Source organism: Pseudomonas sp. Ga0074129 (assembly GCA_001465025.1).
GTDB lineage: Bacteria > Pseudomonadota > Gammaproteobacteria > Pseudomonadales > Pseudomonadaceae > Aquipseudomonas.
The window spans coordinates 1-57,671 of the sequence record LNDO01000076.1; the positions used below are offsets into that span (position 1 = coordinate 1).

Consider the following 57,671-nt stretch of genomic DNA (forward strand, 5'->3'; position numbering starts at 1 on the left):
GGTTCGGCTGGAGCAACCGGAGGATTGACGGCTTTCAACTCCGCCTCGATGGCGGCGATGTCGGTGTCGAGCAGGTCATCCAGCAGGCTGCCCTGGTCGGGGCTCAGTTGCTCGCTACGCTTGGAAAACTTGTGCCGTTTGAACCAGGCGATTTCGTGGGTGAGTTGCTCGATGACTGTTTGATCGCGGTGGATCTTTTTGCCCATCGCATCGACTTGCGTGAGCAACTGCGCGGCCAGTGCGCGCAGCTGGTCAGGTGTCAGTTGGTCGAGATTGGGCGAGGAAGTCATGCCGCTGATTGTGCCAGAGCAGCCGGTCAGCGGAGATAAACCGATGGGCTAATGGCAGGTGCTACAGCACTGTGATCGCGCCGGCTGCGCCGACCCGCTGCTAGGGCAACCCCAGTACCAAAGCCTGAAGTTGCTCGGTGTCGAGTTCGACCTCCGAGCCGTGCCGGATACCTGGCCAGTGAAACTTGCCCTGGTTCAATCGCCGCGCGGCCAGCCAGATACCCACGCCGTCATGCACCAGGACTTTCATGCGGTTGGCGCGGCGATTAACACCGCCACCACGCGGGCCAACGCGGTTTCAGTACCCGCGCGCATGTCCATGGGTTCGGTGGCGAGCCAGATGGTATCGATGCGGATCACTGGGTGAGCCCACGGACAAAGCGGGCGCAGCCTTCAGGGTCGGAGGCTGGCCATTTGACGGTGATCGCTTGCTCGCCAAGCGGTAGCTCGATCATCACCGATGCTTCAGTCGACCGTTTAGGCGCAGCCCTCACTGGAACGAATGCCGGCAACGCAGCTGGCAGTTGATCTCGATAAAGCGGTAGCCACTTGCGAATGACGTTGGCGTTGATGCCGTGGCGGATGGCAACGCTGGAGACGGTCGCGCCGGGTTGCAGGCACTCCTGAACAACCTGGGCCTTGAATGGTTTGGGGTAAGAGCTTCGTTGGCGCATGGGAATCCCGGCGATAAGGGCTATCGCGTCCGCTTAAAAATACGCGGACACCATCGCCCTTAATGCTGGAGTTCGGAAGGTGACTTGGCTGGACGCTTACAAACCAGCGCGACCACGACCTGAATAAGCAGCGCAACGCCCAACGCCAGAAAGACGGGCAGTAACAGACGACTACGTAAAACAGAAATAATCGCAAACACAGCAGGCACTCCCGACAACAGTAATGCCTATAACGGCGGGCAATCTGATTTATGAAGACTAGCTTGGATATTTTCTCGGGCTGTAGCGATTTACTGCATTCAGCGCTGGAGCCAAAAACGAAAAAGGGTCGCCAATTGGCGACCCTTTTTCACATCAGATGCCCATCAAGCAAACGGATGGCGCAGCACGATGGTCTCGTTACGGTCCGGGCCGGTGGAGACGATATCAATCGGCGCACCAACCAATTCCTGCACACGATTGATGTAATCACGTGCAGCCGCCGGCAACTCTTCCAGGGTTTTCGCACCCAGGGTCGACTCGCTCCAGCCTGGCATTTCTTCGTACACAGGCTGCAGACCCAAGTAGCTGTCGGCATCGGTCGGCGCATCAACCAGCACCTGACCGTCAGCATCCTTGTAACCAACGCAGATGCGGATGGTTTCCAAGCCGTCGAGCACATCCAGCTTGGTCAGGCAAAGACCCGAGATGCTGTTGATCTCGATAGCACGACGCAGGATAACCGCATCAAACCAACCGCAACGACGCGCACGCCCCGTTGTGGAGCCAAACTCGTGACCACGCTTGGCGAGGAAAGCGCCAGTTTCATCGAACAACTCAGTCGGGAATGGACCCGAGCCAACGCGAGTTGTATAGGCCTTGGTGATACCGAGAATGTAGTCCAGGTACATCGGACCAAAACCGGAACCGGTGGCGATACCGCCTGCAGTGGTATTGGAACTGGTGACGTAGGGATAAGTACCATGGTCGATGTCCAGCAGCGAACCTTGAGCACCTTCGAACATGATGTCTTTAGATTCGCGACGCATCTCGTGCAGAACCGCTGTCACATCAGCCATCATCGGCTTGAGCAACTCGGCGTATTCCATGCACTCATCCAGCGTCTTCTGAAAGTCGATGGCCGGTTCTTTGTAGTAATTGACCAGCACAAAGTTGTGATAATCCAGCAACTCACCCAACTTGGCTGCAAAGCGCTCACGGTGGAACAGGTCACCGATACGCAGGCCACGGCGCGCTACTTTGTCTTCGTAAGCCGGGCCAATGCCGCGACCAGTGGTGCCGATTTTGGCATCACCACGGGCTTTCTCACGCGCCTGATCCAAGGCCACGTGATAAGGCAGAATCAGCGGGCAAGAGGGGCTGATACGCAAACGCTCGCGCACCGGCACACCCTTCTCTTCCAGCTTGATGATTTCACGCATCAGCGCGTCGGGCGCAACCACTACGCCGTTGCCGATCAGGCACTGCACGTTTTCACGCAGGATGCCGGAGGGGATCAGGTGCAGAACGGTTTTTTCGCCGTCGATCACCAGAGTGTGACCCGCATTGTGGCCACCCTGATAACGCACAACAGCTGCAGCCTGTTCGGTCAGCAGGTCGACGATCTTGCCCTTACCTTCATCGCCCCACTGGGTGCCCAGGACTACGACATTCTTACCCATAACACTAACCCTCTTCGCAAACTTGATGCCGGCCAAAGCCGACGGAAACTTTTCGCCTTGCCACTTAGGCTGTCAGCGTAGCCAACTGCCAGCGGCCATCACGCAACAGCAACTGACGATCACAGCCTGCAGCCTCGGCGTCAGCTGTGCTCTGCCCAGGCAATGCCTGAACCACACGCTGACCGTCCTGACGCAAACGCTGAATCGCTTGCCACAAAAACACATCATGGTTATCCGGAGCCCAGACACCAGCCGGCTCTTCGGCCAACTGCATCTGCCCCAGACTGACCAGGGTCTTCAAATCTGTCGAGAAGCCTGTGGCCGGACGCGCACGACCAAAGTCAGCCCCGATGTCGTCATAACGACCGCCTTGGGCGATGGCATAACCAACACCTGGGACAAAAGCCGCGAACACCACACCGGTGTGGTAGTGATAACCGCGAAGTTCGCCAAGATCGAAATAAAGCGGCAACTCGGGGTAGCGCAAGCTCAAGGCATCCGCGATGGCCATTAGGTCATCCAGTGCAGCATGCACATCGTCCGGCGCATCAACCAGGCAGGCCTGCGCCAGATCCAAGACCTCACGACCGCCACACAGCTCACTGAGCGCACGCAGCATCTTGCGCAGATCATCTGGCAGCGCTTGCGTCAGCTCATCGACTTCATCAATAGCCTTGCGCTGCAAAGCATCAAAGAGCTGCTGCTCGACTTCGCCTGAGAGCTCGGCGGCACGCGCCAGACCGCGGTAGATACCCACATGACCAAGGTCCATGTGCACATCCGGCACCACAGCCAGCTCAAGGGTGCTGACCAGAAGGCTGATCACTTCCACATCACTGGCAGGGCTGGCATCGCCGTACAACTCGGCGCCCAGCTGGATCGGGCTGCGCGAAGTGGTCAGCGCGCGCGGCTGAGCATGCACCACACTACCGGCATAGCACAGACGACTCGGCCCCTCGCGACGCAGGGTATGCGCATCAATGCGCGCCACCTGCGGCGTGATATCGGCGCGAAAGCCCATCTGCCGACCAGACAGCGGATCTGTGACCTTAAAGGTGCGCAGATCAAGATCTTGGCCGGCGCCAGTCAGCAGCGACTCCAGATACTCGATGTGCGGCGTGACCACAAACTCATAGCCCCAACGCTGAAACAGATCCAGCACCTGGCGGCGCGCCACCTCAATACGCCCTGCGTACGGTGGCAGTACTTCTTCGATGCCATCTGGCAGTAGCCAGCGGTCTACCGTTGCCATTTCGCCATTCCCCTCTTGAACCGGGCGGCACAAGCCTTCAGTGAAGCCAATAAAGAACGATTGTACCCAGCAGCATGCGGGTCAATCCCATCAAACGCAGCTGCCTGACAGACAGCTGCATCAGTTGTAAAAGTCCGTCGCGCCGCAGGTGCGAGCAGAGGCAAGGCATGATGCTTTTCAGCACCAACTCAACGCCCTGCTTCTGATAAATGCTTCCTGCAGGCGCAAAAAAGCCGGGATTTTCCCGGCTGATTAATGATACCACGCTGTAGGCCACAAGCCACAAGCTTCAAGCCGCAACAAGCACTGAGTGCTGATTCGCAGCTTAAAGCTCGGGACTCCCCTTAGCGGTTAAGGCTTGGATTTTTCCAGGTAACGGAAGAAATCACTGCTAGGGTCCAGCACTAACACATCGCGTTTGTCAGCGAAACTTTCGCGGTAGGCACGCAGGCTGCGGTAGAAGGAGTAGAACTCCTGATCCATGCCGTAGGCTTTGGCATAAATCGCGGCAGCCTGGGCATCACCCTGGCCCCGGAGCTCTTCAGCCTGACGGTAAGCATCAGCCAACAGCACGCGGCGCTGACGATCAGCATCTGCACGAATACCTTCTGCCAACTCCTTGCCTTTAGCGCGGTGCTCACGAGCCTCACGCTCACGCTCCGAGCCCATACGATCAAACACGCTGCGGTTTACTTCCTTGGGCAGGTCGATGGCCTTGACTCGCACATCAACAACCTCAATGCCCAACTCAGCTTGCGCTGCACGATTGAGAGAAGCCGTCACATCAGCCATCAGTGCATCGCGCTCACCCGACACCGATTCGTGCAAGGTGCGCTTACCGAACTGATCTCGCAAGGACGCTTCGAGTCGACGCGCCAAGCGCTCGTCTGCAATCTGCTTAATCCCGGAGGTTGCCGTGTAGTAACGCTCAGCATCCAGCACACGCCATTTGGCAAATGCGTCAACCATCAGCGCTTTCTTTTCCAAGGTCAGGAAGCGTGAACTGGTGGAGTCCAGCGTCAGCAGACGCGCATCAAACTTGCGAACCTGGTTAACGTAAGGAATCTTCACGTGCAGACCAGGCTGTACATCGGGCTTCACGATTCGACCAAACTGCAACAGCACAGCACGTTCGGTTTGCGAAACGATATAGAAGCTGTTCCAGGCCACTACAGCCAACACCACGCCAACAATAAGGGCGATCAGCGATTTATTGCTCATCAGCGGCTCTCCCTTGTACGCAGGTCAACTTGGCTTGGATCAATGCTCATACCCGAAGTGGAACTTGTTGAGCTTGCAGCACCTGAAATGGGGCTAGCCGTAGAAGACGTCCGGCCATCAATCATTTTATCCAGCGGTAAATAGAGCAAATTGTTTTGCCCTTTATCGCCAGTTACTAGCACCTTGCTGGTGTTGGACATCAACTCCTGCATGGTATCCAGGTACAGACGCTCGCGAGTCACCTCAGGCGCCTTGCGGTACTCAGCGACCAATGCAGTAAAGCGATTAGCCTCACCTTGCGCGCGTGAAATCACTTCATCGCGATAGCCGTTGGCATCTTCGATCAAGCGCTGCGCCTGACCACGAGCCTCGGGAACCACACCATTGGCGTAGGTTTCAGCCTGGTTCTTTTCACGCTGCTCGTCTTCACGGGCACGGATCACGTCATCGAAAGCTTCCTGAACCTCACGCGGTGCAGCAGCACTCTGGATGTTGACCTGAGTAATGCTGATGCCGGTGCGATAGGTGTCCAGGAAACGCTGCAAGCGCTCACGCACTTCGCTGGCCATCAACTCGCGACCCTCAGTCAGCACCTGGTCCATCTCAGTCGAACCGACGACATGCCGCAGTGCGCTGTCAGTCGCATGCTGCAAACTGACTTCTGGCTGATCAACATTGAGGACGAAGTCCTGCAGGTTACTGATCTTGTACTGCACGGTCAGCGGTACTTCGATGATGTTCTCGTCTTCGGTCAACATCTGCCCTTGCTTGCTGTAAGCACGCTCACGGGTGACGTTTTCCTGAAACTTGCGGTCAATTGGCGGGAAGTAGATGTTCAGACCCGGGCCAACCGTCTCGTGGTATTCCCCGAAACGCAGCACGACAGCCTGCTCCTGCTCGTCGACGACATAGATTGCACTGTACAGCCAGACAGCAAGCAAAAGCCCCAGCCCAACAAACAGAAGGCCAAAACCACCACCACTACCTGAGCCAGTCTCGCTGCCTCGTTTTTTGCCGCCACCAAACAACCCATTCAGGCCATCTTGCAGCTTGCGGAAGGCCTCATCGATATCAGGCGGCCCCTTGCGGTCACCGCCTTTACGGCCACCCCAGGGATCCTGATTATTCGAATTGCCACCCGGCTCATTCCAAGCCATAGCGCTCTCCATCTGATAAAGCAAAGACGCACCCACGGCGCGCCCGCCAATGCTACAGAATGCCTGCATCCAGCGGCAAAGTCGCTGGTACAGGCTTTATTGCAAAGTGTGTTGTTCTATAAACGTTTGCGGCTCAAAACCTTCGCGACTAGCCAAGCGATTGAGCTCAACACGCGGCATGCGCACCGCCAGCACACTGCTGCCATCGTCGCTGAAATGCTCATTTTGTACCACGCCCAAGGCGAAGAACTGAGCGCGCATACGACCAAGCTGTTGTGGCAACTGCAATGTACCGACAAACAGGTCATCGCCCAATAACTCGGCAATGGCCTGACGCAGCAACGGCAAGCCTCGCCCGTCACGGGCAGAGAGCCAAACGCGCTGTGGTTTTCCATCGCCGTCGCGCTGTATTTGCGGCTCCACGCCCTCGAGCAAGTCGAGCTTGTTGTACACCTCAAGCATGGGCAGGTCTTGCGCGCCGATTTCGCCGAGCACCGCCAGCACCTGCTCGATTTGCTGATCCCGCTCAGGCTCGTGAGAGTCGATCACATGCAACAGCAAGTCTGAGTTGCTTGACTCCTCAAGCGTCGCACGGAAAGCCTCAACCAGCTTGTGCGGCAAATGACGAATAAACCCCACCGTGTCAGCCAGCACAATTGGACCAAGATCATCCAACTCAAGACGGCGCAAGGTGGGATCAAGTGTGGCGAACAACTGATCAGCCGCATAGACATCGGATGTAGTCAGCGCGTTGAACAAAGTCGATTTGCCAGCGTTGGTGTAACCCACCAGTGACACCGATGGAATATCAGCACGCTGGCGCCCGCGCCGCGCTTGCTCGCGCTGGCTGCGCACCTTCTCGAGCTTTTGCTTGATCTGGCGGATCCGCACACGCAACAGACGGCGGTCTGTTTCTAACTGGGTTTCACCCGGACCACGCAGACCGATACCACCTTTTTGTCGCTCAAGGTGGGTCCAGCCACGCACCAGCCGCGTACTCATATGGTCCAGCTGAGCCAGTTCGACTTGCAGCTTGCCCTCATGGGTACGCGCCCGCTGAGCAAAAATGTCGAGGATCAGACCAATACGGTCCAATACTCGACATTCGAAAACCCGCTCAAGGTTGCGTTCCTGACTGGGCGTCAAGACGTGATTGAAGATAACCAGATCGGCCTCAGTCGCTTTGACCTGATCGCGCAATTCTTCAACTTTGCCGCTACCAATCAGGTACTTGGCCGTAAGACGGTTACTGGGGATGCTGAAGAATGCAACAGCTTCAGCGCCTGCAGAAAGCGCAAGCTCCTGAAACTCCTGCGGATCCTCGCGCACCTCGGGGTTTTGACCATCCAGGTGTACCAGGATGGCCCGCTCTCCACCTTCATGGCGCTCGAAGAACAATACAGCCTCCTAAATCAGGATTCAGTCGTTACCGGATTCGGCTTCAGCCTGCTCGGTCTCGCTGGCGCTCGGCAGACGCACCGGACGGCTTGGCACAACAGTGGAAATAGCGTGTTTGTAGACCATCTGGCTGACAGTGTTTTTCAGCAAAATCACGAACTGGTCGAATGATTCGATCTGGCCTTGCAGCTTGATGCCGTTAACCAGATAGATGGAAACCGGGACGCGTTCCTTACGCAAGGTATTCAGGTAAGGGTCTTGTAGCGAATGCCCTTTTGACATGTGCCGCACTCCTTTAAGGATCAAATTTCAATAATTTATTGTGAACCAACAAACGGCTTAAGGCCCGTTTACCCCCAAGGATAGACGGCCAACGGCAAGGTCTCAGGTCAATATGGAGACCGTTGACAGGTATTTCAAGGCACGCGGCAGATTGTCGCAAGCCAGGCTATCCAACCAGTGCACATCCTGCTGCCAGCCACGTAACCAAGTGAATTGGCGCTTGGCCAGCTGTCGTGTGGCGATCACGCCGCGCGCCTGCATCTGTTCGGCATCCAGCTTGCCATCCAGATAATCCCAGACCTGACGGTAACCGACAGCTCTTATAGACGGCAGCCCCACGTGCAAGTCACTTCGTTGATGCAGGCGTTCGACCTCAGCAACCAGCCCCTGTTCCAACATCTGCTCAAAACGCAGGGCAATTCGCTCATGCAGCACCTGACGCTGCGCTGGTGCAATGGCCAAGTGCGCGACAGTATAGGGGAATTGATTACCGGACGATGTGCCACACGCGCTATTTTCTGCCGCCTGCCGCATGCGGTGCGCGGTCATGCTTTGCCCGCTCAGGTGATAGACCTCAAGCGCGCGAATCAGGCGCTGCGGGTCATTGGGATGAATGCGCGCAGCCGAATCGGGGTCAATCTGGCGCAATTCGGCATGCAGCACATCCCAACCTTCGGCTTGCGCGCGCGCCTCCAGCTGGGCACGCAGCTGGGCGTCCGCACCCGGCATGTCCGCAAGCCCCTCCAGCAACGCTTTGAAATACAGCATGGTGCCACCGACTAGCAGCGGAATCCGTCCGCGCGCGGTGATGTCAGCCATTGCCGCTAGCGCATCAGCACGAAACTCGGCCGCCGAGTAACTTTCTGCAGGGTCGCGTATATCGATCAGCCGATGGGGGAATTCAGCCAGCGTGGCCTTATCCGGCTTGGCCGTACCGATATCCATATCACGGTAAATGAGCGCAGAGTCGACGCTGATCAGCTCGCAAGGCAGCACGTTCGCCAACGCAATGGCCAGGTCCGTTTTGCCGGCCGCTGTTGGCCCCATCAGGAAGATCGCCGGAGGCAGGCGCTCGGACATACTGAAAATCTCTAAAGGATGCTGGCCTTATCGGCCGCGAAGAAACAGCTTATCGAGGTCGTCCATGCCCATTTGCGCCCAGGTCGGACGACCGTGGTTGCATTGACCGCTGCGCTCGGTGTGTTCCATATCGCGCAACAAGGCGTTCATTTCCGGCAGCGTCAACCTTCGATTGGCACGCACCGCGCCATGACAGGCCATGGTGCCAAGCAGCTCATTGAGGTGAGCCTGAATGCGATCCGTGGTGCCGTATTCCAGTAAATCCGCGAGTACGTCATGCACCAACCGCGTGGCTTCGGCCTGCTTCAACAAGGCCGGAATTTGCCGAATGGCGAGTGTTTCCGGGCCAAGGCGCTGCAACTCGAAGCCCAACCGCTGAAACCACTCGGCATGCTCTTCGGCGCAGTCGGCCTCACGCTGGCTAACCGCAATCGACTCCGGCACCAGCAGCGGCTGACCGCGCAGCCCTTCGCTGGCCATGGCCACTTTCAGCCGCTCATAGGTGATCCGCTCATGAGCCGCATGCATGTCTACCACCACCAATCCCTGCACGTTTTCAGCAAGGATGTAGATGCCTTTGAGCTGCGCAATGGCATACCCCAGCGGCGGGATATCACCCTGCGCATCCGGCAGCGCAGCCGCTTGCGGAGCGCCAGCCATCGGCGTGAAGAACTCACGGTACGCACCCTGAGCCTCTGCCGCTGGCAACGGCGCTTCCGGACGGTAGCCCTGGTAACCCGCACCCGGCGAACGCCAGACCGAGGCACTCGGTGCTGGCTCAAGCAAACTGGCCGCCAGACCGATCTCGCCCTGCGGTCCGAACTCACCGGCAGCCTGACCCGTCGGGCGGATCATTTCGCTGATTGCTGCCGGAGCAGCCAGTTGATCTTCCGGGCGCACTTCACCCAACGCGCGGTGCAAGGTGCCATAAAGAAAATCGTGAACCATGCGCCCATCACGAAAGCGCACCTCATGCTTGGTCGGGTGCACGTTGACATCGACCACTGCAGGATCGATTTCCAAAAACAGCACAAAGGTCGGATGGCGGCCGTTAAACAGCACATCGCGATACGCCTGGCGCACCGCGTGGGCGACCAGTTTGTCGCGCACCATGCGCCCGTTCACATAGAAATACTGCAGGTCAGCCTGGCTGCGCGAGAAGGTCGGCAGCCCCACCCAGCCCCACAGGTGCAAGCCGTTGCGCTCGACATCGATCGGCATGGCCTGCTCCAGAAAAGCCGGGCCGCAGACGGATGCCACGCGTCGCGCACGGCTCTGTTCGTCGGGGGCTTCGTGAAGGCCCAGTACGGTCTTGCCGTTGTGGCGCAGGTGAAAGGCCACATCAAAACGCGCCAGCGCCAAGCGCTTAATCACTTCCTGCAGATGATCAAACTCGGTCTTTTCGGTTTTGAGGAATTTACGCCGGGCCGGGGTGTTGAAGAACAGGTCACGCACTTCCACCGAAGTGCCAACCGGGTGCGCAGCAGGCTGCACACGCGGCTGCATATCACGGCCTTCGGTTTCCACCTGCCAGGCCTGCTCGGCATCCACTGTGCGCGAGGTCAGAGTCAGGCGCGCCACCGAGCTGATGGAGGCCAGCGCCTCACCGCGAAAGCCCAGGCTCATCACCTGCTCAAGATCTTCCAGCTCACGAATTTTGCTGGTGGCATGCCGGGCCAACGCCAGGGGCAGGTCATCGGATGAGATACCGCTGCCGTTGTCACGCACTTTGAGCAACTTGACGCCGCCTTGCTCGACATCCACCTCAATTCGGCTGGCTCCAGAATCCAGGCTGTTTTCCAACAGTTCCTTAATCACTGATGCAGGACGCTCGACCACCTCGCCTGCGGCAATTTGGTTAGCCAGGCGCGGGCTGAGCAGCTGAATGCGCGACGTCATGGCTGCGAAGCCAGGGCGGCAGTTGGCACCTGTAACTTTTGACCAACCTTGATCACATCATTTCTGAGGTTATTGGCACTGCGCAGCGCCGACAGGCTGACCTGATAACGCTGGGCAATCAGCGCCAGACTTTCGCCTGAGGCCACCACATGCTCACGCGGCCCAAGGGTGATTTTGCCGTTATCACGCAACCACGCCACATGGGTGCCGGGCGGCGGGTTCTCATGAAAGAACTGGCGCACGCCTGAGACAATCGAGCGCGCCAGTGCCTGCTGGTGGCTTGCCGTGGAGAGCTTACGAGCATCGTTAGGGTTGGAGATAAAACCTGTTTCAATCAGGATCGAGGGAATATCGGGCGACTTCAACACCATAAAGCCGGCCTGTTCAACGCGTCGTTTGTGCAGAGAGGTGACGCGCCCCATGTTGCTGAGCACCTTGTTGCCAACGTTCAAACTGGAAGAAAGTGAAGCCGTCATGGACAAATCCAGCAGCACACCGGCGAGCATTTTGTCCTTATCGTCCAAGCTAACGTTGCCAACGCCGCCAATCAGGTCCGACTGATTTTCCGCATCTGCCAACCAGCGCGCAGTTTCTGACGTCGCGCCTCGATCAGACAGGGCGTAGACCGATGCACCAAATGCCGACTTCCTTAGCGCCGCATCGGCGTGAATGGAGATAAACAGATCAGCGCCTTTTTTGCGGGCTATCTCGGTGCGTTTACGCAGGGGAATAAAATAATCACCGGTTCGTACCAGCTCCGCTCTAAACCCTTTCTCAGCATTAATCTGCCGTTGCAGTTCTCGGGATATAGACAGGGTCACATGCTTTTCGTACTGGCCTTTAACCGGCGACAGCGCTCCCGGATCCTCACCGCCGTGCCCGGCATCAATGGCAATGACTACATCGCGCTTACCATTGGGTATAGGCGTGAGCTTGGCCGGCGCCTGAGTCGGCATCACCGGCACAGGCGGAGCAATAGCTACAGTTGTGCTCGGCAGACTTGGGGCAGCGCCACCCGGCTGATCAAATAGATCGACAACCAAGCGGTGGCCGTATTGCTGATTAGGGGCAAGCGTGAAACTTTTGGGCGTAACGGGCGATGACAGGTCAATCACCACACGCAAATCCTGAGGCGTTCGTTGCGCTGAGCGCACACCGGTGATCGGTGTATTGGCCAAGCTGAGCTGATCAAGCCCGGTAACTAACTTCGCGCCACCGACATCAATAACGATGCGATTAGGGGCTGAAAGCAAAAACACGCTGTGTTGCACCGGGCCTGACAAGTCAAACACCAGACGCGTGTTGTCCGGTGCGCGCCATAGCCGAACGCTGCGCACATCTGAAGCGGCCATAACATCGGCGACCAAGACCACCAGTGCCACTCCAATTGCGATGAACCGCGCGCCTATGCGCATAACCAACCCCATTTTTTATTCAAGCTCCGACGGCCAACGCGGCACACCAGTCAACGCCTCGCGGGCTCTGCGCCGTGAAGCGCAAACAGCGCCCGGCTAATTGCGCGCCAATGGTAATGTCCACGTCTGCCTTTGGCAAAAAGCCTGCACCGCGCTCAGGCCACTCCACCAGACATAAGGCATCGCCGGCGAAGTAATCGCGAATACCCAGAAATTCCAACTCCTCTGGATCGAGCAGGCGGTAAAGGTCAAAGTGAAAGGCGCGCAACGTGCCTATTTCGTAAGGTTCCACCAAGGTGAACGTCGGGCTTTTGACCGCCCCCACATGCCCCAACCCGCGAATAATGCCGCGCGACAAGGTGGTTTTGCCCGCACCCAGATCACCGTGCAGGTAGATCACCCCAACAGCGCCGGTCACCGCCGCGATTCGCGCACCCAGCGCCAGCATGGCCTCTTCATCAGCGGCAAACAGTTCTAACTCAGACACGCAGACTGCTCCTGTAACAATTCACGAATAACTGCACACAGATCACTGGCGGCCAGCCCACGTCCCTGCTGCGCGAGGCGCTCGCCAGCAACGGCATGCAGATAAACCGCCAACTGGGCCGCCGCCAAAGCTGGCAAACCCTGCGCCAGCAGCGCACCGATAAAGCCCGCCAGCACATCACCTAAACCGGCACCCGCCATCGCCGGATGTCCCCGATCGCACAACCACAACTCGCCCTGCGCCGAGGCCACCAAGGTGCCTGCCCCCTTGAGCACACACACCGTTTGATAGCGAGCGGCCAAGGCACGCGCGGCGGCTGGACGATCCGCCTGCACCTGCGCCGTACTCAGACCAAGCAAGCGCGCCGCCTCTCCGGGATGGGGCGTCAGCACGGCTGACCCGGGTAACTGGACCGCCGCTTGGGCCAGGAGGTTCAGCGCATCGGCGTCCCACACCTGCGGGGCATCGCTGCTGGCTGCCGCCGATAACAAACTGCGGCTCCAAGCGCCCTGCCCCAGCCCCGGCCCAACCACCCAAACAGTGGCGTTAGCGCCTAGCGACAGCAGTTGGTTGGCCGAGGCCACGGCTGCCGTCATCACTTCGGGCAGGCGCGCCTGCGCGGCAGGCAGGTGCTCGGCACGCGTGGCCAGGCTAACCAACCCCGCACCAGCGCGCAGTGCACTTTGCGCCGCCAGCAGGCCTGCGCCGGCATACCCGCGATCGCCGCCCACCACCAAAACATGCCCCAACTGCCCTTTGTGCACACTGCGCGAGCGCACTGGCAACTGCGGCAACCGGGCGTGCGTCAGACGCTGCGCAGCACAGGCCTGGGCCGCAACCAGCGCCGAGTCCGCCTGCAAGTCAGTAAACTGCAACTCGCCCACGTAGTCGGCTGCCTGGCCGGTAAACAACCCCAGTTTTAAACCGATCAAAGTAACCGTCAGGTGCGCACGCACGGCAACGCCCAAAGCCTGGCCGGTATCAGCACAAAGCCCGGAAGGAATGTCCACCGCCAACACCGGCAGCGCGCTGCTATTAATCGCCGCAATGGCCTGCGCGTAGGGCGCACGTACCGCGCCAGCCAACCCAGTCCCCAAGAGTGCATCAAGCAGCACACCTTGCAACTCGGCAGACTCACTCCAAACGTTGACTGTTACACCAGCAGCCAGCGCCTGATCGCGGGCTTGCGCAGCATCGCCCTGCAGTTGCGCAGCATCGCCTACGGCCAGCACCTGAACCTGCCAGCCGGCGCGCAGCGCAAGCGCCGCCACCAGATAACCATCACCGGCATTATTGCCGCGCCCGGCCAGCACGGTCAGCGCACCGGCATCAGGCCAGCGTCGCCGCAACGAGCGCCAGATGGCATGTGCGGCGCGGCTCATGAGCTCAAAACCGGGCGTACCGGCGGCTATTAAGCGCGCATCCAACTCGCGCACTTGGGCAGCGCTGTAGAGCGACTGAGGAAGATTGTCTGGCGAATGCAGCATGCGTTAGCTCCGATGTCTGGCAGAATTATACGCTCCTGCGATCCGGTTACCCCCTCTGATATGAACAGCGCCGCCCTTGACCTTGCCACCCTCGCCCAGTCGATCAAAGACTGGGGCCGCGAGCTGGGTTTTCAGCAAGTCGGGATTGCCGATGTGCAATTGGGCGAGCACGAGGCGCACTTGCAGCGCTGGCTGGACGCAGGCTATCAGGGCGAGATGGACTACATGGCCGCCCACGGCAGCAAGCGCTCACACCCGGACGAACTGGTGCCCGGCACCCTGCGTGTGGTGTCCCTGCGCATGGATTATCTGCCGGGCGACACGCACATGGCGCAACGCCTGGCACAGCCGGAAAAGGCCTATATCTCGCGCTACGCCTTGGGCCGCGACTACCACAAGCTGATTCGCAAACGCCTGCAACAATTAGCCGAGCGTATCCAGCAGCAGATTGGCCCGTTCGGCTACCGCGCCTTTGTCGACAGCGCCCCGGTGCTGGAAAAAGCCATAGCCGAGCAGGCTGGGCTGGGCTGGATCGGCAAGAACACCCTGGTGCTCAATCGCAAAGCGGGCAGTTATTTCTTCCTCGGCGAGCTGTTTGTTGACTTGCCGCTGCCGGTCGATAAGCCCCACACCACTGAACACTGCGGTCGCTGCACCGCCTGCATGGACATCTGCCCCACTGCGGCCTTTGTCGGCCCCTACGTGCTGGACGCGCGGCGCTGTATTTCCTACCTGACCATTGAGCTTAAAGGCTCGATCCCCGTTGAGTTGCGCGCGCCCATCGGCAACCGAGTGTTTGGTTGCGACGACTGCCAGATGGTGTGCCCGTGGAACCGCTTTGCCAAAGCCACCGAGCAAGGTGACTTTAAGCCGCGCCACAGCCTGGACAACGCCGAGCTGGCTGAACTGTTTTGCTGGACCGAAGACGAGTTTCTCAGCCGCACCGAAGGCTCGCCACTGCGCCGCGCTGGTTACGAGCGCTGGTTACGCAACCTGGCCGTCGGCTTGGGCAACGCACCTTCCAGCATCCCGGTGCTGGAGGCGCTCAAGGGCAGGCGCGAGCACCCGTCGGCGCTGGTGCGCGAGCATGTGGAATGGGCGCTGGCGCGTCACGGCCTGTGATCCATCACCACCAGGCCTGCAGAAAAAAGCCCGCTGGCGCGGGCTTCTCACGGGTCAAACTTTCAGCAAGTGCTGGCGGTAGTGCTGAAGCTCGGCAATCGACTCACGAATATCATCCAACGCCTGATGCGTGCCCTGCTTCTGGAACGACTCTTTAACTTGCGGCGCCCACATGCCGGCGAGAATCTTCAGTGTCGAGACATCCAGCGAGCGATAGTGGAAGTAGGCCTCCAGGTTTTGCATGTATTTACAAAGAAAGCGCCGATCCTGACCAATGCTGTTACCGCAGATCGGCGACTTGCCCTTCGGCACCCACTGCTCAAGGAAGGCAATGGTCATGGCCTCAGCCTCAGCCGGGCCAATTGTGCTCTCGCGTACTCGCTGCGTCAGGCCGCTCTGGCCATGGGTGCGGGTATTCCACTCATCCATGCCCGCGAGCAACTCATCGCTCTGATGCACGGCAATCACTGGCCCTTGCGCCAGGATATTCAATTGGCTGTCAGTGACGATGGTGGCCATCTCGATGATGACATCGGTTTCAGGCTCCAGACCGGTCATTTCCAGGTCGATCCAGATCAGGTTGTTGGCGTTCTGCATGCGCGGCTCCTCGGCTAAGGCCGACAGTTTAGCCAATAAATTACCCGCGCATGCGCCACAACTGTAGGCTAGAGCGACGCCAGTCGTGCAACTCCACGTGTTGATCGGCCGGCTGGCCCGGCACTGCGAAGGTATTACTGATCAACAGGCTGCCAGCGGGCATTTGCGCGCAGGCCTTGCGCCACAATTCTGGCATCGGCGCAGGAGAGAGAAAGCAATACACCACCGTGAACGCCGATAGGTCGGTGCGCCAAAGATTTTCATAGCGGATTTGGCAATTAGGCTGCCGCAACGCGCGCAGCCAGGCGACAGCAAACGTCAGCGGCGCGGTTTCCACGCCAACAAACTGCCCCTGCGGGAACTGCCGAGCCAATGCCAAGAGCATCCCGGCCGGACCACAGCCCAGATCGACAAAACGCAGCGGCTCAGGCTCTGCACTGAGCAAGGCGACCAATTGCTGGCGCGTGCCAGGCCCAGTCAAGTACAGCGGCACGCGCTCGGTGAAGCTGTTCCAGTTAAGTAACAGCACCAGCAAAAAACCGCCCAGAAACACCCAGGACGGCAGCGGCGTACCGCTGGCCGCCAGCAATGCAGGCACAAACATCAAACAAAGCCCGCACCACCAGCGTGACAGCCCAAGATACCCAGCCAACAGAGCAGCTAACACTCCCTGCGCCAGCCCAACCGCCAGCCAGGTCGGCCGCCAGGGCGACACCTGCGCCGCCAGATACAGCGCCAGACCGACCAACACAGTCGCGCCCACCTGGGCAGACAACGCCAGCAACGCCGGGTATTGCCGGACAACGCGCAGCATGCAGACTCCTGAACTGTCCGACCAATGATGTGCCGCAGTTTAGCTGTGCCAGCAGCTCAATAGGCAGCCCGTGCTAGACTCGCGACCGTTAATTGCGCAATTCAACTCTCGGAAGACCCATGGCCAAACGCCAACTCAACCGCCGGCAAAACTGGCGTATCGAAAAAATTCAGGGCGAACGTGCCGCCCGCGCCGCCAAGCGCGAATCCCAAGCCGTACAAATTCTCGAAGGTGGCGACCTCGGCCCAGAGCAAACCGGCCTGGTGATCGCTCACTTTGGTGTGCAGATTGAAGTCGAAGCACTGGATGGCGAGTTGGCCGGCCAGGTATTCCGTTGCCACCTGCGCGCCAACCTGCCGACCATGGTCACTGGCGACCAAGTGGTATGGCGTGCCGGCAACCAAGGCATCGGCGTAATTGTCGCGCAACTGCCACGCAGCACTGAACTCTGCCGCCCGGACACCCGCGGCCAACTCAAGCCCGTTGCGGCCAACGTTGACCTGATCGTGATCGTCTTCGCGCCACTGCCTGAGCCTCACGCCAACCTGATTGACCGCTACCTGGTGGCGGCTGAACACGCCGGCATCCGCCCGCTGTTGCTGTTGAATAAAGCCGACCTGATTGATGAGCAAAACGGCGTAGCACTCAACGCTATGCTCAGCGTTTACCGCCAGCTGGGTTATCAGCTATTGGAGGTTTCTGCGCATCAGGGTGATGGCATGGAGCAGCTCAAGCAGCAGCTTGACGGCCATATCAGTGTGTTTGTGGGGCAATCCGGCGTGGGTAAATCCTCGCTGGTAAACAGCCTGCTACCCGATGTCGACACCCGCGTTGGGCCGCTTTCGGAGCAGTCCGGCTTAGGCACTCACACCACGACGACCGCACGCCTGTTTCACTTTCCTGGCGGCGGCGAGCTGATTGACTCACCCGGCATTCGCGAATTCGGCTTGGTGCATGTCAGCCGTGATGACGTCGAGGCTGGCTTTATCGAGTTCAACGAGCTGATCGGGCAATGCCGCTTTCGCGACTGCAAACACGACCGCGAGCCGGGTTGCGCCCTTCTTAAGGCCCTGGAAGACGGTCGACTGCACCCGCAGCGCATGGCCAGTTATCGACAAATCCTGGCCAGCCTGCCAGAAGCCGAGTACTGAAAAAACGCCGGGGCGATTTTTAACGTCGCGCCGCGACGACCCGCTGGGTGGCCGCCAGGGATGGCAGACCATCAACAAAAAGGCCGCGATTATTCGCGGCCTTTTGCTGGTAAGCGCCTGTTACTCGGCGGGCTGATCGAACTGCAGCACGCCTTCCTCGAAGATATTCAAGCGCTCGCGTAACTGCCCATCAGGCAACGGTTCGGCGACAGCAGGCTCAGCAGGTAACGTGGCTCGCCCCGAAACGGGCGCAGCTGGAGCGCCTGACTGAGGGCTAGACGCTTCGTCAGCGGGGTCAGTACCCGATCCTTGCTCGTTCTCAATCACGCGCTGTGCTTTCTTGGTGAGCACCACTATATCGATACGCCGATTGACCGGGTTGAGCGGGCTCTCGCGATCAAATAACGCTGATGAGGCATACCCCACCACACGCGCCACCTGCTCCTCGTCATAACCGCCAGCCACCAAAACGCGCCGCGCCGCATTGGCACGGTCTGCTGATAGCTCCCAGTTACCGTAGCCACCACGCCCCATAAAGGGTGCCGCATCGGTATGGCCACTCAGGCTAATTTTGTTCGGTACGGCCGTAATAGTATCGGTCAGCGCCAGCAGAATATCTTCGAAATATGGGCGCAGTTGCGCGCTCCCAGAGGCAAACATGGGGCGGTTCTCAGCATCCATAATCTGAATACGCAAACCGTCCTGAGTGATCTCAAACAGGATCTGATCCTTGAAGTTCTTGAGCTGAGGGTCTTCCTCGACCTTGTTCTGCAACTCCTGCAGCAACAACTCCAGGCGCTCTCGCTCCACTTCTTCGGCAATCGACTCGGCCTGCGCCTGACTAAGCGCTGCTGCTTCAGCCTCGGCTTCCTCTGCGGTTGACTGCTCTTCGCTGGGCTCAGGATTGAGGGTGCGGTCTGGCGAAGGGGTTGGCGTACCGCCCAAGTCAATCACGTAAGGACTGGCACTTTCTGAAAAGCCCACAGGGTCCTGAAAGTAACCGGAGATCAGTTTTTTCTGCTCTGGCGTGGCCGTGGTCATCAGCCACATCACCAGAAAGAACGCCATCATGGCGGTGGCAAAGTCGGCAAAAGCAATTTTCCAAGCGCCGCCATGGTGGCCACCGGCGACCTTCTTGATGCGCTTGACGATAATCGGCTGATTATTCTCCATGCTAGGAATCAGCTCCCGCGCATGGCTTGTTCAAGCTCGGAGAAGCTCGGGCGATGCGCGGGGTAAAGCACCTTGCGCGAGAACTCCACCGCCAGCGAGGGCGGCATACCGGAGGCCGACGCCACCAGGCCGGCCTTGATGGCCTCGTACACGTTCAACTCTTCCTTGGCATCATGCTCCAGGGCATTAGCCAGCGGCCCGAAAAAGCCATACGAAGCCAGAATCCCGAAGAAGGTACCGACCAAGGCGGTGCCTACCTTCTGCCCAATCTCGGCGTTATCAGCCTCCGCCAGAATCGACATGGTGATCACGATACCCAGCACCGCTGCCACGATACCCATGGCAGGCATACCGTCTGCAATTTTTGCGACTGAGTGGGCCGGGTGCTCAATCTCTTCCTTGAGACTGGCTATTTCCATATCAAACAAACCTTCCAGCTCGTGCGGAGCCATATTGCCGGAGGACATAATGCGCAAGTAATCGCAGATAAACGCCGTCATCTGTTTATCTTTAAGAATGCCGGGGTATTTGCTGAAAATCGCACTGGCGGCTGGGTCTTCCACATCCGCTTCAATCGCCATCATGCCTTCGCGGCGACTTTTATTAAGAATCTCGTACAGCAGCTTCAGCACATCAAGGTAGTACGCATGGGTGAAGCGCGAACCGAACATGCTCAAGGACTTCTTGAGCACGTGCATAAAGGCGCTACCGGGGTTGGCCTGCAAAAAAGCCCCCAGTGCCGCACCACCAATGATCAGAATTTCATAGGGGTGAACCAGTGCCATAAACTGGCCGCCCGACAGGATAAATCCGCCGAGTACGCAGGCAAATACAACGATGATGCCGATTATTTTGACCATAGAGAGTGGCTTGCCAAAGAGATTAAAAAGACGCTGCGCAAAACAGCCCTTCTATTTATCGGAAGTTTTGCGCGAGACTATAGTCAGTTAAGGTCAAAAGCCAGCTTGTCTCAACCCCCATGCAGAAGTCAGCCGCCTACCCGCGCACCATCAAAGACTGGCTCAAGCAGCTAGACGGGCAGCTGTTGCCCGCGACCACCGATAGCATTCAAATGCTGCGCCGCGCCCTGGCCGACAGCAACAAATCCAGACGCGAACTGGCCGACCTGATGCAAAGCTGCCCCGCACTTACACTCAGCGTATTGCGCGCCGCGAACAGTAAAAACAGCGGGCTCAGCGAGCAGACAGACAGCCTAGAAGCAGCCATCAGTCGCTTGGGCCTGACCCGCACAGAAGCGTTACTCAATCGCCTACCGGCAATGGCCGAAGCAGAAATGCCACGGGCGTTTCGCCAAATCCTGCTAATCAGCCAGCATGCCAGCCAACAGGCCAACGGGCTGTTTGCCGGGCGTTTGGCGCGACTCTGGCAAGAAATCCATTGGGGTAGCCTGCTGTTTTTGTCCCCCATCTGGACACTGCTAGCCGCTCACCCTGAGCTGTTTGATGATTGGGAGCAGCGCGTACTGATCAAAGGCGAGCCTGCGCAAAAGGTAGAGCGCGAGTTACTCGGCGTACCGTTGCTGCGCTTGTGCCTGGCCTTGAGCGAGCACTGGCGATTACCGGAGTGGATTACTCAGGGCTACAGCTTGCTGGTCAATGACCGCCGCTTACTGGTCAGAGCCCTGCATATTTCCCGCAACAACGAGCACCCCTTGCAGCAACAACAGTGCTTGGACGATGACAGCAATCTCCGCCGGTGGCTGACCCAACCGGCCAACAGCGTATTGCTGGCAAACTGCTTGGCGATATCCGCGCATTATGCGTGGAACAGCCCACACAATCTGCGCTGGCAACGGCTAACCGGCCTGTTCCTGCAAACGCCGCTTGATGCCATTCAACAGCTGACGCATCAACACGCCGTCAACAGTGCCCGCCTAATGCCCGCCAGCGATCTCTGGCACCCGGCTGTGGCGCTCGTCTGGCCCTGGTCGGAACGCCATCTGCAGGCGAAAGTTGAGCCGCCCAAGCCTTTAGAAGTCGGCGAATGGCGTCAACACTGCACCCGCCTGCTGGCGCAACCCAGCCCGTTCAGCAACGTGCTGCAACTGACCGACTGCGCCAACCAGGCCCTGCAGGCCTGCGGCATGCAACGTGTACTGATTCTGCTGGCAGACCGCAACCACACGCGATTAATGACCCAGCAATATGCCGGCCTGGATAAATCTGCCGTTGGCCTGAGTATTGACCCGCAACAAAGCCAACTATTGCGCCGCTTGCTCAGCGCGCCCGCCCAATTACGTCTTGGGCCGAGCAATATTGCCCAATACTCCGCCACACTGCCTGGCACTTTGAAAAGCCTCTTCCCCAGTGAGCACTTGCTGATCCGCTCGCTGGCAGCGAATAACCGCGTGGTCATGTTGATCTTTGCTGACCACAACGGCAGTGCATTTAGTGATGCCAACATTCAGCGCGCGCTGGCTAACTTCGCTACCCGGGGGCGATGATAATTAATCTGACTAACAGGCCTCCCCTGAAGCCAAGTTCGAACATCCGTTCCAGGGGCGATTCAATGAGCTTACTCGAAAGTGTCCGTGCTAACGGTGTAGAACCCGTATGATCCACATCAATACGGCGCAGAATGGTTGAATTCATCCTCACCCTTGGCAAATTGTGCCGGTTAAGTAACTCAGGCCGCGTGGCAACAGAGAATCGCGGCTCAAAAAACAAAGCCTCGCGGAATATTAAACCGCAAGGCACGACTGAACACTCGGGAGATATCAACCATGTCATTCAAAACGCTGCTAACACATATCGATCCAAGTGAGAATTCAGCTCTAGATGACTCATTCGCGACGCCCTTTATGCTGGCTGAGGCCCATTCAGCCTCGCTCAGTGCGCTTGTCTTCCCAATTGAAATGGAAGCCGCCGACACTAATAGTGGCAGCAGGACACCCGCATCGGAGGAGGAGAGCACGATCCATCAGTTGCGCATCGCCGCAGAACGACGTGGCATAAACTGCACGATTAAGGGGCGCAGCAGTTTTGCCTATGGTTGCGGGGAAATTTTTGCAGACCATCTACGAGTCAGCGACCTCGGAATTTTCACTCAGCACGCGAACCGAGGCATTGGTCAGCGAATACTTCTGAGTTCTGCCATTTTCGATACTGGTCGTCCGGTATTAATCGTGCCGCATGGCAAGCCTCTCCTCGCACCACCATCGCGGGTGCTCGTCGCTTGGGACTCAACACCGGCTGCAGTAAGGGCCGTTCATGGTGCTCTACCCCTTATTCGCAATGCCAAAGAAACCCTAGTAGTTTCCATCACAGATGACAAAGAGTTGCGTCATGGCCAATCCGGAATTGAAATGGCTCATTTGCTGGCACGCCACGGAGCCAAGGCACGCTTTAGCGCTGTTCAGCGCGAGCACCGCAGTGTGCTGGAAGCAATCTTGGCCACAGCCGAGGATAATCAGGCTGATTTAGTGGTATTGGGGGCTGTGCGCCACTCGCCATTGCACAGCATCATCTTTGGCAGCGCGACGCAGGAAATGATGGATCGCGGAGTGAGGGCCGCAACTCTAGTTTCTGCCTAAACCACGCAGACCAAAGAAACTCAAGCCAAGAACAATGAATCACAGTACCAAATGTTCACCATGGAACTTGAGGAAAGAATGCTCGGTGAAACGCAAACAACTAAAGGGGCGGCCTCGCGATAAATGGCACAGCGCGCTCAGCTCAGCCGCTCACTTACTCAGCCCGTTGAAAACTTAGACTAGATAGTCAGCTGATAGCGTAAATTGTCATTTACAAGCCACATGTGAGCATCTTGATGCTTTTTTGTGTTGGGCAGCCGGAAGCCGATTTTCGAAAGACTGCTAATGAAAAGCTGCCAGAGAGCACTTGCTGATCCGCTCGCTGGCAGCGAATAACCGCGTGGTCATGTTGATCTTTGCTGACCACAACGGCAGTGCATTTAGTGATGCCAACATTCAGGCCAGCTTTGCCAGCCGGGGGCGCTAAGGCTGCGTTACAATCGGTCTTTTCTACCTACAAGAGAGGCCCGGCATGTCTGCCTTTGCTGAATTGCCCTTGCTGATCGAACCCGTCCAACTGGCCAGTCGTCTTGATGAACCGGAACTGATCTTGGTCGACCTGACCAGTGAGGCCCGCTACGGCTCAGGGCATATTCCGGGGGCGCGCTTTGTCGACCCCAAGCGCACACAACTGGGAATACCGCCTGCGCCTGGCTTGCTGCCAAGCACCGCTCAACTCGAACAACTGTTCGGTTCATTGGGCCACAACCCTAACGCCGTGTACGTGTTGTACGACGATGAAGGGGGCGGCTGGGCCGGACGCTTCATCTGGCTGCTGGATGTGATTGGTCACACACGCTACCACTGCCTTGATGGCGGCCTGCATGCCTGGCTTGACGAGGGGCTTAAGCTGAGCACTGAGGTGCCCGCCGAACACGATGCCCGCTGCCAATTGACCCTGAATGAAGCGCCGACGGCCACTCGTGAATACCTCCAGGCGCGCCTGGGCACCGCTGATCTGGCGATTTGGGATGCCCGCTCACCGGCTGAATACCGTGGTGAAAAAGTGCTTGCGCAGAAAGCTGGCCACATTCCCGGCGCAGTTAACTTTGAGTGGACAGCCGGCATGGACCCGCAGCGCGCCATGCGCATGCGCCTGGACATACAGCAGCAGCTCACAGCCTTGGGGATCACGGCAGACAAGGAAATCATCACTCACTGCCAAACGCATCACCGCTCAGGCTTTACCTACCTGGTCGCAAAAGCACTCGGCTACCCCAGACTAAAAGCGTATGCCGGCTCATGGGGCGAATGGGGCAACCACCCAGACACTCCAGTTGAACGTTAAACCTCTGCCGACCGCCCGACATTCTCGCAAAGGACTACCCATGAAAGATCGACTGTTTATCCTCAGCCAATACCTGCTGCCGCATCACCTGCTCTCGCGCCTGATTGGCTGCGCAGCTGAATGCAAGGCGGCGTGGTTTAAGAACCGCCTGATCGGCTGGTTTGCCAAGCAGTACCAAGTCAACATGAGCGAAGCACAAGTCGAAGACCTCAGCGCTTTCGCCCATTTCAACGACTTCTTCACCCGCGCACTGAAAGAAGGCGCCCGCCCCCTCGACGGCACGCCGAACGCCGTACTGTGCCCGGCCGATGGCGCTGTCAGCCAACTGGGCAAGATTGAGCAAGGCCGTGTATTTCAGGCTAAAGGCCACAGCTACAGCGTGATTGAGTTACTCGGCGGCGACAGCCAGCGCGCCGCAGCCTTTATGGGCGGCGATTTCGCCACCATTTACCTGTCACCCAAAGACTACCACCGGGTGCACATGCCCCTGACCGGCACCCTGCGTGAGATGGTCTACGTGCCGGGCCGATTGTTCTCCGTCAACCAGACCACGGCGGAGAATGTGCCAGAGCTGTTTGCTCGCAATGAACGCGTGGTGTGCCTATTCGATACCGAGCGTGGTCCGATGGCGGTGGTATTGGTGGGCGCAATGATCGTTGCCTCCATTGAGACAGTCTGGGCTGGCCTGGTTACCCCGCCCAAGCGCACCCTGAAAACATTCAATTACGATGAAGCAGCGCGCGCCCCCATCACCTTGGACAAAGGGGCTGAAATGGGTCGATTCAAGTTGGGTTCGACCGCCATTGTGCTGTTCGGTCCTGACCAAGTGCAGTGGGCCGAAACGCTGACTGCCAACAGCCCAGTGCAGATGGGCCAGCGCTTGGGCGACCCTCGCGCCTGATATCACAGCCCGGCGGCGCCCTTAGCTGAAGCTGTGGGTGTCGCTTTTTAGTAATCCGCTGAACCTTGTCGGCGGGCAAACAGTCCTAGCCTAAGTCTCTTTCACACCTTCCCCCTTCTTTAGGCATGTATATGAGCCTTGCTCAAAGCTGCGGGGGGCTCAAGATGCTGCTAGAGTCGAAACATAAAACCTAGATTCACCCGCCTTGCCTTGTGTGTTGGAGTCGCCGATTTAGATGGATAAACAGAATCCTCACTTGCTATTGCGGGTCACTACGCCAGACAAGCAAGGCCTGTCATTCTGCGATGCCAGCCCTCGCGACTTGAAAAAATGGGTCGACGGCCTGCCAAAAGCCAATATCGGCGAAACCGCACGCCAGCTCTATCAAGCCTTGGTTGAACTCAACCAACTCAAGACCCCATCAGAGAATCGCCTGCAGCTTCTGGAGATCTTGCGCCCAGATATCTATTTCGTTTGTAAGCAACTGGAAAAACACTTTCTCAATCAGGCCATCGTGCTGGATGAACGCCCGCGCAAAGTGGCCAACCTTTGCCAGGCCCTGCAAAACCATTTGGCAATTGGCTACAAATTGATTGTCGCGCGCCTGTCAGCGCAAGACGGTCGTGAGCGTAATCAGCTGCTCGCAGTCGCCCTGCAACGCGCGACGCACAGCCTGTGCGGCCCGCTGATCCGCGCGAGCCAACTGTATTGCCCGGTGCCCGAAGGTCTTTGGCTCGAATTGCATCAGCTCTATCAAATGGCGCGATCACGCAGCCTGCACACCATCATCATTCGAGATCCGCAAGCCTTACACACCCTAGGCCTGAGCACAGAACAAAGCTATTTAGTAGCACTCCTGCTGGGCTGCGCCCGTTGCAATCAAATGCGCCAAAGCGCCATTGCACGATTGGCAGAAGTGCTTGAGCCATGGAGCGCTCTGGCGACTCTCCAAGCAGGCGATGAGGCATCCAGCCTGTTCGCCGTTGCTCCGCAATTCGACGGCCCACCGCGTTATATTTCGCTGTTCGGCCCAAATGAACTCATCAACGCCGTGGGTATTGACCCTAGCAGGCTGGTCGACGCCATCAAAGAGCACTTGCTGCTCGCGGCCGACAACAAAATACAGTCGCGCCTGCTGGTGCCTGAAGGCTTTAGCCAAGACATGCTGCAGCACCTCGCCGCCGCCTGGGGTGACATTGCCGAACGCACCTTCCAGCGCAGTCAGGGTCAAGGCGCGTTGACACTCTGCATCGGCATGAGCGCCCTGCACTTCCACTTGGCCGGCAAACGTCCTTTTAATGAAGTCCTGCAACTGCCCGCGACCACCAATGCTGCCGTTTTCAAACCGGATACGGGAGCGCCGGATGTCTGGTCCAACGCCTTTGACGCGCAAAAAGCCAACCTCTGGGAACATGGCATGCCCTTTGAGGAAATCCAATACGCCTCAGCCGACAAGAACACCCCTGCAGGCAACGGCAGCGCGGATACTTACCCAATTTTTGACGTGGCAATCGTCAACATCAGCCCTGGCGGTTACTGCCTGTCATGGGCCAAAGAAGTACCCAGCCAGCTGCAGGCGGGCGAACTGCTCGGCATTAAAAGCATGCCCAAACAAGGCTGGAGCGTGGCCGTTGTACGCTGGATTCGCCAAGTACGGGGCGGCGGTACGCAAATGGGTATCGAGTTAATCGCACCGCACGCCCAGGCCTGCGGCTTGCAGCTAGTGCGCAAGGCCGAGCAGAACAGTCAGTACCTGCGCGCCCTGCTGCTGCCAGAAATCAGCGCCATATCCAGGCCAGCCAGCGTCATTACCGCCAGGCTGCCCTTTCAGGAGGGCAACAAGGTCAGCATCAACCTCAACGGCAGCGAACACCGTGCTGTGCTGAGCCGCAGGCAAACCAGCACCGGCAGCTTTAATCAGTTCGAATACCGCAGTGTTGGCGAGGTCGTCTCCGATCCCGGGAAGCCCGTCACAGCCGCGAAAACCCGCGCGCCCAGCGGGGAGGAAGACTTTGACTCACTGTGGAAGTCGCTGTAGATTGCCGACGCACTCCCTTTCGTCGCTTTTTCGCGCCCGTTCGGCGCAGATCTGATATCGCACATGGCCATTGAAAAAAAAACCATTCGGCTACTGATTCTCGAAGACTCGCAAAACGAGGCTGAACGCCTAGTTAGCCTGTTTCGTAACGCCGGCCGGGCTACCCGTGTGCATCGCCTGACCTCCAGCGACGACCTCAACGAAGCCCTCCAGCACAGTTGGGACCTGCTGATCTGCGCCCCTGAGAGCGAGCAACTGCCGCCGAGCGAAGCCATCGGTGCGATTCGCCGCCAGGCCAAAGATATTCCGGTGATTCAACTGCTCGCCGATAACGACTCGGACAGCATCACTGAAGCCCTGATACTCGGTGCCCTGGATGCTCTGCCGCAAGGTGAAGACGAGCGACTGATTCTGGTGGCCAAGCGTGAGTTGGCCAACCTGGAAGAACGCCGCGCCCGCCGCGCCTCGGAAGTGGCGCTGCGTGAAGCCGAGAAACGCTGCCAGTTGCTGCTCGATAGCTCCGTCGATGCCATCACTTACGTCCACGACGGCATGCATATCTACGCCAACCGCGCCTACCTCGAACTCTTCGCTTATGAAGATGCCGATGAGCTGGAAGGCATGCCGATGATCGATTTGATCGGCAGTAGTGACCAGGCCAGCTTCAAAGACTTTCTGAAGAACTACCACAGCGCCGAGGGCCATGCCGAACTGCATTGCAACGGCGTGAGGGCCAATGGCCAGAGCTTCCCGGCACAAATGAGTTTCTCCCCGGCCACCTATGACGGCGAACCGTGCATCCAGGTGGTAATTCGTGCTGAAACCGGCAATGCCGAACTCGAAGAAAAGCTGCGCGAGATCAGCAGCCAGGACCTTGTTACCGGCCTGTTCAACCGTACCCACTTCCTCGAGTTGATGGACAGCGCCGCCGAACGCGCTGTCAATGCAGGTCAGCCGTCAACACTGGCTTACATCCGCGTCGATCGCTACGCCAGCCTGCTGGCTGATATTGGCCTGGCGGGTATTGATATTCTGCTCACCGACCTGGCTAACCTGCTGCGCAGCTATTTCAACGCCGACGCTCAGCTCGCACGCTTTGGTGATGACGTGTTTGCTGTGCTACTGCCTGGCATCAGCCCGGAGAGTACGCGCGAGCAGTTAACCAGCCTGCTGAAAAAAGTCGAAGGGCACCTGTTCGATGTCAGCGGCCGCACCGTGCAAAGCAGCTTGTCGATCGGTGTCGCCGGGCTCAACGAGAAAACTGCCAAAGCGCAGGAAGTGGTTGATCGCGCTCACCGCTGCGCTGACGAACTGAGCGATGGCAATGCCATTAAACTGTTCAACCCGGCCGACGAACTGGCCGCGGCAGCCAGCCGTGGCAACATTGTGGCGATGATCAAGCAGGCGCTGGAAAACAACAGCTTCCGCCTGTTGTTCCAACCGATCATCAGCCTGCGCGGCGACAGCTTCGAGCATTACGAAGCCCTGCTGCGCCTGGTCAACCCGCAAGGTGAAGAAATACCGCCTACCGAGCTGTTCAGCGCCGCCAAAGACGCCGGCCTGGCGGAGCGGATTGATCGTTGGGTCATCCTCAATTCGATCAAACTGCTGGCCGACCATCGCAGCAAGGGCCACAACACACGCCTGTTCGTCCACCTGTCCAGCGCCAGCCTGCAGGATCAAACCTTGCTGCCCTGGCTCAGCGTGGCGCTCAAAGCGGCGCGCCTGCCGTCTGATTCGCTGGTCTTCCAGTTCAGTGAACCCGATGCCATTGCCTACCTTAAGCAGGCCAAGGCCATCACCCAAGGCTTAAACGAACTGCACTGCAAGTCTGCGCTGACCCAATTCGGTTGCTCGCTGAACCCGTTCAACACGCTCAAGCACCTGCATATCGACTTCGTAAAAGTCGACAGCTCGTTCTCTCAAGACCTGAGCAACGCCGAGAGTCAGGAAGCGTTGAAAACCCTGCTGGCAAGCCTGCACTCACAAGCCAAGCTGACGATCGTGCCCTTTGTAGAAAGCGCCAGCGTACTGGCAACTCTCTGGCAAGCGGGGGTCAACTACATCCAGGGCCATTATCTGCAAGGCCCGAGTCAGTCGATGGACTACGACTTCGCCGCCGACGACGAGTGATAGCGCCAGAGACTAAAAAGCCGCTCAATTGAGCGGCTTTTTCATGCCAGATGTTTTACTCGCGACCGTCTCGATCACGAAAGCCCAGCAGGTAAAGAATGCCATCCAACCCCAAGGTAGAAATAGCCTGCTTAGCCGACTGTTTGACCAGCGGTTTAGCGCGAAAAGCCACGCCGAGGCCGGCAATCGCCAGCATCGGCAGATCATTCGCGCCATCGCCCACGGCAATAGTCTGCTCCAGCCGCAACCCTTCCTTGGCCGCTAACTCGCGCAGCAAATCGGCTTTACGCTGAGCATCGACAATCGGCTCGACGGCAACACCCGTAACTCGCCCATCGATAATCTGCAGTTCATTGGCAAACACGTAGTCGATGCCTAGCTTGGCCTGCAGTTGCTTAGCAAAGTAAGTGAAGCCACCCGACAAAATGGCCGTCTTGTAGCCCAAGCGGCGCAGTTCACTGAACAGGGTTTCCGCGCCTTCGGTTAGGCGCAGCGAAGCACCAATGTCGGCCAATACCGTTTCTGGCAAGCCCTTGAGCAGCGCCAAGCGCTCGCGAAAGCTCGCGGCAAAGTCCAGTTCGCCGCGCATCGCACGCTCGGTAATCTCGGAAACCTGCTCACCGACGCCCGCGGCCTTGGCCAGCTCGTCGATCACTTCGGCCTCGATCAAGGTCGAGTCCATGTCGAACACCGCCAGTCGGCGGTTGCGGCGGAACAGCGAATCACGCTGGAAGGCGATATCGACGTTCAATTCCTGCGCCACACTGAGAAACTCGGCGCGCAGAGCGGCAGGATCAGCGGGTTCACCACGCACGGAAAACTCGATGCAACCCTTACCCTGCTCGGCCGGCATGTCCAGCGGCATGCGCCCGGAGAGGCGATCGATATGATCGATGTTCAAGTCATAACGCGCAGTAATCGCACTTACACGCTGCAACTGCTCGGCTGTGACCTTGCGCGTCAGCAGGGTGACGATGTGCCGGGCCTTGCCCTGACCGCTGACCCATTGCTGATAATCCGTCTCCGAGACAGGCGTAAAGCGCACCTGCTGGTCGAGCTTGTAAGCGGTGAAGAGGATGTCCTTGAGCACCGAAGAGGCGCGTTCGGTGTCAGGAATCTCAACGAGGATGCCGAATGACAGGGTGTCGTGGATGACGGCCTGGCCGATATCGAGGATATTAACCCCGCCCTGGGCCAGTACGCCGGTGATGGCAGCAGTCAAACCGGGGCGATCTTCGCCGGTGATATTGATCAGGACGATTTCGCGCAAGGCTCGGTCTCCAGTACAGCGTCAGGGGCAACAGCCAGATGAGCGGGTCACAGGCCGTGGAAAGGCGCACATTCTACCCATTTTCAGCGGTAAACAGCCACGCACAGCGCTTTGCCCCCTGTCGGTGCGCCGCTATACTGCGCGCCTACTCAGTCGACAAGAGCCGAGCTCTGTGAACCGGCCCGCCCCCGTAAAGCCCGATAATTTCTTCCTCTTGCTGTTCCAGGCCCTGCGTCAACGGCGCATTCCGCTTGCCCTGCGTATTGTCAGCCACAGCCTGTTATTGGTGGCGCTGGCGCTGGTCATCTATGGCTGGGTAATCGGCATGCAGTTCAAACACGCCATGCAGCAGCAAGCTGAGGCGCTGGGCACCAGCCTGATTACCCAAACTGCGACCTCTGCCACTGAGTTGCTGGTGTCCAACGACATCCTTAGCCTCAACGTGTTGCTCAACAACTTGGTGAAGAACCCGCTGGTAGCCCACGCCGCCATCTACAGCGTGGATAACCGCATCCTCGCTGAAGCCGGTTCGCGCCCCACCCAAAGCATGCTCGGCGAGACCGAGGGGCTGTACTCGACACCGATCACCTTTCAAGAAGTGATAGCCGGACAGCTGCGCATCAGCCTGGACATGCAACAGTTCCAACAGCCCATGACCATCAGCTTGCAGAGCATGGGCATTCTCAGCCTGATTTTGCTGGCCCTGACCCTGTCCTTGAGCATGCGACTGGGGCGGCATATTTCCACCCCACTGCTGCAGTTGCGTGTTTGGCTGCGTGACCCAGACGATCCGGCTCCCGGTGCGGGCCGACAAGATGAGATCGGCGATCTGGCGCGCCAACTGCAAGCCCGTCTGGTGCCGGAAAAGCCGCTGCCGGAGCCAGTCGAAGAAGCCTTCTTCGACGATGAGCCGCGCGAGCAGGACGACGAGGACTACCTGCCCGAGTCATTCGATAACGAGCCAGGCTTTAGCGTGCGCGATTTGCACGAAGATTACGCTGATGAAGACGAACGTGACGACGCCCCGCGCAGCCGCACCTCAGCCCTCACCGACGACAACCTGGACGACCCCTTTTCCGAGCTGCGTGATGACAGTGAGCATGAACCGCTGATTGCGCCGCCACTCGCTCAGCCCGCGCGACCCAGCGCCGTACTGGCCATCCAGCTCGGCGCACAGGAACAACTGCGCCGCCTGCCCCGAACACGCCTGCTGGAACTGCTGGAAAACTACCGCGATTGCCTGGACAAGGCCGCCAAGCTCTATCAGGGCGAGTTACACACCCTGAGCGATGGCAGTAGCCTGATGCTGTTCCACGAACAGACGATTGGCGAAGACTATCTGACCCACGCCATTTGCTGCGGCGAGTTGATGCGCGCACTGGGCCACGCCTTGCAAATTGATGTGGCAGACAGCGGCATTACCCTGCAATTGCAACTGGGGCTGACCTTGGGCGAGAAGCTCAACGGCCTCAGCCAAGGCGATCTGCTGCTGAGTGAAACCGCACAAAGCGCGCTGTCCCTGTCGCTGCACAGCCGCAACCTGCTGTTGGTCGAACGCAGCATTGCCGACGATGCGCTGGTCAGCCAGCGTGCGCGCATTCGCGCCATCGCCAGCCCACAAGGTGCCTGCTGCGTTGAGCGCTTGCTGGAGCCTTACCCCTCGTTGCTAGAACGCCAACTGGCGCGCATGCACGACAATCACTAATCAGCCTGTCCCGTTACCACCTGGTGCGGGACAGTCGACCTTCAGAAACGGAACACCTCGCCTTCGCCGCGCATAGGCTCAACAACGGGGATGCGCGGAGCGGCAGGAGCCGCGGGTTTAGCCGGCGCAGGTTTGCGCACCGGCTCAGGCCTGGCCACCTTAGTCGTCGCGTGATGCGCCTGCACCGCTTCGGCCATCTGCTTAACCAGTTGTTGCACCACAAGGCTTTGCGCGCGCACCTGATCAACCAGCGTGCCGTTATGCGCCTCTTCCAAACGCACCAACCGACCGTCCAGCAACTTGCCATCAGCACCGCTCAATCGCCACTGCGCCTCCAGCACCGCAGGGCGCAGCGGGCCGGAATCCAGACGCGTGATCGACAAGCCGACACGTACCTGCGGCACAAACCCTGCGGCGGCGGGCGCTAACACCAAGCGCTGGCTGTCCAGTCGCGCAGCCAGTTGACGCAGCAACTGCTGATCCAGATCGGCCGCCAGGCTACCGGCCCAGCGCCCATCTTCGGCGGGTGTCAGGCTGCCATCGGCCTGACGCTGTAACAGGGCCTCGCGCTGCAAATAGTCGGCAATAGCCACCGGCCCCAACAGCACGGCAATACCTTGTTCGGCAGCAGGTACGCCAATGGCGCCGCTGTCCAGTTGATACAGCGGCACCGGCTGATGACGGGTGCAACCGGTCAGGCTGAACAGCGCCGTCAACAGCAACATAAGGGGGAAACGCAGAGCGGTCATTTTAGTCATCCAACCGGCAGTTCTGCCGGTGTACTCAGCCATTGGTCAGCGGGCTGTCGTGTTGTATCGGCCGCGTATCATCCTTGAAAGCCACACACGACTCCAGTCCAGCGCCGCCTTCGCGCGCAGGCAAGCGTACGGCGTAAACGCAAAAGCGCAGTCGTCACCTCTCGGCAATCGACTGCGCCCGGATCAACGCGTGTTAAGCCAGATTTTAGCCCGGCACCTCGATCAACAGACTGTCGACACGCTGGAAGCCGCGCGGCAGCTTGTTGCCACGACGGCCACGCTCGCCTTTGTAATGCTCCAGGTCATCGGCTTTGAGCGACAAGGTACGCTTACCCGCTTGCAGCACCAGGGTCGCACCGACCGGCAGCACGGCCAGATCGGTCAGGTACTCTTCGCGTGAGGCCACCCGCTCGCCGGGAATGCCGATGATCTTGTTGCCTTTGCCCTTGCCCAGCTGCGGCAAATCCCGCACGGGGAACAGCAACAAACGGCCTTCGGTGGTCACCGCCGCCAACCAGTCGTCTTCACGACTGCCCAGTGGTTTGGGCGGCACGACTTGGGCACCGGCCGGCAGACTGAGCAGCGCTTTACCCGCTTTGTTTTTGGCCTGCAGGTCTTCACCCTTAACCACAAAACCGTAGCCGGCATCGGAGGCAATCACGTACAACGCGCTGTCATCCGGCAACAGCACACATTCAAAGGTCGCTCCCGGCGGCGGGGTCAAACGGCCGGTCAGCGGCTCGCCCTGGCCGCGCGCAGACGGCAGCGTGTGCGCCGCCAGCGAATAGTACTGATTCGAGCGCCCGGGCGCGGCGATCTTGAAGCCATCACCGGCTTTATACGACAGGCCCGTCGCATCAATGTCGTGACCCTTGGCACAACGCACCCAGCCTTTCTCGGACACCACCACTGTCACCGGTTCGGTCGGCATCAGCTCAGTTTCGCTCAGGGCGCGGGCTTCGGCACGGGCTACGATAGGCGAGCGGCGGTCATCGCCATAGGTTTCGGCATCTTTAATAATCTCGTCGCGCACCAGCTTCTTCAGCTTGGTTTCGCTGCCGAGCAGGGCCAGCAGCTTGGCGCGCTCTTTGGCCAGCTCGTCCTGCTCGCCACGGATCTTCATCTCCTCCAGTCGCGCCAGTTGGCGTAAACGGGTGTCGAGGATGTAATCGGCTTGCACATCGGTCAGGCCGAAACGCTCCATCAGCACCGACTTGGGCTGATCTTCCGTGCGGATGATGTGAATCACTTCATCCAGATTGAGGAAGGCCACCAGCAAACCGTCCAACAGGTGCAGGCGTTTCTCCACCTTGTCCAGGCGGTATTGCAAACGGCGCCGCACCGTGTTGACGCGGTACACCAACCACTCGGTCAACAGGGTGCGCAGGTTCTTCACCGACGGCTTGCCGTCCAGACCAATCACGTTGGCGTTGACCCGGTAGCTGGACTCCAGATCGGTGGTGGCGAACAGGTGAGTCATCAGCTCGTCGGCATCGACGCGGTTGGAACGCGGGATGATGACGATGCGGCACGGGTGTTCGTGGTCCGACTCGTCGCGCAAATCGGCCACCATCGGCAGCTTCTTGGCCTGCATCTGCGCGGCGATCTGCTCCAGCACCTTGGCCCCCGACACCTGATGCGGCAGCGCGGTGACGACAATGTCGCCATCTTCCATGCGGTACACGGCGCGCATGCGCACCGAACCTTTGCCGGTTTCGTAAATTTTCAGCAGGTCGCTGCGCGGGGTGATGACTTCCGCCTCGGTTGGGAAGTCCGGGCCGAGCACGTGTTCGCACAGTTGCTCGACCGTGGCATCCGGCTGATCAAGCAAGCGGACGCACGCCGCAGCCACTTCACGCAGGTTATGCGGCGGCACGTCAGTGGCCATGCCCACGGCGATGCCGGTGGTGCCGTTGAGCAGCAAATTGGGTAAGCGCGCTGGCAGGGTGGCCGGCTCATTCATGGTGCCGTCAAAGTTCGGCACCCAGTCCACAGTGCCCTGCCCCAGCTCGGTGAGCAGCACCTCTGAGTAACGCGACAGGCGCGCCTCGGTGTAGCGCATGGCGGCGAAGGACTTAGGATCATCCGGCGCCCCCCAGTTGCCCTGCCCATCGACCAATGTGTAACGGTAGCTGAACGGCTGCGCCATCAGCACCATGGCCTCGTAGCAGGCACTGTCGCCGTGCGGGTGGAATTTGCCGAGTACGTCGCCGACAGTACGCGCGGATTTTTTGTGCTTGGAGTCGGCATCCAGGCCCAGCTCGCTCATGGCGTAGATGATGCGCCGCTGCACAGGTTTGAGGCCGTCGCCGATATGCGGCAGCGCGCGATCCATGATCACGTACATGGAATAGTTGAGGTAAGCCTGCTCGGTAAAATCGGCAAGAGAACGGCGTTCAACGCCGTCCAGGCTCAAATCGAGGGAGTCGCTCATGCGTGCCTCATTGCAAAGTGGATGGCTGCGAAACGGGTTGCGTCGCGGTCGACTGGCGCAGCTGCAAGACGCCGTCGCGCTGCGAAAATTCAAGCTGTTTAAGGGCGCTCATACCCAGCAAAACCTCATCGCCGTCCATGCCGGGCGCGATCAGGGCGTCAACATCAGTCAGAACAATATCGCCTACCTGCAGGCGATTTAGGCGCGTGCGGTGGGCTGTGGCGCGGCCGTTGGCAGTGTTGATCAGAATCGCCGCGCCCGTCTGCAGCCCCAGCCGCTGAGCCACAGCGGTCGGCACCGCCACTTGGGTCGCGCCCGTGTCGAGCAAGAAAGTAACCGGCTGGCCATTGATCGCCCCATCGGCCACATAATGCCCCTGCCGCGTGCTGGCCAAGTGCACGTCAATGTAACCATTGCCATGCTCAGACTGGGGGTTGCGATTGGGGTTACGTTGGGCATCTTCCCAATCACCGAAAAACCGAGTGGCGAGCAGTAAGGCAGCCGCCCAGGCGAGCACCAGCATCACCCGCCCAGCACGCTTACCCGCCGGCTGCTCACTCACGGCTTCAGGCCCCAACCGCCTTTAGGCTCGGCGAAATGCCAGATGATTGGCCGCGACTCACCATCAGCACGGCTGAAGTGGCCGTTATCGACACCGATCCACGCGCCACGCTGATCAACCCACAAGGCTTCGGCCATGCCATAAGACGGCGGATAAAGCCGCTCAGATGTCAGCGCTTCGGCAGCAAACGACCAGCAACGCTCAACCGCACCCGTGGTCAGGCTGCGTCGGCAAATACGGTGCGCCTGGCGCTCAAGGGTGAAGAGTTTTTCGTTATAAAAGGCCAGCCCGGAAAAATCACGCGGCTGCGGGGTGCTGTTGAGCGCTTCTGGCCCCGCTTCACGGCCGCTCTCGCTGAACAGCACACAGCTGCCATTGCAACGCCACACACTGCCGCGTTTGTGGGCTACTAGCAGGCCACGGCGCATACGCTCAGCCGCCAGGTACAAGCGCTCGCCAGATGGATCAACCGCTATACCTTCAAACAGCGAGTTGGAATGCAGCAGCATGCCGCTGGCCCGCGCCTGACGCACTAAATTGCTCGGTAACTTCAACCAGCTTGGTTCACCTACCACCGGCAACTGCAAAACGCCTGCCTTGGCTTCGCTAACCAAATAACGATTGCCGGCGGCATCGCAGCTGATGCCTTCGAAATCAAACTCGCCGCCCCGCACCAGCCCTGCCACCCAGTCACGCATGCGCATTCCCCAGGGCAAGCCCACAGGCGGCGCTGGCGGCGCAACAAAGGTTTCTGCCGTAGCCTGCCAGTGGGTTGGCTCAGCACTCAGGCGGTAAAGCTGCCGATCGTCGCGATCCGACACGGCCCATAACGCACCATCACACCAAGCCAAACCGGACAGGTTGCCACCCGCAATACCGCTAACGGCTTGCTCGCTGAGCAGCTTGAGCTGTTCTTGCACCGGGGCCGCACTCAGCAGCGGCGTAAACAGCAGCAGGCAAGCAGCTACCAAACGTCGCATCAGAGCAGCGCCTGCGCCAGGTTGCCCTTGGATTCCAGCCAGGACTTACGGTCACCTGCGCGCTTCTTGGCCAGCAACATGTCCATCATCTCCTGCGTGCCCGAATAGTCTTCCAGGGTCAGTTGCACCAGACGGCGGGTGTTCGGGTCCATGGTGGTTTCACGCAGTTGCGGCGGGTTCATTTCGCCCAGGCCTTTAAAGCGCGTGACCTGCGGTTTGCCCCGGCGCTTTTCGGCCACCAGACGATCCAAAATGCCATCGCGCTCGCCGTCATCGAGGGCATAGAAAATCTCCTTGCCCAAGTCGATGCGGTACAGCGGCGGCATCGCCACGTAAACGTGGCCCGCATCCACCAGCGGGCGGAAATGCTGGACGAACAGCGCGCAAAGCAAGGTGGCAATGTGCAAGCCGTCGGAGTCGGCGTCCGCCAGAATGCAGATCTTGCCGTAACGCAATTGGCTGAGGTCGCTAGAGCCAGGATCGAGGCCAACCGCCACGGCAATGTTATGCACTTCCTGGCTGGCCAGCACTTCGCTGCCATCGACTTCCCATGTGTTCAGAATCTTGCCGCGCAGCGGCAGGATCGCCTGAAATTCTTTATCTCGCGCCTGCTTGGCCGAACCACCGGCGGAATCGCCTTCCACCAAAAACAGTTCAGAGCGCATCGGGTCTTGCCCGGCGCAGTCGGCCAGTTTGCCCGGCAGCGCTGGCCCTTGGGTGATGCGTTTGCGCTCAACTTTCTTACCGGCCTTGAGGCGGCGGTTGGCGTTGCTGATCGCCAGTTCGGCAAGCTGCTGGCCCATTTCAGGGTGGGCATTGAGCCACAGACTGAAGGCATCTTTGACCACGCCGGAGACGAACGCCGCCGCCTCGCGCGACGACAGGCGCTCCTTGGTCTGCCCGGAGAACTGCGCGTCCTGCATTTTCATCGACAGGACAAAAGCGATGCGCTCCCAGATATCCTCCGGAGCGAGTTTGACGCCACGCGGCATCAGGCTGCGAAACTCACAGAACTCGCGCATGGCATCCAGCAGGCCCTGGCGCAAACCATTGACGTGGGTGCCGCCCTGCGCCGTGGGAATCAGGTTGACGTAGCTTTCCTGCACCGCATCGCCGCCTTCCGGCAACCACAGCAGCGCCCAATCTACTGCCTCTTTATTACCCGCCAGGCTGCCGCAGAAGGGTTCATTGGGCAGCCTTTCAAATTCACTGACCGCATCCACCAAGTAAGAACGCAGGCCGTCTTCATACAGCCACTCGACTTTCTCGCCACTGGCTTTGTCTTCAAAACTAACGCACAGCCCCGGACACAACACGGCTTTGGCCTTGAGCACGTGCTTGAGGCGGCTGACGGAGAACTTGAAGGCGTCGAAGTACTTGGCATCAGGCCAGAAATGCACGCTGGTACCGGTGTTACGTTTGCCCACCGAGCCGATCACCGCCAGGTCGCTGGCTTTGTAACCGTCGGCAAAACTCATTTGGTATTCGCTGCCATCACGCTTGACGGTGACCACCACGCGCGTCGACAAGGCGTTGACCACGCTAATGCCCACGCCATGCAAGCCGCCGGAGAACTGGTAATTCTTGTTACTGAACTTACCGCCGGCATGCAGCTTGGTGAGGATCAGTTCAACCCCCGGCACGCCCTCTTCGGGGTGAATGTCCACCGGCATGCCGCGACCGTCGTCGAGCACTTCCAGGGAGTTGTCCTCGTGCAGGATCACCTGAATCGATTTGGCATGCCCGGCCAGTGCTTCGTCGACACTGTTGTCGATGACTTCCTGAGCCAAGTGGTTGGGCCGGCTGGTGTCGGTGTACATGCCCGGGCGTTTGCGCACCGGGTCGAGGCCGGAAAGGACTTCGATGGCATCGGCGTTGTAAGAGCTAGAACCTTGCTGGGCCATGGGGTCTCTTGTTCGTCAATTGAGAGCGGAAAAGTCGATATCCTGCCACAGATGGCGAGGAATACCGGCGAAAGCGAAAAGCATCGGCAGGCGCTCGGCAAAACCCTGAAAGCCATGGTCGCCGCCGGCCTGGATACGCAGCGCGCAAGCCCGGTAAAAAGCCTGGGCATCACGGTAGTCGAGGGTTTCGTCAGCGGTCTGCAACCATACCTGATAACGCGCAGGGTTCTGCAAGCACGGTACATCCAGCTCGGCCAAGGCTGTGACGTGGTCAGTCGTCAGCTCCCAGGCTTCATCGCTGTAATAGTTCTTTTGCGGGCCCAGATAGCCATCAAAACGCAGATGGGGGCGCACGGCGGGGTTAATCAGCAGCGCCGGCAAGCCATAGCGCTCTGCCAAGTGGGTGGCATAGTAGCCGCCCAGCGAACTGCCCACCAGCACAGGCCGCCCCAGTTCGGCGATCAACGCTTCGAGTTGAGCGATGGCCAAGCGCGGCTGGTGGTGCAACGCGGGCACTCGCAACTGTTCAGCCAAACCGAGGTGCGCCATGGCACGCTGCAACTGGCTGGCTTTGAGCGATGCGGGCGAGCTGTTAAGCCCGTGGAGATAAAGAATGGTCTGAGTCATAGGGCGGCAGGCTACAAGCCAAGAGCGCCAGACTGCAAGCTTCAAGCACCAGGCCCACCGCACAACCGCACAAGATTGGTACGCGCGGTTTCAGGCTTGTGGATTGCGGCGTTTTAAGGCCTTAGTAGCCTTTAATGGTGTAGTCGATGTCGAATGCGATGCCGGTTACCCGCGACACGCCGGTTTCTAGGCGACCGTCGTCAAATAAGCGCAACCAGCGATAACCCGGCGCGGTTTTATCCACTTGAAACTCGTCGCTACCCGGCGCGAACTGCACACAGGTTGAGGGCGATGCGAGCAGGCGAATCGGCCCGCGCTGTTGGTCAATCTCTTGATGGATATGCCCCCAAAGCACCGCCCGCACATTGCTGAAACGCTCCAGCACGGCAAATAGGGCATCGGCATTGCGCAAGCCAATAGGCTCCATCCACTTGCAGCCGATGGACACCGGATGATGATGCAGGCAAATCAGTTGATGCCGCTCCGGTGCGTCGCTCAGGGCGCGCTCCAACAAGGCCAATTGCTCGTCACTGAGAAAGCCCGGCACCGCACCTGGGATCGATGAATCCAGCAATGTCACGCGCCAATTGCCGAGGTCAACCACCGGTTCCAGCAGCTCACTGCCCGCACAGGCGGCCTGCATAGCGGGCACTTCGTCATGGTTGCCGGGGAACCAGCGCGCAGGCGCAGGGATGATGGCGGTCATGTCGCGGAAGCGCTCGTAGGACTCGGCGCTGCCGTCTTGGGAAAGATCGCCGCTGGCCAGCATCAGATCAATCTGCGGCTGCTCAAGCAGCACACGATCAATCACACGCTGCAAGCTGTCCTGGGTGTCCATCCCCAAGAGTTTGGCCGCTGCATCGGCAAACAGGTGACTGTCGGATAACTGCACCAGCAGTACCGAGCCATCAACAGCAGTGGTTTCAGTCAGCGCGCTCGGCAAGGCCGTCTCCTTGAGCGGAATGCTCGGATTATGCTGGCTAGTCGTGCGTGCGGTAAACCCGCGAACGCGCATTGCATCACAGAACGTCGGCGGTAATTGCGTGGATGTCGCGGCTTGCTGCCGGGTATAGACGAGGACTGTCGTGCTAGCGGGTGGAGGTGTAAAAAGGGTTAGCGAACCGGCATCGGTTCATGCCCACACGCCAAGCAATGGCTTAGCCACTCGCCGAGAAACAGATTGAGTTGCGTCTTCTCATCTGGCTGATGCATGTCTGCACTGGGATAGGGATAGACCCCACGAAAGCGCCGCGCGCTTTGCGCACCAATCACTTCGGCCATGCGCGCATCATGGTACACGCGAACCTCCATGTGCGGCACCGGCAACCAGGGCAGGCTGAACTCCTGACGCACAGAGAGGGTCGAGGTATAGGGGCAGGTTTCCAGCACCTCGAGCGCCAGCACACCCAATGCATGCTCGCCCTGACTCAAGGCGACACGCCGCTGCGCACCTACCGCCTCACGCATTGCCGGGAGCAGTTGCATCAGCCGCGCATAGTTGGCTTCGCAAGCAGCTTGCAGTTCGACCAAATCGACCCGGTAGCGCTCGCGTAACAGGTTCACGACCACAACCCCCGCACTTCGGCACGGTTCAGCGCCAACCACTGCAGGGCAATGATGCTCGCCGCATTGTCGATACGCCCATCCTTCACGGCTGCCAGCGCATCGGCCAAAGACCAGACGTGTACACGAATGTCCTCACCCTCCTCTGCCAAGCCATACACACCGCCCACACCCTCGCTGCTGCAACGGCCCACATACAAGTGCACGCGCTCATCGGAGCCGCCGGGCGAAGGGTAATACTGGGTAATGGGCCACAGCGAGGTCAGTTGCAGATTGGCTTCCTCCAACGCTTCGCGGCGGGCTACCTCTTCCGGTACTTCGTCTTTATCTATCAGCCCGGCGACCAGCTCCAGCAGCCAGGGATTCGCGCTTTTATCCAGCGCACCGATGCGAAACTGCTCAATCAACACCACGCAATCGTGTTGCGGGTCATAGGGCAGCACACACACGGCATCATGGCGCACGAACAGTTCGCGGCTCAGCTCAGGCCCCATGCCACCGGCAAATTGGCGATGACGCAGGCGCAGTCGATCGAGCTTATAAAAGCCGCGAAAGCAGACCTCACGCTCGATTACGTCAACATCTTCTCGTTGCATAACGCCCCCCTAATTAACAGGAACGGGCCCGAAGGCCCGTCCTGGTGACATCCTATGCGGCCCCGAAACAGGGGGCAGCAGGCTCTCTATTACACCTTGTGATAGAGCTGTGACCCCTGCGCCTTAAACTCCTCCGCCTTGGCTTGCATGCCCGCCTCGGCATCCAGGTCGAGTGCGGCGATGCGTTGCTCTTCAGCATAGACGCGAACTTCCTGGGTGATCTTCATCGAGCAGAACTTTGGCCCGCACATGGAGCAGAAGTGTGCCACCTTGGCCGAGTCTTTGGGCAGCGTTTCGTCGTGATAACTGCGCGCGGTGTCCGGGTCGAGGCCGAGGTTGAACTGGTCTTCCCAGCGGAATTCAAAGCGCGCCTTGCTCAAGGCGTTGTCACGAATCTGCGCGCCCGGATGACCTTTGGCCAAGTCGGCCGCGTGGGCGGCGATCTTGTAGGTGATGATGCCGGTCTTCACGTCATCCTTGTTCGGCAGGCCCAGGTGCTCCTTAGGCGTGACGTAGCAGAGCATGGCGCAACCGAACCAGCCGATCATCGCCGCACCGCGATGTCAGTGGTCAGCGGGCCGAGGGTGTAGAACGGCGCTTCGTCACAGCATTCCAGCTGCTTGTCCATGTTCTCTTTGATCAACTGCATCGGCACGTGGCCGGGGCCTTCAATCATGGTCTGCACGTCATGCTTCCAGGCGATCTTGGTCAGCTCGCCGAGGGTTTCCAGCTCACCGAACTGCGCTTCGTCGTTGGCATCGGCAATCGAGCCTGGACGCAGGCCATCGCCCAGCGAGAAGCTGACGTCGTAGGCCTTCATGATTTCGCAGATGTCTTCGAAGTGGGTGTAGAGGAAGTTTTCTTTGTGGTGCGCCAGGCACCACTTGGCCATGATCGAACCGCCGCGCGAGACGATGCCGGTGACGCGCTTGGCGGTCATCGGTACATAGCGCAGCAATACACCGGCGTGGATGGTGAAGTAGTCCACGCCCTGCTCGGCTTGCTCGATCAGGGTGTCGCGGAACAACTCCCAGGTCAGTTCTTCGGCCGCGCCGCCGACTTTTTCCAGCGCCTGATAAATCGGTACGGTGCCAATCGGCACGGGCGAGTTGCGGATGATCCACTCGCGGGTTTCGTGAATGTGTTTGCCGGTGGACAGGTCCATGACCGTGTCCGAACCCCAGCGAATGCCCCAGGTCAGCTTGGCCACTTCTTCTTCAATGGACGAGCCCAGCGCCGAGTTGCCGATATTGCCGTTGATCTTCACCAGGAAGTTACGGCCGATAATCATCGGTTCCAGTTCGGTGTGGTTGATGTTGGCCGGAATGATCGCGCGGCCACGGGCGATTTCTTCGCGGACAAACTCAGCGGTGATCTCTTTCGGGATCGAGGCACCAAAGCTGTGACCAGCGTGCTGCGCTTTGAGCAAACCGGCCTCGCGGGCTTCGGCCAGCTTCATGTTTTCGCGGATGGCGACGTATTCCATCTCGGGCGTGATGATGCCCTGACGCGCGTAATGCATCTGGCTGACGTTTTTGCCCGCCTTGGCTTTACGCGGGTTGCGCACATGGGCAAAGCGCATGGCAGACAGCTCGGCATCATCCAGACGGCGCTGGCCAAACTCAGAGCTCAGCCCCGGCAGCTTCTCGGTGTCGCCACGGTCTTCGATCCAGGCGCTGCGCACATCGGCCAGGCCTTTGCGCACGTCGATGGCCACATTCGGGTCGGTGTAGGGGCCGGATGTGTCATACACGGTGACGGGGGCGTTGATCTCGCCGCCGAAGTCAGTGGGCGTGACATCCAGGCTGATTTCACGCATCGGCACGCGAATATCAGGGCGCGAACCCTGCACATAGATCTTCTGCGAACGCGGGAAGGGTTGGATGGATTGCTGGTCGACCTGAGCACTTTCACTCAGGTTCTTTTGTTGTTGTGCACTCATCGGCGGGCTCTCTCCAGGGCTGAATGTCGGAGTGAACCTGCAAGGGATGAACAGCGCGGACGCACCAGGAACGGTGCCAGAAGCTCGGCCAGAACGAGGCGAGTACATCTTGTTCCCTACGCAGGCCTTAACCTGATCAGGTTCAACGGGATCCGGCAGCTGCCAATCTCAGCCCCGCATTTGGGGCACCCCGACAAGAACGAGGCCAGTCTAATCAACCTGCCGCGATAAAACCAACCGGCATGATGCACAAGCCTGCCCCATGCGTCGGATAGCCCGCAGTCGAGTGCGCAGCTCTTGCAAACATCCCAGCAGGCCGCGAACTATACTGCTGCAACCATAACGGCGCTTGACCCTCCCGGTACGGCACCTTAGCCTTGCGGATTACCGCTCATTCAGGATCACCCTCATGTTGCGCAGAATCTCTCTGGCCCTGGCCATCGCAGCCGCTTACAACGCAACGGCCGGGGCAGAACAGGCCCCGCTGTCCACCAAGACCGACCTGGTTACGGTTTACCAAGAAGCCGCCGCCAACAACGCCGACCTCGCCGCCGCACGCGCCGACTATCAAGCCCTGAGCGAAGTGGTGCCCCAGGCCCGCGCAGGCTTGCTGCCCAACCTTTCCGCAGGTGCCAACCTGAGCGACAGTCGCACGCAGGTCGACTCGCCAGCCAACACTGCCTCGCGCAGCGGCATGGTCTATCAGGCCAACCTCAGCCAGCCACTGTTCCGTGCTGACCGCTGGTTCCAACTGCAGGCGGCCGAAGCCAGCAACGAACAAGCTGCGCTGCAACTCTCGGCCAGCGAGCAAACCCTGATTTTGCAAAGCGCCGAAGCCTACTTCGCCGTGCTCCGCGCCCAAGACAACCTGGCTTCGACCAAGGCCGAAGAAGCCGCTTTCAAGCGCCAGCTGGATCAAGCCAACGAGCGCTTCGACGTCGGCCTGTCGGATAAAACCGACGTACTGGAAGCCCAGGCTGGTTTCGACACCGCCCGCGCCAACCGCATCATCGCTCAGCGTCAGGTTGAAGACGCCTTCCAAGCCCTGACCACCCTGACCAACCGCGAGTTCGCCGCGCTGGAAGGTATCGAGCACAGCCTGCCGATCCTCGCCCCTACGCCAAACGACGCCAAAGCCTGGGTTGATACCGCCGCCGCGCAAAACCTCAACCTGCAAGCCAGCAACTTCGCCGTTGAAGCCGCCGAAGAGACCCTGCGCCAGCGTAAATCCGGCCATGCGCCGACGCTGGATGCCGTGGCCAGCTACCAGAAGGGTGACAACGACAGCCTTGGTTTCAGTAACCGCAATGGCGCGCCAGGCTACAGCGGCGACGTCGAGCAGCGCTCTATTGGCTTGCAACTGAATATCCCGCTTTACAGCGGCGGCCTCACCAGCTCGCAAGTGCGCGAGTCTTACCAGCGCCTGAACCAGAGCGAGCAACTGCGTGAAAGCCTGCGCCGTCAGGTGGTGCAAAACACCCGCAACCTGCACCGCGCGGTCAACACCGACGTGGAAACCGTGCAAGCGCGCAAACAGTCGATCATTTCCAACCAAAGCGCGCTGGAAGCCACCGAAATCGGCTATCAGGTCGGCACCCGCAATATCGTTGACGTCCTCGACGCTCAGCGCGAGCTGTACAGCTCGGTGCGCAACTACAACAACGCGCGCTACGACTACATCCTCAACAACCTGCGCTTGAAGCAAGCCGCCGGCACCCTCAGCCCGGACGACCTGGCTGCACTGGAGCAATACCTGAAATCCGACTACAACCCGGACGAAGACTTCCTCCCACCGGATCTGGCCAAAGCCGCCGAGGCGCAACTGCGCAGCAACTCGCAGTACTGAGTTGAGTGAGTAAAAAAGCCCCGCTGGTTTTGCCCGCGGGGCTTTTTATTGCCTGCGTAACGCATGCCGCCTTGAACAGATCCAAGTGGCCTCACTCAGAAGCACCACAACCCGTGGGAGGCGCTCCAGCGGCGACATATTTGAAACCCAGCAGCAGTTGGCTCGGTCGCGGCTAGCCCCTCCCACGGCGATGGTGTCAGGGCTGAGGGTTGATCAGCCGCCCCAAGCCCGCCAACAACCGCGCCAATGCGCCTTGGTTGGCCTGCATCACCGCCAACCCGGCCGCACGCATGGCCTGCGCCGTCTCGGGCTCGCGCCAGAGTTGCGCGATGCGCTGCGACAAACCGTCAGCATCGGCCGTCTCGCTCAGGGCGCCCGCCGCGCGCAACTGCGCGGCGATCTCCAGAAAGTTGAACAAGTGCGGGCCGCTGAGCACCGGTTTACCCAGCGCGGCTGGCTCCAGCAGGTTGTGCCCGCCATTAGCGACCAGGCTGCCGCCGACAAAGGCGATATCGGCCAGCGCATAAAGAAACAGCAACTCGCCCATGGTGTCGCCGAGCAGCACCTGATCCGCCGCCTCAACGGCCTCGCCCGTTGAGCGCCGCCGCGTACCGAAGCCTTGCCGCTGGCACAGGTCAAACACCGCATTGAAGCGCTCAGGATGGCGCGGCACCAGAATCAATAACGCATCAGGATGCTGCCCAAGCAACTGACGATGGGCCGCCAGGACGATTTCATCCTCACCAGCATGGGTGCTGGCCGCGATCCACACCGGGCGCTGGGCGCGAGTCAGCAGAGCGGGATCAATGGTCAGATCAAATTTGATCGAGCCGGTGACCTCAACACACTCAGGCCGCGCACCGAGGCTGCGAAAGCGCTCAGCCTCCAGCGCTGTTTGCACGGCAATCAAATCCAACTCAGCCAGCATCGGCGCCGTCAGTTTGGCGAAGCGCGCATAGCCGCGTGCCGAACGCTCGGACAGCCGCGCATTGGCCAGCGCAACAGGGATGCCACGCGCGGCGCACTGGTGGATATGGTTGGGCCATAGCTCGGTTTCCATGATCACCGCCAGCGTGGGTTGCACGCGCTCCAGAAACCGCGCGGCGGCCCAAGGCAGGTCATAGGGCAAGTAGCAATGCTGCACGCGACCGGCGTATTCCGGGCCGCCAAACATGGCCTGAATACGCTCCGAGCCGGTCGGCGTCATGCAGGTGATGGTGATCGGCAACTGCGGATAGCGCGCCAGCAACTCACGCACCAGCGGCGCGGCGGCAATGCTCTCGCCCACCGACACGGCATGCAGCCAGATACCGCCCGGTTTCAGCGCGGGCAAACCGAAGGCAAAGCGCTCGCCGATGCGTTTGGCATAGGCCGGTGCTTGCCAGGCACGCCACGCTAAACGCCCGGCCACCAGCGGCAGGCCGAAGTGAAACAGCAGGGTATAGAGGTGTCTATTCATGGCGCGCAGCTTATGCACTTTGGCTAAAACCGTCGAGTCACGCGCTGTAGCGTTAGCCAATTGCCTGCAAGTGCTGGGCAAAGCACTCAGCCAGCCATAACGCCGCCGGGCCTAGCGCCTCATCACGGCGGCACACCAGCTCAACCACCAGCGGTGGCGGGGTCCAGTCGCTGCTTAGTTCCACCAGTTGGTTCTGATAGGTCGGGTACTGCACCACATGGCGCGGCAACCAAGCCCAGCCGAGGTTGCGCATCAGCAGTTCGGCCATGGTGTAGAAGCTGTCGGTGCGCCACACCGACGGGCTGATTTGCTCACCGCCCGGATAGTGGCTGTCTTGCGGGGTCATCAGCAGCTGCCGGTGACGGGCCAGTTCACGCCGATCCACATGCTCCATGCCCGCCAGTGCGTGCCCGGCACCGCACACGGTGACCATCTCGATGGTGCCCAAGCGCTGACGCTCCAGCGCATCGGGCATGTGTTCGTGGTGGAACAGCAAGCCGAGGTCGGCGCGATTCTCCAGCAGTTTGCGCGCCACATCCCCTTGCGCACCGCTGGCCAACTGCACCTCCAACAGCGGGAACTGCTGCGCCAGCGCCTCCAGGCTGTCGAGCACCGGCTGATAAGGCATGGCCTCATCTTGCGCCAAGCGCAGACGCACCTCCTCCCCACGTACCAGCCCTAACGCGCGCCCCTCAAGCCGCTGACACTGGCGCAATACCTCGCGCGCTTCCTCAAGCATGGCCATACCGGCCTCGGTCAGGCGCGGCTGACGGCCACTGCTGCGCTCAAACAGGCGTACGCCCAAGTCTGTCTCCAGCATGGCAATCGCATTACTCACCGCCGATTGCGCACGCTGCATCTGCCGACCCACAGCGGAAAACGACTGACCGTCGGCCACGCTGACAAACAGGCGAATCTGTTCCAAGTTCCACTGCATAACCTATCTCCCAAGCGGATAGGTAATGACTTTATCCCATACGCTCACGCACTAGAATCGTCCCCATAACGGATGGAGAGCCAAACATGAACGCGTACATTTTCCTTGCCATTGCCATCGCCGCCGAAGTAGTGGCAACCACTTCAATGAAAGCCTTGGACGGTTTCAATAAACCTCTGCCCCTGCTGCTGGTGGTGGCCGGTTACGGCATCGCTTTCTGGATGCTCAGCCTGGTGGTAAAAACCATCCCGGTGGGCATTGCCTACGCCATTTGGGCAGGCATGGGTATCGTGCTGGTGAGCATCGCCGCCGTATTTCTCTACCAGCAAAAGCTGGACCTACCGGCCATCCTCGGCATGGCCCTGATTGTCAGCGGTGTGGTGGTGATTCAGTTGTTCTCGCAAAGCACTGGACACTGACCCTCGCGCGAGCGGCTGCCGTTATACTGCGCACCTGTTTTCCCCGGTGAGACACCTGCATGTCCCAGGCATTAAGCACTGATGTTTTGATCGTCGGCGGCGGTATCGCTGGCCTTTGGCTGAACGCGCGCCTGCGCCGCCAGGGTTTCGCCACGCTGCTGGTGGAAAGCGCCCAGCTCGGCGGCGGGCAGAGTGTGAAGTCTCAAGGGGCGCGCTGACCGGCGCGTCCGAAGCCATTGCCGATATGCCACGACGCTGGCGTGAAGCCCTCGCGGGCAATGGCGAGCTGGACCTCACGGGCGTGCGCCTGCTCTCCGATGCGCACTACCTGTGGTCGCCCGGAAGCCTGGCCGGCAACATCACCAGTTTCTTTGCCAGCAAGGCCGTGCGCGGTCGTGTCGATCAGGTAAAGGGCGAGCACCTGCCACAGGCCCTGCAACACCCAAAATTCAAGGGCAAGGTCTACCGCTTAGCGGAGCTGGTATTGGATGTACCGAGCCTGATCAAGCGCTTGAGCGAGTTAGCCGGCGATGGTTTGCTGGCTGCCGAGCGCATCGAACCATTGCATGAACATGGCGAGCTAGTTGGCCTAGTGGTCGATGGCCGCGAGATTCGCGCACAACGCATCATCCTCAGCGCCGGGCGCGGCAATGCCGAGCTGCTCAGCGCCCTCGGCCTCAGCCAGCCGGCGCAACAACTGCGCCCACTGCACATGGCGCTGGTCAAAGGCCCGACCCTTAAACCGCTGTATGCCCATTGCCTGGGCGGCGGGCCGAAGCCGCGCGTGACCATCACCACCCATCCCGCTGCCGATGGTCAGTGGGTGTGGTATTTGGGTGGCGACTTGGCCGAAGCCGATGGCGTGGCCCGTGACGAAGCCGCGCAAATCAAGGCTGCGCAGAAGGAACTGAGCGAGCTGCTGCCGTGGGTGGATCTGTCTGCCGCACAGTGGGCGACGTTGCGGGTGGAGCGCGCCGAGCCAGCGCAATCCGGCCTGGTGCGCCCGGACAACGCCTTCCTGCATGAGCAAGGCAAGCTGATGGTGGGCTGGCCGACCAAGCTGGCCCTTGCGCCGGATTTTGCAGACCGCGTACTGGCCGCCCTCAACCGTGACGGTATTCAGCCGCACGCCCACGCAGCGCTGCCTGCCCTGCCGCGCCCGAGCGTCGCCGCCGCAGCCTGGGAGGAGTTGCTCTGATGTTGCACACCCTGCACCGCCCACTGGGCAACACCGGTTTGCGGGTTTCACCGCTGGGTTTGGGCACGGTCAAACTGGGCCGTGATCAAGGCGTGAAATATCCGACTGGCTTCACCATCCCCGATGACGCCACCGCCCGCGCCCTGCTCGCCCAAGCCCGCGATTTGGGCATCAACCTGATCGACACCGCGCCGGCCTACGGCTCCAGCGAAACCCGCCTCGGCCCGCTGCTGCGCGGCCAGCGCCACGATTGGGTGATCGTCAGCAAGGTCGGTGAAGAGTTCGACAACGGTCAGTCGCATTTTGATTTCAGCCCGGCGCACACCCGCCGCTCGGTGGAGCGCAGCCTCACGCGCCTGGAAACCGATTTTATCGACCTCGTGCTGGTGCATTCCGACGGCAACGATGTGGCCATCCTGCGTGACAGCGGCGTGTACGAAACGCTGGCAGAACTGAAACGCGAAGGCAAAATTCGCGGTTTCGGCCTCTCCGGTAAAACCGTCGAGGGCGGTCTGTTGGCGCTGGAGACCGGCGACTGCGCCATGGTCACCTACAACCTCAACGAACAAGGCGAGCGTCCCGTGCTGGACTACGCCGCGCAACAAGGCAAAGGTATTTTGATTAAAAAGGCCCTGGCCAGCGGTCACGCCTGCCTGGCACCTGGCATCGACCCGGTGCGCGCCAGCTTTGAGCTGATCTTCAGCCACCCGGCCGCCTGCAGCGCGATCATCGGCACCATCAACCCGCAGCACCTGGCGCATAACGTCGCTACGGCCGCGGCTGTGATTCAGGATATTGCCTGACGCTTATGCGGCGCTGATCTGTGCCAAGCTGACTGGCCGCATCCCTGCCCACAAGGAGTTGCCATGCCGCGCACCTTGATCCGCAAAGACCCCAGCAGCTTCAAAACCCTGCAACTGCACGTTGAAGCCAGCCCCGAAGGCCTGATCTACCAAGGCCGGGGCATGCCGCTGAACTTCGCGCAGATGCTGGCAAAGCGCCAACCCGTGGCGATTGCTGACACCCAGCGCTTTGCCGTGGAACTGGCCAACCTCGGGGTTTCAGTACGCCTGACGCTCAACTGGCAGGGGCGTGATTACTGGGTGCTGGTACGTCAGCGTCGGGCTGATCGTGGCGATGTGGTGCTCAAACTGATATCCGGTTACGTCCCGGCGCATGAACTCAATTTGCCGCTGCTCACGGTGATTCAAGAAGTGGCCGAAGAATGCCTGCTGGAAACCCCGGAAGGCTGGCTGAGCGGGCGCTTTGGCGACACCTGGCTGCCGACGCCCTATCAAAACAGCCTGCCCTATCGGGAAAGTGCCCACTTCACCCTCAGCCCGCTCAAGGGCGCAACGCGACCGGTGCAATGCGGCACGCTAAAACTGCTCGAACGCCCGCATGCCTACGTGCACCTGCCCACCGCGTCACTGCAACTGGTGTACGACATGCGCCTGGAACTGCACCAAGAGACGCGCGACCTGAGCTTGCTGCATGTCGATGAATGCCTGGAGCAAGGCACCCTCGTCGCCCGCCTTAACCGCGCCAGGCCGGATTTATTTCTGCTGGCACTCGACCAAGGCCGCCCAACGGCCAACCTGCTAACCCTCACGCAAGGCCAACTCACACCTGTCAGCACTCGCGGCCTATGGCTGGCCGAAAGCTTCGCCCCACAAGACGGCTGGCTGGTGCACGACGAACGCATCCGCTGGAAAGACTGGCTAAGCCTGCAAGGTATCTGAACGCCGCCCGGATAAACCCCACAACGAGGCCAAACCGTAAGGTGGATGACGCTCTTTTCATCCATCACAACCACGCATCGGTGGATGGGTGAAACGCCATCCACCCTACAACAGCGACGTAGGTTGGGTTGAGGAGCTTGCGACGAAGCCCAACGAGGCGTACCGCAACCTGTTGGGCTTCGCTGCGTTCAACACCAACCTACGAGACGACCGCACGACCCGTAGCCCGGATGTAATCCGGGGGTGGTTACTTCAGTTCGCTGGAGCTTTTGCCGAGCAAACGTCTGGCGACGATCAACAGCTGGATTTGCTGGGTGCCTTCGAAGATGTCGAGAATCTTCGAGTCGCGCGCCCATTTCTCCAACAACTCATCCTCGCCGTAGCCCAACGCGCCGGCCAGTTCGACGCATTTCAACGTCACCTCGTTGGCCACCCGCCCGGCCTTGGCTTTGGCGATGGAGGCTTCCTTGGAGTTGGGCAGTTTGTTGTCGGCCATCCAGGCGGCTTTCATGGTCAACAGGCGCGCGGCTTCCCATTCGGCTTCCAGGCGATAGAGCGTCGCTTCGGCGTGGCTGACGCTGAGCAACGGCGTGCGGTAATCCAGCTTGCAGACTTTCTTCAGCAGCTCGCGGGTGCGGTCCAGTGAGGCCTTGGCCACGCCCACCGCCATCCCGGCGACCAGCGGGCGGGTGTTGTCGAAGGGATTTCCGGGTTACCGAGCAGGTTGGCCGCTGGCACGCGGCAATCGCTAAAGCTGATCGCGGCGGTGTCCGAGGCCTTGATACCGAGCTTCTTCTCCAGCCGGGTGACGGTCATCCCCGGCGTGCCGTGCTCCACCACAAAGGACTTGATCGCCGCGCGACCGAGGCTTTTATCAAGTGTGGCCCACACCACCACCGAGTCGGCACGCTCGCCGGAGGTGACGTAGATCTTCTCGCCGTTGAGCACGTAGTGATCGCCGTCCTTGATGGCCGTGGTGCGGATCGCCGCCGAGTCCGAGCCGCAGCCCGGCTCGGTAATCGCCATGGCCGCCCAGGTGCCGCTGAAGCGCGCCAGCTGCTCATCATTGGCGACGGCCGCAATCGCCGCGTTGCCCAAGCCCTGACGCGGCATCGCCAGCAGCAGGCCGACATCGCCCCAGCACAGCTCCATCACCCCGAGCAGGGCGGACAGATTGCCGCCATTTTTGATGCCTTCCTGTTGCTCACGGGCTGCACCACGTTTGCTGGCGGAGGTGGCGCCAATCGCATCTGGCGAGCCGGCGTTCATGCCATCGAGCAGCGCCGCGAGCAGGTCCAGCTCCTTGGGATAGGCGTGCTCGGCCTTGTCGTATTTACGTGAAATCGGCCGGAAGTAATTCTCCGCCACCTGATGGGCCTGATTGACCAAGCCACGGAATTTCTTGGGGGTTTCTAAGTTCATGGTGATGCGCCCTTAGAGCTGGAGACCGCCGGCCATAATCGCCAGCGCACGCAAATCGCGGTACCAGCGCTCGGCTGGATGTTCTTTGGTAAAGCCGTGACCGCCGAGCAACTGCACGGCGTCGGTGCCGATCTTCATGGCCTTTTCGCTGCACAGCAGACGCGCCAGATAGGCTTCGCGCTGGAACGGCAAACCCTGCTCGGCCCGCGAACACGCGCGCCAGACCATCAGGCGCATGGCGTCGAGTTCCACCGCGATGTCCGCGACCATAAAAGCCACGCCCTGGCGATGGCTGATTGGCTCACCGAAGGCCACACGCTCATTGCAGTACGGCACCACATAATCCAGCGCCGCCTGCGCCGTGCCCACGGCCAAGGCGCACCAGGCCAGCCCGGCATAATCGAGAAAAGTCGCGCCTCAACTGGCACCTTCACGCCATTGAGCCGCACGCGCGCCGTGCTGCCAGCCTTCAGGCCCATGGCCGGCTGCGGGCTGCGCTGCAGACCTTTGGCGCCCGCCTCGACGATAAACAGCGCCGGACCGTCCGCCGCCTGCGCCGCGATGATCAGCTGGCTGGCATCCATTCCACGCAACACCAAGCTCTTCTCACCGCTAAGGACGTAATGCTTACCGCGCTTACGTGCCCGAGTCGTCAACTTGTGCGAATCAAACAGCGGCGTCGGTTCATTCACCGCAATGGCCATCACGGGTGCGGGTTCTTCACCGACAAAGGCCGGCAACCAGCGCGCTTGCTGCGCCGCATTGCCCCAACAACAATGCTGCAGCCAAAGACAAATCGCCCTTGCCCAGCGCCTCGGCAATCAGCGCATTGCTCAGGGTGGTGCGTTCACCGGCCATGCCGCCCTGCGCTTCACTCACCGCATAGTGGGTCAGCCCAAGCTCATGTGCCTGGTTGAGCAACGCCGCTGGCAGCACGGCTTGTTCATCGGCATCGTGGGCGAGCGGGCGCAGCACTTCACTGGCGAAGGCTTCCAGCATCTCCACCAGCATCTGCTGCTCATCAGACAGGGACAGATCAAACAGCGCATCCGGGTCAACAGGGCGCGGCAGCTTGGCCACTTTGCCTGCACGCTGCGCCGCCGCGCGAAAGCTCGCACGGCTGCCGGTGTAGATCAGTTTTTCGAAAGGTTGGCGCAGCTTCAAACGGTCTGGCCAATGCGCCTGGGCGACTCGATTCAATACTGCCAGGGCACGGCCCTGTACGTCGGAACTCATGGCATCTCACTCCATACGGGGGATGCCACGGATCATGCGCGCGGTCAGGGCAAGCGCCTATGACCGCGCCGACGCGCTTGACTGGCAAAGCAGCCAGTCAGTGTGGACGGTTACTTGCTGCGAATCTTCTCGACAATCTCGGTGGTGGAGCTGTTTTCCACCAACCCCAGCACGCGCACTTCCCCGCCGTAGGCGCGGACAATATCGCCGCCGACTACGCCTTCAATACCGTAATCGCCGCCTTTGACCAACACGTCCGGCTTGACCGCGCGAATGAGATTCTCCGGGGTGTCTTCGGCAAAGCTCACCACCCAATCGACCGCGCCAAGGCCTGCCAAAACGGCCATGCGTCGATCTACGGTATTGATCGGCCGACCCGGCCCTTTCAGGCGGCTGACGGAAGCGTCGTCGTTGACCGCCAACACCAGTCGATCACCCTGCGCGCGCGCCTGTTCCAGATAAGCCACATGGCCAGCATGCAAAATATCGAAACAGCCGTTGGTGAAGACGATCTTCTCGCCATGGGCGCGGGCGTCTTCAATGGCCAGCAGCAGCTGATCCGGAGTCAGCACACCACGCTCGGAACCCGCCTCGCGCTGAATCGCACGGCGCAGTTCCGGCGCGCTGATAGCTGCGGTGCCGAGCTTACCGACCACAATACCAGCGGCCAAATTGGCCAGTGCTACGGCATTTGGCAGCTCTTCGCCCGCAGCCAAGCTGGCCGCCAAGGTGGAAATAACCGTATCGCCCGCACCGGTCACATCGAACACTTCGCGGGCACGTGCCGGCAGATGCAGCGCCGGATGCTCCGGGCGCAGCAAGGTCATGCCGTGTTCGCCACGGGTCACCAGCAGCGCGCCCAACTCCAACTCGGCCATCAGCGCGGCACCCTTGGCCACCAACTCGGCCTCATCACGGCAGTGGCCGACGATGGTTTCGAACTCGTGCAGGTTCGGTGTGATCAGACTCGCACCCCGGTAGATGGAGAAATCCTTGCCTTTGGGATCTGCCAGTACGGCAATGCCTTTGCTGCGCGCCAGTTGCACCAATGCCTGATGGTTTTGCAGAGCGCCTTTGCCGTAATCCGAGAGAATCAACACTTTAATGCCATCCAACTGCGCTTCGACGCTGGCGGCCAGGGCGGCGCTATCGGTGCGGAACGGCTCTTCGAAATCCATGCGTAAGAGCTGCTGATGACGGCTCATCACGCGCAATTTGACGATGGTCGGCTGGTCTTTGATCGCCTGGAAGAAAGTCTTCACGCCAACCGCCTGCAGGCTGTTGCGCAGGCTCTCGGCGGCTTCATCCTGTCCAGTAACCCCGACCAATATGGCCGGCGCACCAAGGGCCGCGATATTCAGCGCGACGTTGGCCGCGCCGCCTGGACGATCCTCAATCTGCTCGACCTTGACCACCGGCACCGGCGCTTCCGGCGAAATCCGCGAGGTGCCGCCATGCCAATAACGATCGAGCATGACATCGCCCACCACCAGAACGGCGGCCTGGTCGAAACGCGGCATGGACACTTTCATAAACACTCCAGAAGCGACAGAACAGATTGCCGCGAATCATAACATTGGCAGGCCACTGCGCTGGCTAACCGCCGAGCGTGCGCACCCAGAACAGTTCATGGCGGCGCACAGCCTTGCGGAAGAATTCGTTAATGTCGGTTGCTGCAAAGAACTTGTACCAAAGGCGCTCGGCACTTACTTAGCCAGCCACCCGAGACGACTGGCGGCTTTACACTGCGACCGCATTCAAAGTTGAACCACTACAGCGCGCCAAGGCTGCAAAGCACATGAACCACAACCGCCTGACATGCAGGCGGTGCGCGCACGACGGGGCATCAAGCACTCGGCCCCACATGCAGGTCAGCATCGTCAGCAAAATCGCGGGCATGCAGGCGTGCGTAGTAACCATTGAGGGCCAGCAATTGCGCGTGAGTGCCACGCTCAACAATCTCGCCCTGCTCCATCACCAAAATCAGATCAGCCTTCTCGATGGTACTCAGACGATGGGCAATTACGATGGTGGTGCGCCCTTCGACGACCTTATCTAATGCCGCCTGGATGTGCCGCTCGGACTCGGTATCCAGCGCCGAAGTGGCTTCATCGAGGATCAACAGAGGAGCATCTTTGAGCAGCGCTCGGGCAATCGCCAAACGCTGACGCTGCCCCCCTGAAAGCAAGACACCATTCTCGCCCACTACGGTGTCGTAGCCTTGCGGCATCTTCTCGATAAACTCGTCTGCGTAGGCATCCGCAGCAGCACGTTTGATCGCGTCCAGCGGAGCATCGGCCAAATCGCCATAGGCAATGTTGTTGCGCACGGAGTCATTGAACAGAGTTACATGCTGGGTAACCAAGGCAATATGACCGCGCAGATTACGCAGCGTGTACTCTTCAACATCCAGGTCATCGAGCAGAATCTGGCCGTTCTCGTGGTGATAAAAACGCGGAATCAAACTCGCCAGCGTGGATTTACCACTGCCAGAACGCCCCACCAACGCCACCATCTGGCCCGGCTCAGCCACAAAAGAAATATTGTTGAGCACCGGTTTTTCGCTGGTCGGGTACTGAAAGCTCAGATTGTTCACTTGCAAACGACCACTGATGCGCTGGCGCTCCTGCGAACCACGATCTACCTCAGACTGCTCATCCAACTGCTCGAAAATACTTTCCGCACCGGCAACACCCTTCTGAATAGTCGAGCTGACTTCAGAGAGCTGGCGAATCGGCTTAGGCAAAAGACTGGCAAGCGTGATGTAGGCCACGAGATCACCCGCACTGGCATCACCACGTAGTAACAACACCAAAAACATCAAAACCGCCATGGCGCTGTAGATCACCAACTGCAGACTTGGTGTGTAAACAGCATTAAGCCTGACCATCTTCAGCTGCTTGGTTTTGTTGTCTTCACTTGCGTCGTGGAAGCGCTGCTGCTCATAACCTTCACCACCAAAACTACGCACGACGCGGTAGCCTTGAATCGTTTCCGATGCCACATGCGTGACATCACCCATGGTGACCTGAATTCTCTTACTCTGCTTGCGAAACTTCTTGCTGGCACTCGATACCATCAGGCCGATCACGGGCAAAATGACGACCATAACCATGGTCAGTTTCCAATTCATCCAGAGCAAGGTGGCAAACAGGAAAATCACCGTCATGCCTTCGCGCACCACCACCTTGATTGCATCTGTGGCAGCGCCAGTGACCATGGTTACGTTGTAGGTGATACGAGAAATCAGATGACCTGAGTTGTGATTATCAAAATAACGATTCGGCAAGCTCAGCAGGTTGTTGAACAGCGCAATACGTAAGTCATGCACCAGGCCAAGTGAGACCTTGGCCAAGAAGTAGTTACCCAGAAATGAGCCTACCCCCTGCAAGAGGGCTATGAACACGATCAACAGAGGTACGGCGTGGAGCAGCTTTAGCTCAGCCAGCCTGGGTGCATGCTCAACGACCCAGGCCACCTCGGCGAACAGTCCGGCGTCAGGATTGTTAAGACCATCGACGAAGAACTTGAGCATGTAGCCGAGCATCGGCTGGGTGGAAGCGAAAATCAGGAAGCCAAACAGACTTATCGCAAACAGCCCCCAGTAAGGGAGCACGTACGTCAGTAGGCGAAGGTAGATTATGAGGCCAGAAGCAGCATCTTGTTTGGGAGTATCTGTCATAACGGCGCCCATGCCAAAAGCGACATCTTAACACCCTCCCCCCATGGCCGCTCTCTTGCGAGATCAGGCATCATATGCCCACATGTGATTATCAAGGCTCTGAACCGTGCTGACTTTTACCCACCTGTCTGCTGCAGATTTCTCAACACTGATTCACAACGCAAAAATCCTGGAGCAGGATGGTTTCGGCCCTAAGGTTTATCATTTGAGCGACGGCAACATGCTCAAATTGTTTCGCCGCAAGCGCTTGTTCTCGTCGGCATTACTGCGTCCACACTCACAACGATTTTGCTATAACGCAGAATGCTTGGAGGCA

Annotated in this window: 48 protein-coding genes, 5 pseudogenes and 1 riboswitch (1 of these 54 running past the window's edge); of the genes and pseudogenes, 15 read left to right on the forward strand and 38 right to left on the reverse strand. The window is 59.6% G+C overall.

The window, feature by feature from the left end:
* The 15 genes from AUK77_RS09260 to AUK77_RS09330 all read right to left on the reverse strand — a co-directional run.
* On the reverse strand, positions 1-290 hold a 290-nt coding region (locus AUK77_RS09260), incomplete at its 3' end, for a transposase (RefSeq protein WP_296128626.1).
* Positions 291-390: 100 nt separating this feature from the next.
* A complete protein-coding gene (tnpB, locus tag AUK77_RS09265) occupies positions 391-540 on the reverse strand; it encodes an IS66 family insertion sequence element accessory protein TnpB (protein ID WP_296128627.1) in 150 nt (49 codons plus the stop codon).
* Between the two features lie 106 nt (positions 541-646).
* Entirely contained in the window at positions 647-964 is a 318-nt protein-coding gene (locus AUK77_RS09270; RefSeq protein WP_071542627.1) for a transposase, read from the reverse strand.
* Positions 965-1,329: 365 nt separating this feature from the next.
* Positions 1,330-2,625 carry an adenylosuccinate synthase gene (locus AUK77_RS09275; protein ID WP_296128628.1) on the reverse strand — a complete coding sequence of 432 codons (1,296 nt, stop codon included), beginning with the start codon at positions 2,623-2,625 and terminating at the stop codon, positions 1,330-1,332.
* A 64-nt stretch (positions 2,626-2,689) separates the two neighbouring features.
* Positions 2,690-3,877, reverse strand: a complete 1,188-nt coding sequence (locus AUK77_RS09280) for an ATP phosphoribosyltransferase regulatory subunit (RefSeq protein ID WP_296128629.1) — start codon at positions 3,875-3,877, stop codon at positions 2,690-2,692.
* Positions 3,878-3,914: 37 nt separating this feature from the next.
* Positions 3,915-4,154: a DUF2065 domain-containing protein gene (locus AUK77_RS09285; RefSeq protein ID WP_296128630.1), complete on the reverse strand. Its 240-nt coding sequence runs from the start codon at positions 4,152-4,154 to the stop codon at positions 3,915-3,917.
* Positions 4,155-4,228: 74 nt separating this feature from the next.
* A complete protein-coding gene (gene hflC / locus AUK77_RS09290) occupies positions 4,229-5,098 on the reverse strand; it encodes a protease modulator HflC (protein ID WP_296128631.1) in 870 nt (289 codons plus the stop codon).
* The gene (hflK, locus tag AUK77_RS09295) at positions 5,098-6,255 is read right to left on the reverse strand and encodes an FtsH protease activity modulator HflK (RefSeq protein ID WP_296128632.1); all 1,158 of its coding nucleotides are present in this window, start codon (positions 6,253-6,255) and stop codon (positions 5,098-5,100) included. Before hflK ends, hflC begins: the two co-directional genes overlap by 1 nt.
* A gap of 96 nt (positions 6,256-6,351) precedes the next feature.
* Complete coding sequence (hflX, locus tag AUK77_RS09300; RefSeq protein ID WP_296128633.1) at positions 6,352-7,653, reverse strand: ribosome rescue GTPase HflX; 1,302 nt, start codon at positions 7,651-7,653, stop codon at positions 6,352-6,354.
* 21 nt (positions 7,654-7,674) lie between these two features.
* A complete protein-coding gene (hfq, locus tag AUK77_RS09305) occupies positions 7,675-7,935 on the reverse strand; it encodes an RNA chaperone Hfq (protein WP_296128634.1) in 261 nt (86 codons plus the stop codon).
* Between the two features lie 102 nt (positions 7,936-8,037).
* Positions 8,038-9,015, reverse strand: a complete 978-nt coding sequence (miaA, locus tag AUK77_RS09310) for a tRNA (adenosine(37)-N6)-dimethylallyltransferase MiaA (protein ID WP_296128635.1) — start codon at positions 9,013-9,015, stop codon at positions 8,038-8,040.
* Positions 9,016-9,042: 27 nt separating this feature from the next.
* Positions 9,043-10,914: a DNA mismatch repair endonuclease MutL gene (gene mutL / locus AUK77_RS09315; RefSeq protein ID WP_296128637.1), complete on the reverse strand. Its 1,872-nt coding sequence runs from the start codon at positions 10,912-10,914 to the stop codon at positions 9,043-9,045.
* Positions 10,911-12,329, reverse strand: a complete 1,419-nt coding sequence (locus AUK77_RS09320) for an N-acetylmuramoyl-L-alanine amidase (protein WP_296128639.1) — start codon at positions 12,327-12,329, stop codon at positions 10,911-10,913. Before AUK77_RS09320 ends, mutL begins: the two co-directional genes overlap by 4 nt.
* A gap of 19 nt (positions 12,330-12,348) precedes the next feature.
* Entirely contained in the window at positions 12,349-12,816 is a 468-nt protein-coding gene (gene tsaE / locus AUK77_RS09325; RefSeq protein ID WP_296128641.1) for a tRNA (adenosine(37)-N6)-threonylcarbamoyltransferase complex ATPase subunit type 1 TsaE, read from the reverse strand.
* Positions 12,804-14,303, reverse strand: a complete 1,500-nt coding sequence (locus AUK77_RS09330) for an NAD(P)H-hydrate dehydratase (protein ID WP_296128643.1) — start codon at positions 14,301-14,303, stop codon at positions 12,804-12,806. Before AUK77_RS09330 ends, tsaE begins: the two co-directional genes overlap by 13 nt.
* Positions 14,304-14,363: 60 nt before the next feature.
* On the opposite strand from AUK77_RS09330, the gene queG reads away from it, so the two are divergent.
* Positions 14,364-15,425, forward strand: a complete 1,062-nt coding sequence (gene queG, locus AUK77_RS09335) for a tRNA epoxyqueuosine(34) reductase QueG (protein WP_296128645.1) — start codon at positions 14,364-14,366, stop codon at positions 15,423-15,425.
* Between the two features lie 54 nt (positions 15,426-15,479).
* Here queG and orn read toward each other — a convergent pair whose 3' ends face one another.
* On the reverse strand, positions 15,480-16,022 hold the full coding sequence (gene orn / locus AUK77_RS09340; protein WP_296128647.1) for an oligoribonuclease: 543 nt from the start codon (positions 16,020-16,022) through the stop codon (positions 15,480-15,482).
* A gap of 40 nt (positions 16,023-16,062) precedes the next feature.
* Entirely contained in the window at positions 16,063-16,836 is a 774-nt protein-coding gene (locus AUK77_RS09345; protein ID WP_296128648.1) for a class I SAM-dependent methyltransferase, read from the reverse strand.
* A 119-nt stretch (positions 16,837-16,955) separates the two neighbouring features.
* Here AUK77_RS09345 and rsgA point away from each other — a divergent pair, with 119 nt between their 5' ends.
* Positions 16,956-17,987: a small ribosomal subunit biogenesis GTPase RsgA gene (gene rsgA, locus AUK77_RS09350; protein WP_296128650.1), complete on the forward strand. Its 1,032-nt coding sequence runs from the start codon at positions 16,956-16,958 to the stop codon at positions 17,985-17,987.
* Between the two features lie 120 nt (positions 17,988-18,107).
* On the opposite strand, the gene motB is transcribed toward rsgA, so the two are convergent.
* Positions 18,108-19,160: a flagellar motor protein MotB gene (gene motB / locus AUK77_RS09355; protein WP_296128652.1), complete on the reverse strand. Its 1,053-nt coding sequence runs from the start codon at positions 19,158-19,160 to the stop codon at positions 18,108-18,110.
* Between the two features lie 8 nt (positions 19,161-19,168).
* The gene (gene motA / locus AUK77_RS09360; protein WP_296128654.1) at positions 19,169-20,020 is read right to left on the reverse strand and encodes a flagellar motor stator protein MotA; all 852 of its coding nucleotides are present in this window, start codon (positions 20,018-20,020) and stop codon (positions 19,169-19,171) included.
* Positions 20,021-20,139: 119 nt separating this feature from the next.
* Between motA and AUK77_RS09365 the strand changes: the two genes are divergently transcribed.
* From AUK77_RS09365 to AUK77_RS09390, 6 genes are all read left to right on the forward strand, one after another.
* Positions 20,140-21,624 (forward strand): HDOD domain-containing protein, encoded by a 1,485-nt coding sequence (locus AUK77_RS09365; protein WP_296128656.1) that lies wholly within the window; start codon positions 20,140-20,142, stop codon positions 21,622-21,624.
* A 279-nt stretch (positions 21,625-21,903) separates the two neighbouring features.
* Positions 21,904-22,713, forward strand: a complete 810-nt coding sequence (locus tag AUK77_RS09370; RefSeq protein ID WP_296128658.1) for a universal stress protein — start codon at positions 21,904-21,906, stop codon at positions 22,711-22,713.
* A 472-nt stretch (positions 22,714-23,185) separates the two neighbouring features.
* Entirely contained in the window at positions 23,186-24,001 is an 816-nt protein-coding gene (locus AUK77_RS09375) for a rhodanese-like domain-containing protein (protein WP_296128659.1), read from the forward strand.
* Between the two features lie 40 nt (positions 24,002-24,041).
* A complete protein-coding gene (asd, locus tag AUK77_RS09380) occupies positions 24,042-24,902 on the forward strand; it encodes an archaetidylserine decarboxylase (RefSeq protein WP_296128661.1) in 861 nt (286 codons plus the stop codon).
* A 235-nt stretch (positions 24,903-25,137) separates the two neighbouring features.
* Positions 25,138-26,940, forward strand: coding sequence for a molecular chaperone (locus AUK77_RS09385; RefSeq protein ID WP_296128663.1), 1,803 nt, complete (start codon positions 25,138-25,140; stop codon positions 26,938-26,940).
* Between the two features lie 63 nt (positions 26,941-27,003).
* Entirely contained in the window at positions 27,004-29,073 is a 2,070-nt protein-coding gene (locus AUK77_RS09390) for an EAL domain-containing protein (RefSeq protein WP_296128665.1), read from the forward strand.
* 55 nt (positions 29,074-29,128) lie between these two features.
* Here AUK77_RS09390 and serB read toward each other — a convergent pair whose 3' ends face one another.
* Positions 29,129-30,343 (reverse strand): phosphoserine phosphatase SerB, encoded by a 1,215-nt coding sequence (serB, locus tag AUK77_RS09395; RefSeq protein ID WP_296128668.1) that lies wholly within the window; start codon positions 30,341-30,343, stop codon positions 29,129-29,131.
* Positions 30,344-30,515: 172 nt separating this feature from the next.
* Here serB and AUK77_RS09400 point away from each other — a divergent pair, with 172 nt between their 5' ends.
* Complete coding sequence (locus tag AUK77_RS09400; RefSeq protein ID WP_296128671.1) at positions 30,516-32,048, forward strand: AhpA/YtjB family protein; 1,533 nt, start codon at positions 30,516-30,518, stop codon at positions 32,046-32,048.
* Positions 32,049-32,089: 41 nt separating this feature from the next.
* On the opposite strand, the gene AUK77_RS09405 is transcribed toward AUK77_RS09400, so the two are convergent.
* From AUK77_RS09405 to thiC, 10 genes and pseudogenes are all read right to left on the reverse strand, one after another.
* Positions 32,090-32,797, reverse strand: a complete 708-nt coding sequence (locus AUK77_RS09405; protein WP_296128674.1) for an ABC-type transport auxiliary lipoprotein family protein — start codon at positions 32,795-32,797, stop codon at positions 32,090-32,092.
* A gap of 214 nt (positions 32,798-33,011) precedes the next feature.
* Positions 33,012-35,240, reverse strand: coding sequence for a DNA topoisomerase IV subunit A (gene parC / locus AUK77_RS09410; RefSeq protein WP_296128677.1), 2,229 nt, complete (start codon positions 35,238-35,240; stop codon positions 33,012-33,014).
* 7 nt (positions 35,241-35,247) lie between these two features.
* Positions 35,248-35,802, reverse strand: a complete 555-nt coding sequence (locus AUK77_RS09415) for a TIGR02281 family clan AA aspartic protease (RefSeq protein WP_296128679.1) — start codon at positions 35,800-35,802, stop codon at positions 35,248-35,250.
* Positions 35,799-36,782, reverse strand: a complete 984-nt coding sequence (locus AUK77_RS09420) for an esterase-like activity of phytase family protein (RefSeq protein WP_296128682.1) — start codon at positions 36,780-36,782, stop codon at positions 35,799-35,801. Before AUK77_RS09420 ends, AUK77_RS09415 begins: the two co-directional genes overlap by 4 nt.
* Positions 36,782-38,686 (reverse strand): DNA topoisomerase IV subunit B, encoded by a 1,905-nt coding sequence (parE, locus tag AUK77_RS09425; RefSeq protein ID WP_296128684.1) that lies wholly within the window; start codon positions 38,684-38,686, stop codon positions 36,782-36,784. Before parE ends, AUK77_RS09420 begins: the two co-directional genes overlap by 1 nt.
* 15 nt (positions 38,687-38,701) lie before the next feature.
* On the reverse strand, positions 38,702-39,313 hold the full coding sequence (locus tag AUK77_RS09430; RefSeq protein WP_296128687.1) for a YqiA/YcfP family alpha/beta fold hydrolase: 612 nt from the start codon (positions 39,311-39,313) through the stop codon (positions 38,702-38,704).
* A gap of 121 nt (positions 39,314-39,434) precedes the next feature.
* Positions 39,435-40,256 carry a 3',5'-cyclic-AMP phosphodiesterase gene (gene cpdA / locus AUK77_RS09435; protein ID WP_296128689.1) on the reverse strand — a complete coding sequence of 274 codons (822 nt, stop codon included), beginning with the start codon at positions 40,254-40,256 and terminating at the stop codon, positions 39,435-39,437.
* 170 nt (positions 40,257-40,426) lie between these two features.
* A complete protein-coding gene (locus AUK77_RS09440) occupies positions 40,427-40,882 on the reverse strand; it encodes a DUF1249 domain-containing protein (protein WP_296128690.1) in 456 nt (151 codons plus the stop codon).
* On the reverse strand, positions 40,873-41,472 hold the full coding sequence (locus AUK77_RS09445; RefSeq protein WP_296128693.1) for an NUDIX domain-containing protein: 600 nt from the start codon (positions 41,470-41,472) through the stop codon (positions 40,873-40,875). Before AUK77_RS09445 ends, AUK77_RS09440 begins: the two co-directional genes overlap by 10 nt.
* A gap of 89 nt (positions 41,473-41,561) precedes the next feature.
* Positions 41,562-43,414: pseudogene (thiC, locus tag AUK77_RS09450) on the reverse strand (phosphomethylpyrimidine synthase ThiC).
* Between the two features lie 96 nt (positions 43,415-43,510).
* A riboswitch (TPP riboswitch) is annotated at positions 43,511-43,617 on the reverse strand.
* Positions 43,618-43,823: 206 nt separating this feature from the next.
* Here thiC and AUK77_RS09455 point away from each other — a divergent pair.
* Positions 43,824-45,260, forward strand: coding sequence for a TolC family outer membrane protein (locus AUK77_RS09455; RefSeq protein WP_296128696.1), 1,437 nt, complete (start codon positions 43,824-43,826; stop codon positions 45,258-45,260).
* A gap of 196 nt (positions 45,261-45,456) precedes the next feature.
* Here AUK77_RS09455 and waaA read toward each other — a convergent pair whose 3' ends face one another.
* Both waaA and AUK77_RS09465 read right to left on the reverse strand, forming a co-directional pair.
* Positions 45,457-46,719 (reverse strand): lipid IV(A) 3-deoxy-D-manno-octulosonic acid transferase, encoded by a 1,263-nt coding sequence (waaA, locus tag AUK77_RS09460; protein ID WP_296128700.1) that lies wholly within the window; start codon positions 46,717-46,719, stop codon positions 45,457-45,459.
* A gap of 52 nt (positions 46,720-46,771) precedes the next feature.
* Complete coding sequence (locus AUK77_RS09465; protein ID WP_296128703.1) at positions 46,772-47,656, reverse strand: LysR family transcriptional regulator; 885 nt, start codon at positions 47,654-47,656, stop codon at positions 46,772-46,774.
* An 86-nt stretch (positions 47,657-47,742) separates the two neighbouring features.
* On the opposite strand from AUK77_RS09465, the gene AUK77_RS09470 reads away from it, so the two are divergent.
* From AUK77_RS09470 to AUK77_RS09485, 4 genes and pseudogenes are all read left to right on the forward strand, one after another.
* The gene (locus AUK77_RS09470) at positions 47,743-48,075 is read left to right on the forward strand and encodes a multidrug efflux SMR transporter (RefSeq protein WP_296128706.1); all 333 of its coding nucleotides are present in this window, start codon (positions 47,743-47,745) and stop codon (positions 48,073-48,075) included.
* A 59-nt stretch (positions 48,076-48,134) separates the two neighbouring features.
* Positions 48,135-49,273, forward strand: a pseudogene (locus AUK77_RS09475) (FAD-dependent oxidoreductase).
* Positions 49,273-50,076: an aldo/keto reductase gene (locus tag AUK77_RS09480; protein WP_296128709.1), complete on the forward strand. Its 804-nt coding sequence runs from the start codon at positions 49,273-49,275 to the stop codon at positions 50,074-50,076. Before AUK77_RS09475 ends, AUK77_RS09480 begins: the two are co-directional and overlap by 1 nt.
* A gap of 63 nt (positions 50,077-50,139) precedes the next feature.
* Positions 50,140-51,015 carry a metal ABC transporter ATPase gene (locus AUK77_RS09485; protein ID WP_296128712.1) on the forward strand — a complete coding sequence of 292 codons (876 nt, stop codon included), beginning with the start codon at positions 50,140-50,142 and terminating at the stop codon, positions 51,013-51,015.
* 247 nt (positions 51,016-51,262) lie between these two features.
* On the opposite strand, the pseudogene AUK77_RS09490 reads toward AUK77_RS09485, so the two are convergent.
* The 6 genes and pseudogenes from AUK77_RS09490 to msbA form a co-directional block, all read right to left on the reverse strand.
* A pseudogene (locus tag AUK77_RS09490) lies at positions 51,263-52,437 on the reverse strand (acyl-CoA dehydrogenase family protein).
* A gap of 12 nt (positions 52,438-52,449) precedes the next feature.
* Positions 52,450-52,833 (reverse strand): annotated as a pseudogene (locus AUK77_RS09495) (acyl-CoA dehydrogenase family protein); the annotation flags it as partial.
* 95 nt (positions 52,834-52,928) lie between these two features.
* A pseudogene (locus tag AUK77_RS09500) lies at positions 52,929-53,141 on the reverse strand (acyl-CoA dehydrogenase family protein); the annotation flags it as partial.
* Positions 53,142-53,157: 16 nt separating this feature from the next.
* On the reverse strand, positions 53,158-53,673 hold the full coding sequence (locus tag AUK77_RS09505) for an acyl-CoA dehydrogenase family protein (protein WP_296128715.1): 516 nt from the start codon (positions 53,671-53,673) through the stop codon (positions 53,158-53,160).
* A gap of 110 nt (positions 53,674-53,783) precedes the next feature.
* Positions 53,784-55,205 (reverse strand): bifunctional D-glycero-beta-D-manno-heptose-7-phosphate kinase/D-glycero-beta-D-manno-heptose 1-phosphate adenylyltransferase HldE, encoded by a 1,422-nt coding sequence (hldE, locus tag AUK77_RS09510; RefSeq protein WP_296128718.1) that lies wholly within the window; start codon positions 55,203-55,205, stop codon positions 53,784-53,786.
* Positions 55,206-55,519: 314 nt separating this feature from the next.
* On the reverse strand, positions 55,520-57,355 hold the full coding sequence (gene msbA, locus AUK77_RS09515; RefSeq protein ID WP_296128721.1) for a lipid A export permease/ATP-binding protein MsbA: 1,836 nt from the start codon (positions 57,353-57,355) through the stop codon (positions 55,520-55,522).
* Positions 57,356-57,461: 106 nt separating this feature from the next.
* On the opposite strand from msbA, the gene AUK77_RS09520 reads away from it, so the two are divergent.
* Positions 57,462-57,671: the beginning of a toluene tolerance protein gene (locus AUK77_RS09520; RefSeq protein WP_296128725.1), read on the forward strand. Its footprint extends 405 nt past the window's final position; 210 of the gene's 615 nt are visible here — the first part of the coding sequence; it begins with the start codon at positions 57,462-57,464; the stop codon falls past the right edge of the window.

What these genes read in the sequence shown, in the direction of transcription:
- tnpB (WP_296128627.1), bottom strand. Translation starts at nt 540, where the DNA reads ATGAAAGTCCTGGTGCATGACGGCGTGGGTATCTGGCTGGCCGCGCGG.
- AUK77_RS09270 (WP_071542627.1), bottom strand. Translation starts at nt 964, where the DNA reads ATGCGCCAACGAAGCTCTTACCCCAAACCATTCAAGGCCCAGGTTGTT.
- AUK77_RS09275 (WP_296128628.1), bottom strand. Translation starts at nt 2,625, where the DNA reads ATGGGTAAGAATGTCGTAGTCCTGGGCACCCAGTGGGGCGATGAAGGT.
- AUK77_RS09280 (WP_296128629.1), bottom strand. Translation starts at nt 3,877, where the DNA reads ATGGCAACGGTAGACCGCTGGCTACTGCCAGATGGCATCGAAGAAGTA.
- hflC (WP_296128631.1), bottom strand. Translation starts at nt 5,098, where the DNA reads ATGAGCAATAAATCGCTGATCGCCCTTATTGTTGGCGTGGTGTTGGCT.
- hflK (WP_296128632.1), bottom strand. Translation starts at nt 6,255, where the DNA reads ATGGCTTGGAATGAGCCGGGTGGCAATTCGAATAATCAGGATCCCTGG.
- hfq (WP_296128634.1), bottom strand. Translation starts at nt 7,935, where the DNA reads ATGTCAAAAGGGCATTCGCTACAAGACCCTTACCTGAATACCTTGCGT.
- miaA (WP_296128635.1), bottom strand. Translation starts at nt 9,015, where the DNA reads ATGTCCGAGCGCCTGCCTCCGGCGATCTTCCTGATGGGGCCAACAGCG.
- mutL (WP_296128637.1), bottom strand. Translation starts at nt 10,914, where the DNA reads ATGACGTCGCGCATTCAGCTGCTCAGCCCGCGCCTGGCTAACCAAATT.
- AUK77_RS09320 (WP_296128639.1), bottom strand. Translation starts at nt 12,329, where the DNA reads ATGCGCATAGGCGCGCGGTTCATCGCAATTGGAGTGGCACTGGTGGTC.
- AUK77_RS09330 (WP_296128643.1), bottom strand. Translation starts at nt 14,303, where the DNA reads ATGCTGCATTCGCCAGACAATCTTCCTCAGTCGCTCTACAGCGCTGCC.
- queG (WP_296128645.1), top strand. Translation starts at nt 14,364, where the DNA reads ATGAACAGCGCCGCCCTTGACCTTGCCACCCTCGCCCAGTCGATCAAA.
- orn (WP_296128647.1), bottom strand. Translation starts at nt 16,022, where the DNA reads ATGCAGAACGCCAACAACCTGATCTGGATCGACCTGGAAATGACCGGT.
- AUK77_RS09345 (WP_296128648.1), bottom strand. Translation starts at nt 16,836, where the DNA reads ATGCTGCGCGTTGTCCGGCAATACCCGGCGTTGCTGGCGTTGTCTGCC.
- rsgA (WP_296128650.1), top strand. Translation starts at nt 16,956, where the DNA reads ATGGCCAAACGCCAACTCAACCGCCGGCAAAACTGGCGTATCGAAAAA.
- motB (WP_296128652.1), bottom strand. Translation starts at nt 19,160, where the DNA reads ATGGAGAATAATCAGCCGATTATCGTCAAGCGCATCAAGAAGGTCGCC.
- motA (WP_296128654.1), bottom strand. Translation starts at nt 20,020, where the DNA reads ATGGTCAAAATAATCGGCATCATCGTTGTATTTGCCTGCGTACTCGGC.
- AUK77_RS09365 (WP_296128656.1), top strand. Translation starts at nt 20,140, where the DNA reads ATGCAGAAGTCAGCCGCCTACCCGCGCACCATCAAAGACTGGCTCAAG.
- AUK77_RS09370 (WP_296128658.1), top strand. Translation starts at nt 21,904, where the DNA reads ATGTCATTCAAAACGCTGCTAACACATATCGATCCAAGTGAGAATTCA.
- AUK77_RS09375 (WP_296128659.1), top strand. Translation starts at nt 23,186, where the DNA reads ATGTCTGCCTTTGCTGAATTGCCCTTGCTGATCGAACCCGTCCAACTG.
- asd (WP_296128661.1), top strand. Translation starts at nt 24,042, where the DNA reads ATGAAAGATCGACTGTTTATCCTCAGCCAATACCTGCTGCCGCATCAC.
- AUK77_RS09385 (WP_296128663.1), top strand. Translation starts at nt 25,138, where the DNA reads ATGGATAAACAGAATCCTCACTTGCTATTGCGGGTCACTACGCCAGAC.
- AUK77_RS09390 (WP_296128665.1), top strand. Translation starts at nt 27,004, where the DNA reads ATGGCCATTGAAAAAAAAACCATTCGGCTACTGATTCTCGAAGACTCG.
- AUK77_RS09405 (WP_296128674.1), bottom strand. Translation starts at nt 32,797, where the DNA reads ATGACCGCTCTGCGTTTCCCCCTTATGTTGCTGTTGACGGCGCTGTTC.
- parC (WP_296128677.1), bottom strand. Translation starts at nt 35,240, where the DNA reads ATGAGCGACTCCCTCGATTTGAGCCTGGACGGCGTTGAACGCCGTTCT.
- AUK77_RS09420 (WP_296128682.1), bottom strand. Translation starts at nt 36,782, where the DNA reads ATGCGACGTTTGGTAGCTGCTTGCCTGCTGCTGTTTACGCCGCTGCTG.
- parE (WP_296128684.1), bottom strand. Translation starts at nt 38,686, where the DNA reads ATGGCCCAGCAAGGTTCTAGCTCTTACAACGCCGATGCCATCGAAGTC.
- AUK77_RS09430 (WP_296128687.1), bottom strand. Translation starts at nt 39,313, where the DNA reads ATGACTCAGACCATTCTTTATCTCCACGGGCTTAACAGCTCGCCCGCA.
- AUK77_RS09445 (WP_296128693.1), bottom strand. Translation starts at nt 41,472, where the DNA reads ATGCAACGAGAAGATGTTGACGTAATCGAGCGTGAGGTCTGCTTTCGC.
- AUK77_RS09455 (WP_296128696.1), top strand. Translation starts at nt 43,824, where the DNA reads ATGTTGCGCAGAATCTCTCTGGCCCTGGCCATCGCAGCCGCTTACAAC.
- waaA (WP_296128700.1), bottom strand. Translation starts at nt 46,719, where the DNA reads ATGAATAGACACCTCTATACCCTGCTGTTTCACTTCGGCCTGCCGCTG.
- AUK77_RS09465 (WP_296128703.1), bottom strand. Translation starts at nt 47,656, where the DNA reads ATGCAGTGGAACTTGGAACAGATTCGCCTGTTTGTCAGCGTGGCCGAC.
- AUK77_RS09470 (WP_296128706.1), top strand. Translation starts at nt 47,743, where the DNA reads ATGAACGCGTACATTTTCCTTGCCATTGCCATCGCCGCCGAAGTAGTG.
- AUK77_RS09480 (WP_296128709.1), top strand. Translation starts at nt 49,273, where the DNA reads ATGTTGCACACCCTGCACCGCCCACTGGGCAACACCGGTTTGCGGGTT.
- AUK77_RS09485 (WP_296128712.1), top strand. Translation starts at nt 50,140, where the DNA reads ATGCCGCGCACCTTGATCCGCAAAGACCCCAGCAGCTTCAAAACCCTG.
- AUK77_RS09505 (WP_296128715.1), bottom strand. Translation starts at nt 53,673, where the DNA reads ATGAGTTCCGACGTACAGGGCCGTGCCCTGGCAGTATTGAATCGAGTC.
- hldE (WP_296128718.1), bottom strand. Translation starts at nt 55,205, where the DNA reads ATGAAAGTGTCCATGCCGCGTTTCGACCAGGCCGCCGTTCTGGTGGTG.
- msbA (WP_296128721.1), bottom strand. Translation starts at nt 57,355, where the DNA reads ATGACAGATACTCCCAAACAAGATGCTGCTTCTGGCCTCATAATCTAC.